Source organism: Streptomyces sp. NBC_01013, from assembly GCF_045162765.1.
GTDB lineage: Bacteria > Actinomycetota > Actinomycetes > Streptomycetales > Streptomycetaceae > Streptomyces.
The window spans coordinates 8,189,423-8,247,093 of record NZ_CP108687.1; the positions used below are offsets into that span (position 1 = coordinate 8,189,423).

28 protein-coding genes and 6 pseudogenes (1 of these 34 cut by a window edge) are annotated in these 57,671 nt (G+C 67.2%); 19 read left to right on the forward strand and 15 right to left on the reverse strand.

Annotated features, from left to right (window positions below):
* The 9 genes and pseudogenes from OG538_RS35550 to OG538_RS35590 all read left to right on the forward strand — a co-directional run.
* Positions 1–16,188: the 3' portion of an amino acid adenylation domain-containing protein gene (locus OG538_RS35550; RefSeq protein ID WP_406099755.1), read on the forward strand. Its footprint begins 237 nt before the window's first position; the window shows 16,188 of its 16,425 coding nt (coding positions 238–16,425); its start codon lies beyond the left edge, outside the window; it ends in the stop codon at positions 16,186–16,188.
* Positions 16,185–17,474 (forward strand): MFS transporter, encoded by a 1,290-nt coding sequence (locus tag OG538_RS35555; protein ID WP_406099756.1) that lies wholly within the window; start codon positions 16,185–16,187, stop codon positions 17,472–17,474. Before OG538_RS35550 ends, OG538_RS35555 begins: the two co-directional genes overlap by 4 nt.
* A gap of 800 nt (positions 17,475–18,274) precedes the next feature.
* On the forward strand, positions 18,275–18,577 hold the full coding sequence (locus OG538_RS35560; protein ID WP_406099757.1) for a hypothetical protein: 303 nt from the start codon (positions 18,275–18,277) through the stop codon (positions 18,575–18,577).
* Between the two features lie 24 nt (positions 18,578–18,601).
* A complete protein-coding gene (locus OG538_RS35565) occupies positions 18,602–19,408 on the forward strand; it encodes a hypothetical protein (protein ID WP_406100429.1) in 807 nt (268 codons plus the stop codon).
* Between the two features lie 658 nt (positions 19,409–20,066).
* A pseudogene (locus OG538_RS35570) lies at positions 20,067–20,603 on the forward strand (protein kinase domain-containing protein); the annotation flags it as partial.
* Between the two features lie 198 nt (positions 20,604–20,801).
* A protein-coding gene (locus OG538_RS35575) for an IS5 family transposase (RefSeq protein ID WP_406088851.1) occupies positions 20,802–21,619 on the forward strand; the annotation gives its coding sequence in 2 pieces (ribosomal slippage) (positions 20,802–21,150 and positions 21,150–21,619; 819 coding nt in all).
* 29 nt (positions 21,620–21,648) lie between these two features.
* The gene (locus OG538_RS35580) at positions 21,649–22,893 is read left to right on the forward strand and encodes a lanthionine synthetase LanC family protein (protein WP_406099758.1); all 1,245 of its coding nucleotides are present in this window, start codon (positions 21,649–21,651) and stop codon (positions 22,891–22,893) included.
* Between the two features lie 31 nt (positions 22,894–22,924).
* Positions 22,925–24,673: a M36 family metallopeptidase gene (locus tag OG538_RS35585; protein ID WP_406099759.1), complete on the forward strand. Its 1,749-nt coding sequence runs from the start codon at positions 22,925–22,927 to the stop codon at positions 24,671–24,673.
* A gap of 879 nt (positions 24,674–25,552) precedes the next feature.
* On the forward strand, positions 25,553–26,395 hold the full coding sequence (locus tag OG538_RS35590; RefSeq protein WP_406099761.1) for an endonuclease/exonuclease/phosphatase family protein: 843 nt from the start codon (positions 25,553–25,555) through the stop codon (positions 26,393–26,395).
* Positions 26,396–26,628: 233 nt separating this feature from the next.
* Here OG538_RS35590 and OG538_RS35595 read toward each other — a convergent pair.
* Positions 26,629–27,883: pseudogene (locus OG538_RS35595) on the reverse strand (DUF6357 family protein).
* Positions 27,884–28,611: 728 nt separating this feature from the next.
* On the opposite strand from OG538_RS35595, the gene OG538_RS35600 reads away from it, so the two are divergent.
* Positions 28,612–29,004 (forward strand): VOC family protein, encoded by a 393-nt coding sequence (locus tag OG538_RS35600; protein ID WP_406099763.1) that lies wholly within the window; start codon positions 28,612–28,614, stop codon positions 29,002–29,004.
* Positions 29,005–29,665: 661 nt separating this feature from the next.
* Here OG538_RS35600 and OG538_RS35605 read toward each other — a convergent pair.
* The 3 genes and pseudogenes from OG538_RS35605 to OG538_RS35615 form a co-directional block, all read right to left on the reverse strand.
* Positions 29,666–31,645: a discoidin domain-containing protein gene (locus OG538_RS35605; protein ID WP_406099765.1), complete on the reverse strand. Its 1,980-nt coding sequence runs from the start codon at positions 31,643–31,645 to the stop codon at positions 29,666–29,668.
* Positions 31,646–31,829: 184 nt separating this feature from the next.
* The gene (locus OG538_RS35610; RefSeq protein ID WP_406099766.1) at positions 31,830–31,967 is read right to left on the reverse strand and encodes a hypothetical protein; all 138 of its coding nucleotides are present in this window, start codon (positions 31,965–31,967) and stop codon (positions 31,830–31,832) included.
* A gap of 308 nt (positions 31,968–32,275) precedes the next feature.
* Positions 32,276–32,784, reverse strand: a pseudogene (locus tag OG538_RS35615) (methyltransferase domain-containing protein); the annotation flags it as partial.
* 621 nt (positions 32,785–33,405) lie between these two features.
* Here OG538_RS35615 and OG538_RS35620 point away from each other — a divergent pair.
* Positions 33,406–33,714 (forward strand): SCO4225 family membrane protein, encoded by a 309-nt coding sequence (locus tag OG538_RS35620; RefSeq protein WP_406099767.1) that lies wholly within the window; start codon positions 33,406–33,408, stop codon positions 33,712–33,714.
* A 717-nt stretch (positions 33,715–34,431) separates the two neighbouring features.
* Here OG538_RS35620 and OG538_RS35625 read toward each other — a convergent pair.
* On the reverse strand, positions 34,432–35,385 hold the full coding sequence (locus tag OG538_RS35625) for a helix-turn-helix transcriptional regulator (protein WP_406099768.1): 954 nt from the start codon (positions 35,383–35,385) through the stop codon (positions 34,432–34,434).
* Here OG538_RS35625 and OG538_RS35630 point away from each other — a divergent pair.
* The gene (locus tag OG538_RS35630) at positions 35,306–36,043 is read left to right on the forward strand and encodes an STAS domain-containing protein (protein ID WP_406099769.1); all 738 of its coding nucleotides are present in this window, start codon (positions 35,306–35,308) and stop codon (positions 36,041–36,043) included. The two genes, OG538_RS35625 and OG538_RS35630, sit on opposite strands and share 80 nt — an antisense overlap.
* Positions 36,044–36,205: 162 nt before the next feature.
* Here OG538_RS35630 and OG538_RS35635 read toward each other — a convergent pair whose 3' ends face one another.
* Complete coding sequence (locus OG538_RS35635; protein ID WP_406099770.1) at positions 36,206–36,589, reverse strand: ATP-binding protein; 384 nt, start codon at positions 36,587–36,589, stop codon at positions 36,206–36,208.
* A 471-nt stretch (positions 36,590–37,060) separates the two neighbouring features.
* Here OG538_RS35635 and OG538_RS35640 point away from each other — a divergent pair.
* Positions 37,061–37,270: pseudogene (locus OG538_RS35640) on the forward strand (hypothetical protein); the annotation flags it as partial.
* Positions 37,271–37,372: 102 nt separating this feature from the next.
* Here OG538_RS35640 and OG538_RS35645 read toward each other — a convergent pair.
* Complete coding sequence (locus tag OG538_RS35645; RefSeq protein ID WP_406099771.1) at positions 37,373–39,577, reverse strand: alpha-L-fucosidase; 2,205 nt, start codon at positions 39,575–39,577, stop codon at positions 37,373–37,375.
* A 64-nt stretch (positions 39,578–39,641) separates the two neighbouring features.
* Entirely contained in the window at positions 39,642–39,878 is a 237-nt protein-coding gene (locus OG538_RS35650; protein WP_406099773.1) for a hypothetical protein, read from the reverse strand.
* Positions 39,879–40,263: 385 nt separating this feature from the next.
* Here OG538_RS35650 and OG538_RS35655 point away from each other — a divergent pair.
* The 3 genes and pseudogenes from OG538_RS35655 to OG538_RS35665 form a co-directional block, all read left to right on the forward strand.
* Positions 40,264–40,626 (forward strand): annotated as a pseudogene (locus OG538_RS35655) (transposase); the annotation flags it as partial.
* A gap of 41 nt (positions 40,627–40,667) precedes the next feature.
* The gene (locus tag OG538_RS35660) at positions 40,668–41,054 is read left to right on the forward strand and encodes a DUF3592 domain-containing protein (protein WP_406099774.1); all 387 of its coding nucleotides are present in this window, start codon (positions 40,668–40,670) and stop codon (positions 41,052–41,054) included.
* 154 nt (positions 41,055–41,208) lie between these two features.
* Positions 41,209–41,481 carry a hypothetical protein gene (locus tag OG538_RS35665; protein WP_406100459.1) on the forward strand — a complete coding sequence of 91 codons (273 nt, stop codon included), beginning with the start codon at positions 41,209–41,211 and terminating at the stop codon, positions 41,479–41,481.
* A 1-nt stretch (position 41,482) separates the two neighbouring features.
* Here the strand turns inward: OG538_RS35665 and OG538_RS35670 are convergent.
* From OG538_RS35670 to OG538_RS35695, 6 genes and pseudogenes are all read right to left on the reverse strand, one after another.
* Positions 41,483–42,049 (reverse strand): annotated as a pseudogene (locus tag OG538_RS35670) (IS5 family transposase); the annotation flags it as partial.
* Between the two features lie 36 nt (positions 42,050–42,085).
* On the reverse strand, positions 42,086–42,481 hold the full coding sequence (locus OG538_RS35675; protein WP_406099775.1) for a hypothetical protein: 396 nt from the start codon (positions 42,479–42,481) through the stop codon (positions 42,086–42,088).
* A 359-nt stretch (positions 42,482–42,840) separates the two neighbouring features.
* Positions 42,841–46,521, reverse strand: coding sequence for a hypothetical protein (locus OG538_RS35680; protein WP_406099776.1), 3,681 nt, complete (start codon positions 46,519–46,521; stop codon positions 42,841–42,843).
* A 167-nt stretch (positions 46,522–46,688) separates the two neighbouring features.
* Positions 46,689–47,168, reverse strand: a complete 480-nt coding sequence (locus OG538_RS35685; protein WP_406099777.1) for a hypothetical protein — start codon at positions 47,166–47,168, stop codon at positions 46,689–46,691.
* A gap of 765 nt (positions 47,169–47,933) precedes the next feature.
* Positions 47,934–48,749 (reverse strand): maleylpyruvate isomerase family mycothiol-dependent enzyme, encoded by an 816-nt coding sequence (locus OG538_RS35690; protein WP_406099779.1) that lies wholly within the window; start codon positions 48,747–48,749, stop codon positions 47,934–47,936.
* 494 nt (positions 48,750–49,243) lie between these two features.
* Positions 49,244–52,378 (reverse strand): tetratricopeptide repeat protein, encoded by a 3,135-nt coding sequence (locus tag OG538_RS35695; RefSeq protein WP_406099780.1) that lies wholly within the window; start codon positions 52,376–52,378, stop codon positions 49,244–49,246.
* Positions 52,379–52,473: 95 nt separating this feature from the next.
* On the opposite strand from OG538_RS35695, the gene OG538_RS35700 reads away from it, so the two are divergent.
* Together OG538_RS35700 and OG538_RS35705 are read left to right on the forward strand one after the other, a co-directional pair.
* Entirely contained in the window at positions 52,474–53,379 is a 906-nt protein-coding gene (locus tag OG538_RS35700) for a hypothetical protein (protein WP_406099781.1), read from the forward strand.
* Positions 53,380–53,474: 95 nt separating this feature from the next.
* Positions 53,475–53,711 carry a hypothetical protein gene (locus OG538_RS35705; RefSeq protein WP_406100460.1) on the forward strand — a complete coding sequence of 79 codons (237 nt, stop codon included), beginning with the start codon at positions 53,475–53,477 and terminating at the stop codon, positions 53,709–53,711.
* A gap of 9 nt (positions 53,712–53,720) precedes the next feature.
* Here OG538_RS35705 and OG538_RS35710 read toward each other — a convergent pair whose 3' ends face one another.
* Positions 53,721–54,503: a phosphotransferase enzyme family protein gene (locus OG538_RS35710; RefSeq protein ID WP_406099782.1), complete on the reverse strand. Its 783-nt coding sequence runs from the start codon at positions 54,501–54,503 to the stop codon at positions 53,721–53,723.
* 920 nt (positions 54,504–55,423) lie between these two features.
* Here OG538_RS35710 and OG538_RS35715 point away from each other — a divergent pair.
* Complete coding sequence (locus tag OG538_RS35715) at positions 55,424–57,550, forward strand: cellulose binding domain-containing protein (RefSeq protein ID WP_406099783.1); 2,127 nt, start codon at positions 55,424–55,426, stop codon at positions 57,548–57,550.
* Positions 57,551–57,671 lie beyond the last annotated feature (121 nt).

A 57,671-nucleotide genomic window follows, 5' to 3' on the forward strand; every position in this document is an offset into this window, starting at 1 on the left:
ACCGAAGAGAGTGGGCCGTACCAGGAGGTCGGGGGTCCGGAGGACGACTGGACGCTGACCCTGATCGAAGCGGCGGACGAGGACGAGGCCCACGCCTGGATGCACGCCGACCTCCATCGCAGCATGGACGTCACCCGAGATCCGCTGTTCACCTTCGCTCTGATTTCCCTCTCGGCAGAGCGTCACTTCTTCTATCAGCGCGCCCATCACCTCACCCTTGACGGACACAGCAACGCCCTCGTTCTGCGGCGGATCGCCGAGATTTACACAGCCCTGTGCGAGGGCCGTGACACCACCGAAGGCGCACTGCCCGGCCTCGCCGAGCTGCACTCCGCCCAAGCCGCGTACCGGGCGTCCGAGCGGTACACCGTCGACCGGGCCCACTGGGCCGAGCGGCTCCTCGGCCTGCCCGATCCCACCACTCTCAGCCTCGGCGAGCGCGCGGTACGGACGGCCGGGGCCGAGCCGCTGTGCTGTGCGGGCAGCGTTGCGCCGGGCACTCTGGAACGGCTCACCGCCACGGCTCGTCTGGCCCGCACCAACTGGGCGACCGGCCTCATCGCCGCCGTTGTCGCCTATCTGCACCGGATGACGGGGCAGGAGGAGATCCTGCTCAGTCTGCCCGTCGCCAACCGCACCACAGCCATGGAGAAGCGGGCTCCCGGCATGACGGCCAACGTCCTCCCCCTGCGCGTCGACGTGGGTCGGGCCGTGACTGTCCGCTCCCTCATCCGCCAGACCCTGGACGAGACCCGCCAGACGCTGCGTCACCAGCAGTACCGGTACGAAGAGGTACTGCACGACCTTCGGGGGGAATCCCACGCCGCTGGAGCCGGCGGGTCAGGAGCCAACCGGCAGTTCGGCCCGGTGGTGAACGTCCTGGGCTTCGACCTCGACGTCTCGTTCGCGGACAGCCCCGGCACGGTGCACCGTCTCCCCTCGGGCAACGTCGAGGACGTGGAGTTCTCGGTCTACCCAGTGCCCGGCGAGGGTGGCCTCCAGCTTCAGCTCGTCGCCAACCCCGGCCGGTACAACGATGCCGAACTCGGCGCCCATCAGCGCCGTTTCGCAGCGTTCCTCGCCGCATTCGCCGACCATCCCGATACCGAGATCGCTGACCTCCCCCTCCTGTTGCCGGGGGAACGTGAACGCCTTCTGGGGGAGTGGAATGACACCGCAGTCGAGGTGGCTCCGGGGACTGTCCATGGCTTGGTCGAGTCTCGCGTGGCTGTCGCGCCTGAGCGTACGGCGTTGGTGTTCGGTGCTGAGCGGCTGAGTTATGGGGAGTTGAATGCGCGGGCGAATCGGGTTGCGCATGGGTTGATTGCTCGGGGTGTGGGTCCGGAGTCGGTGGTGGGGGTTGCGCTGCCTCGTTCGGATCGGATGGTTGTCGCGGTGTTGGGCGTGCTGAAGGCGGGTGCGGCCTATTTGCCTGTTGATCTGGGTTATCCCGCGGAGCGGCGGCAGTACATGCTCGACAATGCGCGCGTGGCCTGTGTCGTTGATGAGAGCAATATTGCCCAGATCGCGGAGGGTCAGCCGGAGGATAATCCGCTGGTTGGTGTGGATCCGGGGTGTGCGGCGTATGTCATTTATACGTCTGGTTCGACGGGGCGTCCCAAGGGTGTGGTTGTTGCGCATGCCGGTGTGGTGAACCGGTTGGAGTGGATGCGTGCTGAGTATGGGCTGGGTTCGGGCGACCGGGTGTTGCACAAGACTCCGATCGGTTTCGATGTGTCGGTGTGGGAATTGTTCGGCACGTTGTCCCAGGGCGCCACGTTGGTCATTGCCGAACCCGAGGGTCACAAGGATCCCGTCTATCTCCGGGACCTCATTACCCAACAGGGTGTCACTACTGCACATTTCGTGCCGTCGATGCTGCAGGTCTTTCTCGATGAGCCCGATGTCAAGAGGTGTGATTCGGCTCTGCGTCGTGTGATCTGCTCCGGTGAGGCACTGCCGCCGGAGACTCGTGACGCCTTCTTCCGGACCCTGGGACGCACCGAGTTGCACAACCTCTACGGGCCCACCGAGGCATCTATCGATGTCACGTTCACGCGGTGTCACCCGGGCGTGGATGTCACGATCGGTGGTCCTGTGTGGAACACCCGCGTGTATGTCCTCGATGGTGATCTGCAGCCCGTGCCGGTCGGTACGCCCGGTGATCTCTACCTTGCCGGCGTTCAACTCGCCCGCGGTTACGCCCACCGTCCCGATCTCACCGCCGACGCCTTCATGCCCGATCCCTATGGCGTTGCCGGTACGCGCATGTATGCCACCGGTGATGTTGCGGCCTGGACGCCCGAGGGAAATCTCCGGTATCTCGGACGGAGTGACAACCAGGTCAAGATCCGTGGCCAGCGCGTCGAGTTGGGTGAGATCCAGACCGCTCTGGCCACACTTTCGGGTGTCAGTCAGGCCACTGTTCTTGTTCACGATGGCCGGCTCATCGCCTACTACGTTGCCGAAGCCGGCACTGCTCCCGACTTCGCCGTGCTGCGTGACCGGCTCCCGGACCACATGGTCCCCACCACCTTCATCGAGCTCGACGCCTTTCCGCTCACCCCCAACGGCAAACTCGACCGAAAGGCTCTGCCGATACCGGAGCGCCGGGGCAGTGTCACCTCCCGCCCGCCTCGCAATGCCCGGGAGGAATCCCTGGCCGCACTGTTCGCCGAAGTGCTCGGCATCGACACCCCGGTCGGCATCGACGACAACTTCTTCACGCTCGGCGGTCACTCCCTTCTCGCCACTCGTCTGACCAGCCGAATCCGCACCACGCTCGGCACCGAACTCCCTCTCCGTGCCGTCTTCGAAGCACCCACCGTGGCGCTGCTCGGTGAGCGGATGCAGGACGCTGGCGACCACCGCCCGCCCCTCGTCGCGCATCGCGACCGTCCCGAGCACACCCCGCTCTCCCACGCCCAACGCCGCCTCTGGTTCCTGAACCAGTTGGAGGGCGGCAGCCCCACGTACCACATGCCGCTCGCCGTGCGTCTGCATGGCGACCTTGATGCCGACGCACTCGAAGCCGCACTGAACGACCTCACCACCCGCCACGAAAGCCTGTGCACCGTCTTCGACGAGCACGACGGCGAACCCGAACAGAAGGTGCTGCAGGGCGCCGAGGCCGTGACGGTGATGGAGCGGGTGACCCTGTCCGAGGGTGAGTTGACGGACCGGCTGGCATCTGCCGCCGTGCAGGCCTTCGATCTGGCTGTTGACCTTCCCCTGCGAGCGGTCCTGTTCACGATCGGTGAGTCCGAGCACGTACTGCTGCTGGTGTTGCATCACATCGCCGGCGACGGCTGGTCCTTCGCGCCCCTCGCCCGCGACCTGTCCACCGCCTACCAAGCCCGTTGCCAGGGCACCTCACCCCGTTGGCAGCCACTCCCGGTCCAGTACGCCGACTACAGCCTCTGGCAGCACGAACTGCTCGGCGATGAACACGACCCCGACAGCAGAGCAGCCCGCCAACTGGACTACTGGAGCAATCAACTCGCCGACCTTCCAGCCGAGTTGGCACTGCCCCGCGAGGGGTCGCGTCCGCGCCGCCCTGGTCACCTGGGCGACAGCGTGGCGTGGCAGCTCCCCGCTTCCGTACGCCAAGGACTGGAGAGGCTCGCGCGCGAGTCCGGGGCCAGTCTGTTCATGGTCGTCCAGTCCGCCCTCGCCGGGCTCCTCACCCGGCTCGGCGCAGGAAACGACATTCCCATCGGCGTACCGATCGCCGGACGCACCGACGAGGCACTCAACGACCTCGTCGGCTGCTTCCTCAACACCCTCGTCCTACGCAACGACACCAGCGACAACCCCAGCTTCCGCACCCTCCTCCACCGCACCCGAGAGACCAACCTCCACGCCTACACCCACCAGGACATCCCCTTCGAGCACCTCGTCGAAGTCCTCAACCCCGAACGGTCACCGGGGCGGCACCCGCTTTTCCAGGTACTGCTCAACTTCGAGGAATCTTGGTTGAGTTCCGCATTCGTGCTGCCTGGTACGGAGGCGAGAGCCGAGGCGGTGTCGGTCGGTGCGGCCAAGTTCGACCTGGCGTTCCACGTGGTCACGGCAGACGATGGTGAGCTGTACGGAACGGTCGACTTCGCCACCGATCTGTTCGCTCGCGCGACCGTGCAGGGCATGACGGAGCGGTTTGCGCGGTTCCTCACGGCTGTCGCCGCCGATCCGGACCGTCCGCTCGCCGAGTACCAGATCCTGGCGGACGAGGAACGGCGCCGGCTTCTGGGGGAGTGGAATGACACCGCAGTCGAGGTGGCTCCGGGGACTGTCCATGGCTTGGTCGAGTCTCGCGTGGCTGTCGCGCCTGAGCGTACGGCGTTGGTGTTCGGTGCTGAGCGCCTGAGTTATGGGGAGTTGAATGCGCGGGCGAATCGGGTTGCGCATGGGTTGATTGCTCGGGGTGTGGGTCCGGAGTCGGTGGTGGGGGTTGCGCTGCCTCGTTCGGATCGGATGGTTGTCGCGTTGTTGGGTGTGCTGAAGGCGGGTGCGGCCTATCTGCCTGTTGATCTGGATTATCCCGCGGAGCGGCGGCAGTACATGCTCGACAACGCGCGCGTGGCCTGTGTCGTGGATGAGAGCAATATTGCCCAGATCGCGGAGGGTCAGCCGGAGGATAATCCGCTGGTTGGTGTGGATCCGGGGTGCGCGGCGTATGTCATTTATACGTCGGGTTCGACGGGGCGTCCCAAGGGTGTGGTTGTTGCGCATGCCGGTGTGGTGAACCGGTTGGAGTGGATGCGTGCTGAGTATGGGCTGGGTTCGGGCGACCGGGTGTTGCACAAGACTCCGATCGGTTTCGATGTGTCGGTGTGGGAATTGTTCGGCACGTTGTCCCAGGGCGCCACGTTGGTCATTGCCGAACCCGAGGGTCACAAGGATCCCGCCTACCTGGCCCGGCTGATCAGCCAGGAGCAGGTGACGACCACGCATTTCGTGCCGTCGATGTTGCAGGTTTTTCTCGATGAGCCCGATGTCAAGAGGTGTGATTCGACTCTGCGTCGGGTGATCTGCTCCGGTGAGGCACTGCCGCCGGAGACTCGTGACGCCTTCTTCCGGACCCTGGGACGCACCGAGTTGCACAACCTCTACGGGCCCACCGAGGCATCTATCGATGTCACGTTCACGCGGTGTCACCCGGGCGTGGATGTCACGATCGGTGGTCCTGTGTGGAACACCCGCGTGTATGTCCTCGATGGTGATCTGCAGCCCGTGCCGGTCGGTACGCCCGGTGATCTCTACCTTGCCGGCGTTCAACTCGCCCGCGGTTACGCCCACCGTCCCGATCTCACCGCCGACGCCTTCATGCCCGATCCCTATGGCGTTGCCGGTACGCGCATGTATGCCACCGGTGATGTTGCGGCCTGGACGCCCGAGGGAAATCTCCGGTATCTCGGACGTAGTGACAACCAGGTCAAGATCCGTGGCCAGCGCGTCGAGTTGGGTGAGATCCAGACCGCTCTGGCCACACTTTCGGGTGTCAGTCAGGCCACTGTTCTTGTTCACGATGACCGGCTCATCGCCTACTACGTTGCCGAAGCCGGCACTGCTCCCGACTTCGCCGTGCTGCGTGACCGGCTCCCGGACCACATGGTCCCCACCACCTTCATCGAGCTCGACGCCTTTCCGCTCACCCCCAACGGCAAACTCGACCGAAAGGCTCTGCCGATACCGGAGCGCCGGGGCAGTGTCACCTCCCGCCCGCCTCGCAATGCCCGGGAGGAATCCCTGGCCGCACTGTTCGCCGAAGTGCTCGGCATCGACACCCCGGTCGGCATCGACGACAACTTCTTCACGCTCGGCGGTCACTCCCTTCTCGCCACTCGTCTGACCAGCCGAATCCGCACCACGCTCGGCACCGAACTCCCTCTCCGTGCCGTCTTCGAAGCACCCACCGTGGCGCTGCTCGGTGAGCGGATGCAGGACGCTGGCGACCAACGCCCGCCCCTCGTCGCGCATCGCGACCGTCCCGAGCACACCCCGCTCTCCCACGCCCAACGCCGCCTCTGGTTCCTCAACAAAATGGACCAGTCCGGCTCTGCGTACACGATGCCTGCCGTGCTTCGGCTTACCGGGCCGCTTGATGCGGAGGCCCTTTCGGCTGCCCTGGGTGACGTCGTCGAGCGCCACGAAAGCCTGCGCACCGTCGTTCAGGAACACGGCGGCGAGCCCGTCCAGGTGATCAGGGAACACGATGCCGGCCGGAACGTACTCGAGATGGTGGCGGCAGACGGGTCTGCTCTGGATCGGCTCATCATGGAGTACGGTCACCGCCCCTTCGATCTGGCTGCTGAGCTTCCCCTGCGAGCGGTCCTGTTCGCGATCGGTGAGTCCGAGCACGTACTGCTGTTGGTGTTGCATCACATCGCCGGCGACGGCTGGTCCTTCGCGCCCCTCGCCCGCGACCTGTCCACCGCCTACCAAGCCCGTTGCCAGGGCGGCTCACCCCGTTGGCAGCCACTCCCGGTCCAGTACGCCGACTACAGCCTCTGGCAGCACGAACTGCTCGGGGATGAACACGACCCCGACAGCAGAGCAGCCCGCCAACTGGACTACTGGCAGACCCAACTCGCCGACCTCCCCACCGAACTCAACCTCCCCACCGACCGACCTCGCACCGCCATTACCACCCGCGCAGAAGGCGTCTCCCGCTGGCAGGTCGGAGTGGACTTGCTCGGAATGCTGGACCCGCTCATCCGCGAGTCCGGGGCCAGTCTGTTCATGGTTGTCCAGGCCGGCCTCGCCGGGCTCCTCACCCGGCTCGGCGCAGGAAACGACATTCCCATCGGCGTACCGATCGCCGGACGCACCGACGAGGCACTCAACGACCTCGTCGGCTGCTTCCTCAACACCCTCGTCCTACGCAACGACACCAGCGACAACCCCAGCTTCCGCACCCTCCTCCACCGCACCCGAGAGACCAACCTCCACGCCTACACCCACCAGGACATCCCCTTCGAGCACCTCGTCGAAGTCCTCAACCCCGAACGCTCCCTCACCCGCCACCCCCTCTTCCAAGTCGCCCTCAACTTCCAGAACAACACCGAAGCCGTCCTCGAGCTCCCGCACATCGCCACGGCAACCGAGCCGGTGCCGGGCCTCACGGCCAAGTTCGACTTGTCCTTCACCATCCGGAACGCGGCCGACGGATCAATTGACGGAACGATCGAGTACAACCGCGACCTGTTCGACCAGGCAACTGCCGACCTGTTCGGCCAGCGGCTCGTACGCCTCCTTGAGGCCGCTGCCGAGCGACCCGACGAACCGCTCTCCCAGCACCCACTCCTCACCACCGAAGAGCACCACCAGCTTCTGGAGGAGTGGAACGACACGGGTGTGGAGGTCGCCGGGCCGGGCACGTTGCATGAGCTCTTCGAGGAGCGGGTCGGCGCGACACCGGATGCTTGTGCCGTTGTGTTCCAGGGACTGCGGCTGAGTTATGGGGAGTTGAATGCGCGGGCGAATCGGGTTGCGCATGGGTTGATTGCTCGGGGTGTGGGTCCGGAGTCGGTGGTGGGGGTTGCGCTGTCTCGTTCGGATCGGATGGTTGTCGCGTTGTTGGGTGTGCTGAAGGCGGGTGCGGCCTATCTGCCCGTTGATCTGGGTTATCCCGCGGAGCGGCGGCAGTACATGCTCGACAACGCGCGCGTGGCCTGTGTTGTCGACGAACACGTCCTGAGCACACTCATGATCGGTCAGCCGGAGGATAATCCGCTGGTTGGTGTGGATCCGGGGTGTGCGGCGTATGTCATTTATACGTCTGGTTCGACGGGGCGTCCCAAGGGTGTGGTTGTTGCGCATGCCGGTGTGGTGAACCGGTTGGAGTGGATGCGTGCTGAGTATGGGCTGGGTTCGGGCGACCGGGTGTTGCACAAGACTCCGGTCGGTTTCGATGTGTCGGTGTGGGAATTGTTCGGCACGTTGTCCCAGGGCGCCACGTTGGTCATTGCCGAACCTGAGGGTCACAAGGACCCCGCCTACCTGGCCCGGCTGATCAGCCGGGAGCAGGTGACGACCACGCACTTCGTGCCGTCCATGCTCCAGGTCTTCCTGAACGAACTCGACACCGACACCCGCTGTTCCCTACGTCGTGTGCTCTGCTCCGGCGAGGCGTTGTCTCCCGAGACCCGTGACACGTTCTTCCGGACCTTGGCCGATGTGGAACTGCACAACCTCTACGGGCCCACCGAGGCCTCCATCGAGGTCACCCACACTCCCTGCCACCCCGGTGTGGATGTCACGATCGGTCGTCCTGTGTGGAACACCCGCGTGTATGTCCTCGATGGTGATCTGCAGCCCGTGCCGGTCGGTACGCCCGGTGACCTCTACCTCGCCGGCGTTCAACTCGCCCGCGGTTACGCCCACCGTCCCGATCTCACCGCCGACGCCTTCATACCTGATCCACATGGCATTGCCGGTACGCGCATGTATGCCACCGGTGATGTTGCGGCATGGACCCCCGACGGAAATCTCCGGTATCTCGGACGGAGTGACAACCAGGTCAAGATCCGAGGCCAGCGCGTCGAGTTGGGCGAGATCCAGACCGCTCTGGCCGCACTCGCCGGCATCAGCCAGGCCACCGTCCTCGTCCACAATGACCGGCTCATCGCCTACTACGTCTCCGAAGCCGGCACTGCTCCCGACTTCGCCGTACTGCGTGACCGGCTCCCGGACCACATGGTCCCCACCACTTACGTCCAGCTCGACGTCCTGCCGCTCACCCCCAACGGCAAGCTCGACCGAAAAGCCCTGCCGATACCCGAGCAGCGGAGCAGCGTCACCTTCCGCCCGCCCCGCAATGCCCGGGAGGAAACCCTCACCGCGCTGTTCGCCCAAGTGCTCGGCATCAACACCCCGGTCGGCATCGACGACAACTTCTTCACCCTCGGCGGCCACTCCCTCCTCGCAGTCTCCCTGGTGGAGCGACTGCGCGAACGCGGAGTGTCCATCGACGTCCGGACCCTGTTCTCCACCCCGACTGTGGCCGGTCTGGCCACAGCGACCGGCCGGTCGGAAGTCACGGTGCCCCCCAATCTCATCCCGGCTGACGCACTGACGATCACTCCCGACATGCTGCCGCTCGTCGACCTGAGCAGGGAGGAAGTAGCGGCGATGCTCGCGCAGGTGCCGGGCGGAGTCTCCAACATCGCGGACGTCTACCCGCTGGCCCCCCTCCAGGAAGGCATCCTCTTCCATCACCTCATGGCAGCCGACCGTGGAGACGACGTCTATGTGTTGCCGGTAGTGCTGCGCTTCGACTCCCTGGACCGGTTCGAGCGCTTCCGCTCGGCCTTGCAGAGGGTCGTCGACCGGCACGACATCCTGCGCACCGCCGTCCTCTGGGAAGGACTCAGAGAACCCGTCCAGGTCGTGCTGCGCCACGCCGAAGTCCCCGTCACCACCATTCGGCCGGAACGTGAAGACGCCGTACATGCAGAGACTGCCGGTGGCGTCCTGTCAGACTGGTTGTTGACGGCCTGTCCGTCCGTGATGGACCTACGTGAGGCCCCCCTGGTACGCCTGCACGTCACTGAATCGGACGAGGGTCAGCAGCTGTACGCCCTCCTTCAGATCCACCACCTGATCCAGGACCACACCGCACTCGCCGTGGTGCTGGACGAGGTGCGCGCGGTTCTCGACTCTCGGGAGCACGAACTTCCGGCACCGCTGCCGTTTCGTGACGTGGTCGCCCAGGCGCGACTGGGCATGTCGCAGGAGGAACACCAGGCGTACTTCACCGCCCTCCTGGGTGACGTGACCGAGCCGACCGCCCCGTACGGTGTGGTTGAAATCCATGGCGACGGCTCCGACATCGCCGAGGCATCGGTGCCGCTCGACGCCACCCTCGCCGGCCGCCTGCGCGAGCAGGCTCGGCGTCACGGTGTCAGCCCGGCCACGTTGTTCCACGTCATATGGAGCCGTGTGACGGCTGCGACGTCCGGACGGGACGATGTCGTCTTCGGCACCGTTCTGTTCGGCCGCATGCAAGCCGGAGCCGGCTCGGACCGCGTACCCGGCCTGTTCATCAACACTCTGCCGGTACGGATGCGCAGCGGTTCGGTCACCGTCGCCGAAGCCGTTTCCGGCATGCGGGACCAGCTGGGCGCGCTTGTCGTCCACGAACACGCCCCGCTGTCCCTGGCGCAACAGGTCAGTGGTGTGCCGGCCCGGACGCCCTTGTTCACCTCGCTGCTGAATTACCGGCACAGCACCAGCCTTGAGACATCCGGCGCGGGTACGGCGTTGGAGGGCATCGAGGTGTTGCAGAGCCATGAGCGCACCAACTACCCGGTCACCATTTCGGTGGACGACTCCGGCGACGCGTTCACGATCACCGCCCAGACGGTCACTTCGATCGATTCGCAGGCCATGTGCGAACAAGTGAGCACCGCCGCCGAGCAACTGGTCGAAGCGCTCGAAGGCGACCCTGACGCCCATCTTCACCGTGTGGGTGTTTTGGACGGGGCAAAGCGACGGCGGCTTCTGGAGGAGTGGAACGACACGGGTGTGGAGGTCGCCGGGCCGGGCACGTTGCATGAGCTCTTCGAGGAGCGGGTCGGCGCGACACCGGATGCTTGTGCCGTTGTGTTCCAGGGACTGCGGCTGAGTTATGGGGAGTTGAATGCGCGGGCGAATCGGGTTGCGCATGGGTTGATTGCTCGGGGTGTGGGTCCGGAGTCGGTGGTGGGGGTTGCGCTGTCTCGTTCGGATCGGATGGTTGTCGCGTTGTTGGGTGTGCTGAAGGCGGGTGCGGCCTATCTGCCCGTTGATCTGGGTTATCCCGCGGAGCGGCGGCAGTACATGCTCGACAACGCGCGCGTGGCCTGTGTTGTCGACGAACAGGTCCTGAGCACACTCATGATCGGTCAGCCGGAGGATAATCCGCTGGTTGGTGTGGATCCGGGGTGTGCGGCGTATGTCATTTATACGTCTGGTTCGACGGGGCGTCCCAAGGGTGTGGTTGTTGCGCATGCCGGTGTGGTGAACCGGTTGGAGTGGATGCGTGCTGAGTATGGGCTGGGTTCGGGCGACCGGGTGTTGCACAAGACTCCGGTCGGTTTCGATGTGTCGGTGTGGGAGTTGTTCGGCACGTTGTCCCAGGGCGCCACGTTGGTCATTGCCGAACCTGAGGGTCACAAGGATCCCGCCTACCTGGCCCGGCTGATCAGCCAGGAGCAGGTGACGACCACGCATTTCGTGCCGTCCATGCTGCAGGTCTTTCTCGATGAGCCCGATGCCCAGAGGTGTGATTCGGCTCTGCGTCGTGTGATCTGCTCCGGTGAGGCCCTGCCGCCGGAGACTCGTGACACGTTCTTCCGGACCTTGGCCGATGTGGAACTGCACAACCTCTACGGGCCCACCGAGGCATCTATCGATGTCACGTTCACGCGGTGTCACCCGGGCGTGGATGTCACGATCGGTGGTCCTGTGTGGAACACCCGCGTGTATGTCCTCGATGGTGATCTGCAGCCCGTGCCGGTCGGTACGCCCGGTGATCTCTACCTTGCCGGCGTTCAACTCGCCCGCGGTTACGCCCACCGTCCCGATCTCACCGCCGACGCCTTCATGCCCGATCCCTATGGCGTTGCCGGTACGCGGATGTATGCCACCGGTGATGTTGCGGCCTGGACGCCCGAGGGAAATCTCCGGTATCTCGGACGGAGTGACAACCAGGTCAAGATCCGTGGCCAGCGCGTCGAGTTGGGTGAGATCCAGACCGCTCTGGCCACACTTTCGGGTGTCAGTCAGGCCACTGTTCTTGTTCACGATGGCCGGCTCATCGCCTACTACGTTGCCGAAGCCGACACTGCTCCCGACTTCGCCGTGCTGCATGACCGGCTCCCGGACCACATGGTCCCCACCACTTACGTCCAGCTGGAGACACTGCCGCTCACCCCCAACGGCAAACTCGACCGAAAGGCTCTGCCGATACCGGAGCGCCGGGGCAGTGTCACCTCCCGCCCGCCTCGCAATGCCCGGGAGGAATCCCTGGCCGCACTGTTCGCCGAAGTGCTCGGCATCGACACCCCGGTCGGCATCGACGACAACTTCTTCACGCTCGGCGGTCACTCCCTTCTCGCCACTCGTCTGACCAGCCGAATCCGCACCACGCTCGGCACCGAACTCCCTCTCCGTGCCGTCTTCGAAGCACCCACCGTGGCGCTGCTCGGTGAGCGGATGCAGGACGCTGGCGACCAACGCCCGCCCCTCGTCGCGCATCGCGACCGTCCCGAGCACACCCCGCTCTCCCACGCCCAACGCCGCCTCTGGTTCCTGAACCAGTTGGAGGGCGGCAGCCCCACGTACCACATGCCGCTCGCCGTGCGTCTGCATGGCGACCTTGATGCCGACGCACTCGAAGCCGCACTGAACGACCTCACCACCCGCCACGAAAGCCTGTGCACCGTCTTCGACGAGCACGACGGCGAACCCGAACAGAAGGTGCTGCAGGGCGCCGAGGCCGTGACGGTGATGGAGCGGGTGACCCTGTCCGAGGGTGAGTTGACGGACCGGCTGGCATCTGCCGCCGTGCAGGCCTTCGATCTGGCTGTTGACCTTCCCCTGCGAGCGGTCCTGTTCACGATCGGTGAGTCCGAGCACGTACTGCTGCTGGTGTTGCATCACATCGCCGGCGACGGCTGGTCCTTCGCGCCCCTCGCCCGCGACCTGTCCACCGCCTACCAAGCCCGTTGCCAGGGCACCTCACCCCGTTGGCAGCCACTCCCGGTCCAGTACGCCGACTACAGCCTCTGGCAGCACGAACTGCTCGGCGACGAACACAACCCCGACAGCAGAGCAGCCCGCCAACTGGACTACTGGCAAACCCAACTCGCCGACCTCCCCACCGAACTCAACCTCCCCACCGACCGGCCACGGCCTGCCATCGCCGGCCACCGGGGTGGAATCTCGTACTGGAATGTCGATGCGGAGCTGATGAACAGGCTCGAGTCGCTCGCGCGCGAGTCCGGGGCCAGTCTGTTCATGGTTGTCCAGGCCGGCCTCGCCGGGCTCCTCACCCGGCTCGGCGCAGGAAACGACATTCCCATCGGCGTACCGATCGCCGGACGCACCGACGAGGCACTCAACGACCTCGTCGGCTGCTTCCTCAACACCCTCGTCCTACGCAGCGACACCAGCGACAACCCCAGCTTCCGCACCCTCCTCCACCGCACCCGAGAGACCAACCTCCACGCCTACACCCACCAGGACATCCCCTTCGAGCACCTCGTCGAAGTCCTCAACCCCGAACGCTCCCTCACCCGCCACCCCCTCTTCCAAGTCGCCCTCAACTTCCAGAACAACACCGAAGCCGTCCTCGATCTGGCAGACGGCACCACAGTCCGGCAGGTCGAAGTGAGCGCCGGACACGCGAAGTTCGACCTGTCGTTCACGTTGCGCAATGCGCCTGAGGGAGGCCTGCTCGGTGCGATCGAGTACGCCACCGATCTGTTCGACCAGGACACCGTCGACCTGCTGGGACAACGACTCCTACGCCTCCTCGACGCGGCGGCCGAACGGCCCGACGAACTGCTCTCCCAGCACGCGCTCCTCACCTCCGAAGAGCAGCACCAACTCCTGGAGGAGTGGAACGGCGGCACCCCGCCCGAAACGGCTCCCGAGACCCTGCACCACCTCTTCGAGAGGCAGGCCGGCGCCACCCCCGACCACGTTGCTCTGGTCCATGGCGACGACCAACTCACCTACGCCGAGCTCAACGCACGGGCCAACCGGCTCGCCCACCGGCTCATCGCGGACGGGGCGGGGCCCCACACGGTCGTGGCGGTGTCGCTGCCGCGTTCGCTGGAGCTGATCGTGGCGCTGCTCGGAGTCCTGAAATCGGGGGCCGCCTATTTGCCGGTCGACCCCGAGTACCCGGCGGAACGGGTGGCGTTCATGTTGGAGGACGTGAAGTCGGTCGCCCTCCTGGACGACGGTGAGCTGGTGCGGGCACCGGGCGAATGGCCGGCGACCGACCCGGTCGCCCCGGCAGACGCGGCCGCGGCGGCCCGGCTCCCCTCGTACGTCATCTACACCTCTGGGTCGACGGGGCGTCCGAAGGGCGTCGTCATCCGCCATGACGCAGTGGTGCATTACCTCGCGTACTTGCACGAACTGACCGGACTCGACGCCGGTGACACGGTGCTGAACCTCGCCTCGGTGTCCTTCGACCCGTCCGTGCGGGACATCTTCGGCCCGTTGACGGCCGGCGCACGGCTCGTGGTGGCCAAGCCGGAGGAGGCGAAAGATCCGGCCGCTCTGCTGGGGCTTCTGCGCCGGCACCGGGTGACTGTGCTGCCGGCGCTGGTCCCGACCATGCTCGACGCGCTCTCGGACGCCGCGCGGGACGCAGCCGGAGAGAACGACGTACCGTCGCCGTGGCTGCGGATGGGGCTCGTCAGCGGCGAGGAGCTGACAGCCTCGCATGTGTGGCGCGCCGCGGCTGTCGGGACGCACTGGCGGCTCGTGAACCAGTACGGGCCCACCGAGTCGACGATGACCGCGACCTTCCATCCGGTCACGGAGGCGGACGCGCGGGAGGGTGCCCGGCTCCCGATCGGGCGGCCGATCCCGGGCGCCCGCTGCTACGTACTCGACGAGTGGCTGCAGCCGATGCCGGTCGGGTCCACGGGTGAGCTGTACCTCGCCGGTGACGACCTTGCGGACGGCTACGTGAACAGTCCGGGACTGACCGCGCAGAGGTTTGTGGCCGACCCGTACGGATCGCGTCCGGGGTCCCGGATGTACCGGACCGGCGATATCGCGCGGTGGCGGGCCGACGGCACGCTGGAGTTCCACGGGCGCGCCGACGACCAGGTCAAGCTGCGCGGCATCCGCGTCGAGCTGGGGGAGATCCAAGCGGTGCTGGCGGCCGTCGACGGGGTCGCTCAGGCCGGTGTCGTGGTGCGTGAGGACGTGCCGGGGCGACAGCTGCTGACCGGGTACGTGGTGCCCGATGCCGGGGCCGAGCCGACGGCGGACACCCTGCGGCGGGCCCTGGAGGAGCGACTGCCCGCGCACATGGTGCCGGGGGCGTTCGTGGTGCTGGATGCTCTGCCGCTCAGTCCCAACGGAAAGTTGGACCGCAAGGCCCTGCCCGCACCGCAGCACACCGACGGCGAGGGCCGGGAGCCCAGCACGCCGGTCGAGAAGGCGCTGGCGGAGCTGTTCTGTGATGTTCTCCGCCTGGACCGGGTCGGCGCGGACGACAACTTCTTCACCCTGGGCGGACATTCGCTGCTGGCAGCGCGGCTGGTGAGCCGGGTGCACGCGGTGCTGGGGGTGGAGCTGCATCTGCGCAGCCTGTTCCAAGCACCGACGGTGGCTGCGCTCGCCGCGCTCGTCGAGCGCGACGACGGGGCCGACAACTCGCTCGACGGCCTGTTGCCGATCCGGGCGCAGGGCACCGGCACGCCACTGTTCTGCGTACACCCGGTGGGCGGCCTCAGCTGGTGCTACGCCCGGCTCGTGCCGTACCTCGGCGACGAGTTCCCGGTGTACGGGCTCCAGGCCCGTGGCATCGCCGCCGACGGGCAGTGCCCGGCGCGCACGATCGAGGAGATGGCCGACGACTACGTCGAGCAGATCCGCCGGGTGCAACCGCGCGGCCCGTACCGGCTGCTGGGCTGGTCGGTGGGCGGAAACGTGGCGCATGCGATCGCGGTGCGGCTGCGCCGGCTCGGTGAGCCGGTGGACCTCGTCGCGCTGCTCGACTCCTGCCCCAGCGACCTGATGGACAAGCCCACCCGCGCGATGGAGCGCGAACGGCTGCACAAGGTGGTCGCCGATTTCGATCTGGACGCGGCGGACATCGAGTGGTTCGAAAGCGACGACTCCGAGTTCGGACGTACCCTGCGAAAGGAACTGAGCGTGATGAAGGGAATGTCCCGCGAGCAGATCAGCGCCATGTGGGACACCTCGTTGAACACCAGCCTGATCCTGCGGGACTACCGACCCGAGCGGTTGGATGTGGCACTGCTCTATTTCACCGCACTGCTGGAGCGGCCTCCGGGCAGCCCGGACGTCACGGCCTGGGAGCCGTACTCCGGGGGGCCGATCGAGGAATACGGCATCGAGTCCAGCCACGGCGGGATGATGGACGCCGCGCCGGTGGCTGCCATCGGCCGGGTCCTCGGCGATGTGCTGCGCCGGATCGAAGGTGCGCGATGAGTGCCATGACCGACCAGAACGCGGCGGACCGGGCACCGTCGCTGAGCCGTAACCGGGACTTCTGGCTGCTGTGGAGCGGCAGCGGGCTCTCCGTGCTCGCGTCGCGGGCCGCCACCGCCGGGTATGCGCTGCTGGCGCTTTGGTACACGGGGTCGGGGCGGGCGGCCGGCCTGGTGGCGTTCGCCGCGCTGCTGCCGCACCTGGTGGTCCAGCTGCCGGCTGGAGTGCTGGTCGACCGGTGGGACCGCAAGCGGCTGATGGTGGGCTGCGAGGTGGGCCGGGCTCTTGCCCTGCTGAGTGTGGCCGTCGCGGCTGCCACCGGGCGGTTCTGGTTGCTGCATCTGATGGCGGTGGCCCTGGTGGAGACGAGCCTGGGCCTGGTCCACCAGCTGGCGGAGCAGGGTGCGGTGCGCCATGTGGTGTCAGCGCACCAGCTGGGGGCCGCCCTTGCCCGCAACGAGACCCGCGCCCGGGCGGCCGGACTTGTCGGCGGGCCGCTGGGGACGGCGCTGTTCGCTCTGACCCGCTGGCTTCCGTTCGCCTTCGCCACCCTCGGGCAACTGCTGTCGCTGCTCGCCCTGCTTCTGATCCGCCGGGACTTCCAGGAGCGGAGGGAGCGTGTCAAGCGGTCGCTGGTCAGGGAAATGCGTGAGGGTGTGCAGTGGCTTCTCGGGCAGCGGTTCCTACGGGCCGCGGTGTGTCTGGTGGCCGGTACGAACGTGCTCTTCCAAGTGCTGATGCTGGTTATTCCGTTCGCACTGGTCGAAGAGGACGGCCGCTCCCCGGTGGCGGTCAGCGTCGTGATGGCGGCCGGCGGGATCGGCGGAATGCTCGGAGCCCTCAGCGCGCAGTGGTGGGTCCCCCGCGTGTATCTGCGGACCGTACTGATCGGCGGGCTCGCACTGTGGGCCTTGCTCGTGCCACTGATGGCTGTCGCGCATCATCCGCTGCTGATGGCGGTGGCCTGCGGGGCGATGAGCTACGTCAGCGGTGTGTTCAACGTGGTGGCCGCCGTCTACCAGATCCGTATCACCCCCGACGAGCTGCTGGGCCGTACGGTCGGAGCGGCGGGCACATTCGCGTACGGCGCCAGCGCGCTCGGGGCGCTGGCGGGCGGAGTGATGCTCGATGTCTGGGGAAGCCGCCGCACGGTCCTCGCGGTTGCCGCGCTCATGGCACTGACGGCCCTGGCCGCGGCCCTGGTACCCGCAGTGAGAGCCGCCGCCCACCCTGCTTCGGGTGGCGCGGCCCAGGACCGGCCCACCGTCGAGGAGAGTGGCGTGTAACGCACGTGTGCGGCATGAGAGCCCTGGACGCTCCCACCGTTCCGAGCCCCAGGCCAGCTCCCCGCACCGAATGACCGGGGCGGGGAGCCGGCCTGCGGCCTGCGACTGGCAGCGCCGGATCACGTCGGTGTGTCCGTGTTCTGCAGGGATACGCCGGTGTGAAAGCGACGGGAGAGCCCGTTCTGGTCACCTGCGGCATGCCCTCCCTGGACGGTGTTCGCCGGACTCGCGCTCGGCGCCGAGCAGTTCGGGGACCAGGACTCCGGCACAAGGCGGGGTACCGGTAAGTGATGACCCTCGCGGCCGACCCGGCCGCCAGGCTTGCGAGCAGGCCGCGCAGTGCAACTGGGCGCAGTGCCCTGACGCGGCTGACGGAAGGGCGTTGCCGGCCCGAGTGCCCTATGCGTCCAAGCTCCTCAACGACCACATCAGATCGACGAGTGGTCGGGGGGCTCGCGCCCGAGGACGACGACATGGAACAGGCCGCCGCCTTCCCTCTGTCTGACGCACTGAAGCTGATCGGCGAGCCGGACAGTGCGACACAGGGGGACTCCCTCGTTGGCCCTCTGACCGGGGCCATCGCGCAGGGGACCACCTGGCTGTATCGCAACCGGAGTAACGGAGAGACGCCCGTCGCCCGCTGGTGACGAGGACGGCTACCACGTGAAGATCACGATCTGCGGGTGGAGCATTGGACGGTGGCATTCTTTCACCCGATTGCGCGTGGCCGCCGTCGCGCCAACTCTGTGATGGTGTTGCATAGTGGTGCCATCGGGCGTAGATCAAGGAAAGGAATAACTATGTCTTCGGTGCAGAACCAGAAGTTCTCGCTGCAAGTCGAAAAGGCGACACTAGTCCCCGAAGAAAGTGCGGTACGTGAGTTCTGGTCGCAGCTCAGCACTCAGCTCGACACCGACCCCACTCTTAAGTCCCGCTTTGAGACAGACCCCAAGACGGTCCTGTCCGAGAGGGGCTTGGCCTTGGATCTGCAGCGGGAGGTGCTGGTGGCCAGCGGAATTTCTGGCATCGACTTCGACATCGACTGCATCATCACCTGCTGCGTGAGTGAGGTAACTCTGTGCGAGGTGACCCACATTGCCTGAGTTATTGATTTGACGGAGCTGCTGATGCGAGAACGGGTGGTTGCAGTGACCCCCGGGAGCCATGTCGCTCTCGTGGGAGTCTGGGATCCGGTATCAGATGCGCAGGTCGAGTTCTTTCGCGACGCCGTGTCAGACGCTGAGAGTCGGGGCCTGCGGGTGCTTGTGGTGACATTGGAACCGGACCCTGTGGCTACCCTTCGAGGACTTCGGGCTCGCCCTGCGTTCCAGGACATCGAGTACCGATTGTGGTTCCAATCTCAGTGCGGCGTGCAAAGCCGCATCGTCGTCGGTTTGACCCGCCAAGAGGTTGAAGAAGAGGGAGCGTCATTTTTGCTGGACGCCCTTCGTAAGCATGTCAGGATCGACGAACTCCTTTTGCGACCCGGCCAGTCATTGGGTCGTGGCGTAGGCGGCAGCCTGTCGACCATTCAGGAATGTGGTCGGAGGATGGGAATGCGCGTTGGTGTGAGCAACGGGTACGTGGGGCCCGTGCACATCGGCGAGGCTCGCGGCCACATGGTCAAGGGTGAACTCGCACGTGCGGGCGCACTCCTGTCCCAAATGTTCTATTGTGCGCGTCCGTCATCCGGAGAGCGAACTTTGCCGTGGCCGCCTGGTGCGTACATCGCCTGGCCCGTGGAGGAGCCAGTCTCAGGAGAAGTGCAGGGTCGTGCGCCGGTTGAGATCACTTTGACTCCCTGTAACGACGGCAGTCTTCTGCAGTGGCCGAAGGGGGCGGGGCGGTGGCTGGCCTTCGCGGCAGGTCCCGGCGATCATCGTCGCTCGAATTCCGGGTGGGAGGCTGGTGATGACTTGCACCGTGCTCGGTGAGCGGCTTCATAGCGATTATGCTTTTGCCATCGACGCATTCGCGGCCGCGCTGGCACCGGACTGGCGCACATCCGTGCGCGGCGAAAACGTGATCTCCTGGCGAATCTGTGAATCGCCTGACGAACCGCCGAGCCAGGGCTGGAAGCTCCATGTCTCCGCTTCAGCGGCCGGTGCCCTCAGCCTGCTGGAGGTCGTATTACCCGAGCTTGTGAAAGCCGAGGTGACTTTCAAGCTGGCGGCCGATCTCGGGTCGATCATCCGGATCAACGCAGGGCTCGCGGGCAAGTCCCAAGTGGGAAAGGTTCTGACGGCCTACCCGGCCGACGAGGGCGCGTTGATCGGTCTCGTCGACCGCTTGGACAAAGTATGGCGTCCCAACAGAGTGCCTGCCGTAATGTCCGATCTTCCGGTCGGTTCGGGTGGTGCTCTGTTCATCCGTTACGGATCGTTCGTGACAACGGAATGGGTGACAAACGCTTTTGGTGTCCCCAGCGCGGCGCTTCGAGGACCGGACGGCAGACCGTGCGCAGACGTGCGCGATTCCAGCGGTCGGCAGCCGGACTGGGTGGCTCCGCCCGTACCACCGACGCAGCGCACCAGGGTTGCCAAGCCCGGTGAATCCATCGATATCCAGGGGGGCACGTACCTTCCGCTGAAAATGCTGACCACGGACCTACGCGGGTACGTAGCGTTGGGCTTGAGCCTGGCCGAGCGTCAACTGGTGGTTATCCGACACAGAGTTCCGGGGATCGAAGGGGACGAGTTCGGCAACGATGCAGCGACGCGGTTGGAGAACGAGACGCGCGCGCTTCGGCAGCTGGAAGGGGCATGTGTGGCTCCCCAACTGGTGGCGCACGACCCGGTAGCCGGATACCTCGTCGTCACCGATGCGGGTGGGGGGCAGGCGGAACGGCTCCCCGTACTGGATCGCTTGAAGCTCCTGCCCGAGCTCTCCGCGGCAGTCGCGAAACTGCACACGAGGGGCCTTGCTCACCGGGACCTCAAGCTGTCCAACGTCCGGTTCGGTCCCGAAGGATTGCGCCTGATCGACTTTGAGATGGCTGCGCCCTTCGGGACCGAGCGGCCAGTGCCAGGTGGTACAGACGGCTATGAGCCTCCCGAAGGCCGACGCGCAGTCGTTGCCCCGTCGTACGACGTCTACAGCCTCGGATCCTGCGTGACTCATGCGACTCTGGGGTATTGCCCCGGTCGCCTACCGCGTCCCGGCAACGCCGGTCGCCAGATCGGGCTGCTGCGGCGGTTCGGGTGGCCGACGGCCGCATCGATTGTGACTGCGTGCCACGAGTCAAGACCGGGGCGGAGACCTAGTGCTGCACACCTGACCCGGCAACTAAGACCGTGTCCTATGTGGGGCTGGCTCGTTGAGCTCGTCATGGGGCAGGGTACGTGGAGTTGGATTGTTCCGGACGGGCTGTGGGAGATCGCGGAGCCGCTGATCCCGCCGTCAAAGGTGCGGCCGCAGGGCGGCGGGACGCAGGACACGCCTGATGAGACGCTGTTCGCCGCGATCATCTACGTGCTGGTCAGCGGTTGTGCCTGGCGGGCGTTACCGCCGTGCTTCGGGATATCGAAGTCGACGGCCCACCGCAGGTTCCTGATCTGGTCGAGAGCCGGTGTCTGGGGCCGTCTCCACGAGGAGATCCTGCACCGCTTGGACGACGCCGGCCTCCTCGACCTCTCCCGGGCAGTGCTCGACTCCGCCCACGTCAGGGCTAAAAAAGGGGCGAACTCACAGGTCCGAGCCCCGTGGACAGGGGCAAGCCGGGTTCCAAGATGCACGTCCTGTCGGACGCGAACGGACTGCCCCTCATCGTCGGCCTCTCCGCGGCCAACACCCACGACAGCCTCGCACTGAAGCCCATGATCATGGGTCACCAAACGAGACACGACCCCCACCGCGGCCGACACTTCAAGCCCCAGCGCCTGCATGCGGACAAGGCGTACGACGTGCCTCACCTGCGGAAATGGCTATGGGGCAAGCACATCGGCGTACGCATCGCCCGCAAGGGCATCGAGTCCAGCGAGCGGTTAGGCCGCCGCAGATGGGTCATCGAGCGGACCATGTCCTGGCTGACCGGTTACCGCAGACTCAACCACCGCTACGAACGCCATCCCCGCAACTACCTGGCCTTTCTCGGCCTCGCCGCCGCCCTCTGCTGCTACAAACGACTCGCTCGCCTCACCACATAGGACACGGTCTAAGAGAAGCGCTGCCGGCTATGGAGGCCGAGACCGCGGTCGGTCCAGGTCCACAACACAGGATCATCGATCGGCGCTGGGCCGGCAGCGCGGCTGTGAGCGCGGGAATTGCGACGCGGCGGTTCGCCGTGGCCGACGGCACGACGCATTACTGGCGCAACTCGCACATCCTCTCTGCGTATAAATGCGAGGGGCTGAACCTCGGCGCAGCAGGGATCATCATCTCCCTGGCAACACTGGATACTGCACTGGGAACAAAGCAGTTCACCGAGGACATCGCAGGTGCGGCCGAATGGCTTGCGAGTCGCCCGCCGTTCACCCAAGCACACGGCTTCTTCACTGGCAACGCCGGTGTTTCGGTGGCATTGGCCCTAGCTGGACAAAGGCTGGGGAGGGCAGACCTGGTCAGCGCCGCACGGCGGCGCTTCGAGCAGGCAGCGGGCAATAGTAACCCTGACTTTGATCTGTTTTCCGGTGCAGCTGGCATTGTTTGGGCAGGATGCCTGCTCGATGCTGTCCTTGGAACTTCCTGGGCCCGTGATCTTGCCGAGCAGCAGGTTTCAAAGGTCCGCGTCTCCGCTCGCATGGTCGACGGAGTCGTCGGATGGGATCCTCACCCCGACTTCGATTCGTCGGGCCGGATCTATCTCGGCGCGGCCCACGGCACAGCCGGCACCGCGATGGCCCTTTCTGCATGGGGGGAATCCACCGGCTGTACAGTCACGGCGAACCTCGCCGACGAGGCGTTCTGCAGCGTCATCGCTCATGGGCTGACGCCGGATGGATCCAATATTCTGGCCACAACAGCTGGGAACAAGAAGCCGGCACACCACTGGTGCCACGGAATCGCTGGTTTCCTTTGGTGTCTCCTCCAAGCTTCCCCCGGAAGACAGCTCACTGACTCACATGTCAGAGAAACAGCTGTCGCAGCGTTCGACCAGGGCACGCCACTCTTGGACAACCCAACGATGTGCCACGGCCTGGCGGGGGTTATGGAGACGTGGCGCATGCTCGAAAGCGTGCCGGACTTCCGTGGCCGCGCTCGTCACCAGGTCTGCCGGCTGGTTGACACCCTGCGGATGTTGCACCACACCCAGGGCAGTGCCTCCGTGTGGTCATCCGAGAGCCCTTCAGTCGTCACTCCCGACCTATGGGTGGGATTCCTGGGGCCGGCCGTCCAACTTGCTCTCGCGAACGCAGATTCGGATCAGGCGGTACTCTCGCCGACGTGGTTGCAGCGGTGCGCTATTCCCCTCGATATCTAGACGAACATTGAGGGAAGAGGAAGGGAAGCACATGGCCGTAGAGGTCGACCTACGTGATAGCGATGCATACTTTACATTCACCGCACGTGCGGACGATCTACCGTTGGGGGTGAGACGAGGCAGTGGGAGCCGCGTCGAGCAAGCGCTGGAGGTCGCCCGCTTCACTACCGAGACATTGGGAGTCAACCGGTCGCAGCCACTGGAATTTGTTCCTCTCCCCGAGCCACCGCCCACCAGTGCGGGGGCTTCAACGATCCATCTCGCCCAGCAGCGGCGCGGTATTCTTGTGTTCCAGGCTGTCCAGTCAGTGAGAATCTCACCCCTAGGCGAAGTTCAACGTACACAGGCCCGATTGGTTGGCCGAGCAAGCACGGCCGAAGTATCCATCCAAGTCCCAGTTGAGACCGCAGTCCATAACGCGACGATCCACGTTTCCACGTTTGACGATGATTCGCCAGATGCCGAGGATCTCTTCGGTCTACCGAAAGTCCTGGCTCGCTTCACCGACCTGGCCGACCAGCCAACCGTCCTGCAACAGGGGCCCACCAACGAACCGATCATGGCCCAGCTTACTTGGATCCCCACAACTACAGAACTGCGGTTGGCGTGGGATATCACTCTAGGAATCTCTGAACTCCAAGGGGCTTTTCGCGTAGCAGTCGACGCTGGAACAGGCGCCATCCTCTATTCATCCCAACTCGTCGCGTCAGCCGCCTGCCGGGGAAATGTCTACCGAGCCGATCCTGACCTACCGAGAACTCTTGTCGACTTCCCTCTTGGCTGGCAGAGCTATGACTTTGAGGTACCCGCGGATCTGCCGCCCGCACCGCCGGACTGGGTGGCCGACCGCAGCACCGCCGGCTACGCGGCCACTGCAGGGGTCGGCAGCAGCGGTGCGCCGCTGGACGCTGGACCGACCAGCAGTCTGATCTTCGATCCCGCCGAAGCAGAGGGTGAGGATCAGATGGTGCTCAACGCCTTCTTCGGTACCTGCTTCATGCATGACCTGACCTACCTGCTCGGGTTTCGAGAGGCTGACGGAAGCTACCAGGACGGTGCAGTCGGCGTAGCTGGAATCCTCTCAAAGCGAGTTAACGTCGAGATTCGTAAAGAGCCCATCCTTGGAACGGCCCACTGGTGGCCGCTAGGTAGCATTCCGACGATGCGGCTGGGTCCCAAGAGTGAAACCGGGCGACACACGGCGCTGGACATGAGCATCATCTTCCACGAATATCTGCACGGCGTCAGCACCCGACTCGTCAGTGGTGGTACCACCAAGCACCCGCTGCAGGAAGCTCAGAGCCGCGGCATGGGTGAGGGGTGGGGTGATTATTTCTCCTGCATGCTTCTGAACACCTCACTGATCGGAGGGTGGGTTTCGAACGATAACGTCGGGCTCCGTCGATTCCCTTATGACGAGCATTTTCCTGCAGATCAGATCAATTTTGCTGGTCTGGGCGGACTGGGTCTTTACGAAATCGGCAGCTTGTGGTGCGCGACCTTGTTGGAAATGACTCGCAGGATCGGCAGAGACATCGCCGTACATTTGGTGATCGAGGGGATGAAAGGTCTGGCTGCCAATCCGAGTCTTTTGGACGGCCGTGACGAGATTCTGCTCGTGCTCGACGACCTGCGAGACAGCAAGTCCCTGTCCGTGGCCGAGCACGCGGCGGCCGAACAGGGCGTTTGGGGGGCGTTCGCGGCGTTCGGAATGGGCGCCAATGCTAGTTCTCAGGGCCCGTCGGTCGCTGGTGCGATCGGTGACAACTTGGTTCCGTGATGCGGACCCAGGGGGTCGGGCATCAGCCAGAAGCGTCGGCTCCGCCGGTGGTCAGAACGTCGGAGAGGCGCAGCGGGTCTATCGGCGCATAAAGGCCCTTCGTTCACTACGGACCGCATGGGCGCCACCCCGGACGTGTTCGTGTCCCGAGCCGGCACCTCCTGGTCCATCGGCTCCAAGACATGCCAGGCCGTCTTCGTGATCGTCGGTGGTCGGATCGCCGCCGCGACAGGGGTGCGTGGGGCTCTACTCATCGCTGGCTGGCTGTGCATGGCAAGCGCGCTGCCCCTGCCATGGCGAAAGGCACGCATCTCTACCGGGCTTGCCCCGGTGCCTGCGACGGAAGTAACACCGTCCCGACCACGCACAGTTCCGCCGCTTAGCTTCTCGCCGGATGGCGGCGGTTCGGATCTCGGCGACTGCCGTTCGGGCGCCGGCAAGAACGCCGAGGTCCGTACCGGCAAGCTCATTGCACGGGTCAAGCGGGCGACGCGGCTGCGGCGCGGAATCCTGAGCGCACCGCCGGCATCGTCGACTCTCCAACGGTCCGCGCGTCCGCGGCCATGCCGCGCGTCACGGTCGGGTGGGCTGACAACCGTGCGGACGAGTGCGTCTCCCGGTTCCGGTCCGACGGTGCTGCGGCGCGCCACAGTTGCGCCTCTGGTGAGGCCGACTGCGCGGGGGAGTGCCACACGGGAATCTGCCATGGGAATCGTTCGGCGTTCCCGGCCATGGCACGGCAGAGGGCGGCGTCCCACGCATGAGCCGCTGTGCGAGCCGCTCGAGAACCAGGCACCTGATGTGGTGCCTACAACCCGTCACATAACCTCGCGTGGGGAGAACTCAAAGGATGGCGTTCTCTACTTCGAGGAGGCGTATGTGACCGGAATCGGCGCGCGGTGGCGCGTGGGCGCGCTCATCGTGGCCTCCGTGCTGCTTGCCGGTCCCAGTGCGTCGCACGACGGCTACATCGCCAAGCCGCTGCCGGCCGACGCCCCCCAGGAGATCGTGCCCAACCGTGTCATGACGTGGAACATATGCAACCCCTGCAAAGGGAGCGGCCAGAACGCGGGCCGGGCGGCGGAGATCGCCACGTACGCTCCTCAGGTCATAGGGCTGCAGGAGGCGTGCGTGGGTGATGTCGAGAGGATCCGAGATCATCTGCAGTACCTGTACGGGCTGGTTTACCACGTCGAGTACGGATCGGTTCTTCAGAGCTGGAGCCGCTGCGGGGGAGCGCCATGGAGCCCGGGGGGATTCGGCCAAGCAATTCTCTCGGCCGCTCCGATGACCGACCATGTGAACGTGGAGTATCCGGACGGCGGTTCCGAGGACCGCGGGTTCATGGCCGTCACCACCCTCGTGGATGGTCGGCCCGTCCGGGTCTTCAACACGCACCTGGCCCAGCGAAGCCAGCAACCAGTCCGTGCGAAGCAGACCGGCGTACTGGCGAAGGCGGTCGCCCGGCATGACAGCACGATCGTTCTCGGTGACTTCAACGCGGTGCCGGATGCCGCCGAACTTGCCGGGATGTGGGGTCTGGCCGCGGACGCGGACCCCGAGTGCGGTCCCTCGGCCGCGGGTACGTGCGAGCCGACCACCGATTGGCGCAGCAAGTTCGACTACATCTTTCTGCGCGGCCTCGCCCCGCTCAAGCGCGGTGTGCATCTCACTCCGTACTCGGATCACGATCTGGTGCAGGCCGATCTGAAGTGGGCGTAGGAGCCCGGCGGCCTGTGGGCGCCCAGGTGGGGCAGGTGCCGGTCAGTCCCGGTTCTGGTGGCTCACAGGTGTGGAGGAGGGAGAGGGACTGATAGAGGGCCGGGCCCTGACACGGACTTTTGGGCCGGACCTCTGTTCGGTCAGGAAGTGGTGGGCGGTGACCACGAGGATGACGTGGCCGTGCCGGCGGGTGAACGAGCGGCACTCGAAGTGGTCGAGTCCGAATGGGGTCTTCAGCTCGCGGCAGGGGGCTGCTCGGCGTCTCGCAGCCGCCGGGCGCGCTCGAACTCGGCGGTATCCGATAGCCAGGGGCCGTGCTGTTCGAGTGCGGCGCAGCCGCCGCGGACGAAGGCGCTCACCAGGATCCGGTACCCGCTGATCCCGTCGACCAGGCTGTACTCGACCCGGTACTCCGGTTCTGACCCGCCTTCACCCTGGTGCGCCGTTGTGATGCGGGCGATGGAGTCCGCGTAGAAGTGGAGCTGGATTCCTTCGCCCAACTCCTCGTCCTCGATGGTGAACACTTCGTTGTCCGCGGCAGATCGCTCGCCGACGAACGTCCAGAACTCCGCGGTGGCGGTGCGGGAATTACCCGGGAGCCATTTCCTTTCGGCGCCCTTGTCGTCGGTGAACGACAGGACAGTTGTCCTCGCCCGCAGCCTCCCCTTCATCCTCCGCGGGCGCGTTCCTGGAGCGGTCCGCGGCCTCCGAGCACATCAGGAAGCTCACGGTCCGTACCGCGTCGTCGACGAGCTCAGGGTGTGCGCGGCGCACGGCCGCGTCGACCGTCTTAGCCATCCGATCCCAGTCGTGTTTGTCCGTCGCGCGGCTTCCTCGTCGCGGGTCGCGACCGATCCGCATGGCGGCGCACGCCTGCTCCGCCGTGGCGATCACCCGCATGACCTCGGGCAGCAGGGCGGTGTCGACGGACTCGGGCATCCGCTTCGGAACCGTCGCGCCGTGCAGGTACTGGCCCGTGTACCTCAGAATCGCGGCGTCGAGTGCACCAAGGACTGCTCCGCGCTCGGCGCGACGGCGGTTCGCGTCATACTCCTGAGCGCGTTTGCCGTCGGACGTCTCCGTCGCTGCGCGCATCGCCGCGCAGACCTGACCGCGCTCGAGCAGATCGATGTCAGCTCCGTGGGCGATGAGCCGATTCTTGTCCCACCGGACGCGTTGGAAGAGCGCGTCGACGTCCACCTGCGCCGAGAGGAGGATCGGGTCCAGGAGCGCGACGGCAGCGTTCTCATCCAGCCGTCCCTCGGTTCCGGCGGCGTCGCACAGCGGAAGGACCGCACTCCACAGCAGCAGGTGTCTGGCAAGGTCCTCCCGGATCACCGCAAGGTGGGCTTCCCCGATCGAGAACGTGAACGTGCGAGGCTCGTGGTTGGCGTCGGCCCCGGCTCCGAGCATCAGCTTCAGCTCACCGTCCTCGCGGATCACGTTCGGGATCCAGCCGCTCTTGCGCGTGAAAACGATGTCTCTCATGGATTCAGTCTTCCTCACCGGAGGAGACCAGCGCGTAGTCAGGAGTCTCCAGACGTCGCGGTGATCGTGCAGGCGGCCCGGGCAGGGATGCTCAACGTGTCCGGTGGTCGGTTGGACCCGGCAGGGTCCCGCGCGACGAGCCCGCTCGGTCAGCTTGTCCAGGGCTAGATCTGTGCGGCGACCTCCTGCGCCGAAGGCCCCTTCCCGGCTGCGCGGGCCACCGGGGCATAGCATCCCGGCCGTGCCCTACTGCAAGCCCACACGCCGGCCGGCAGGCCGGCTGCGAACGTGCGAGGCCGTCAGATGGGGCAGGCTCGATCGGGCAGCCGATCCGGTCAGTCCGTGGGCCCGGCGATATGCCAGGTATGTGCTCTGGCACCGTTACCACCCCCGACCTGCCGAACACCCGTCATGTCTGGCGGACCTGGGTGGCAGGCGCGGCTGCGGTTGATGTGACCGGGGGGGACGCAAGGAAGGTCGTCGTGATCATGGAGTGCTCTACGCCCAGTGACCTGCCTGGACGGCCGGGCCTGCCGAGGCGTCATTCCTGAAGCTTCACCGTCCTGAAGTGGCCGGTCAGCGGAGTGGCGTGACCTCGGTTCGGGGTGGCTCGTGCTGGTGGTGGGGGAAGTCCGTCTTGTCGATTGTCCGGCGGGGTGGCTTCGCCGATGAGTTCACCGTCCCAGAACGGTCTACCGAGCGACACGACCGTTCATGACAGGAGTGCCATGTCCACCATCCAGCCCGTGATCCTGACTGCTGACCAAGACGTTCTGCTCGGCTTCTATACGCAATTGTTCGGCGCTGAAGAGATTTTCCGGGTACCGGAGGAAGGCCCGGCCTTCTACCTCGGCCTGCGCATCGGCGACACCGACCTCGGGCTGGTGGCCAAGGCCGACCCTGGGACCGGGGCGGCGTCGCGGATCCTGCTCAGCATCGGTGTCGACGACGTCGACGAGACACTTGCTCGGGTGGAGGCGCTCGGCGGCTCGGTCAGCGGATCCCCCAAGGACATGCCGTGGGGAGCGCGCGTCGCCCACATCAAGGACCCCGACGGAAACCCGGTGAACCTCACTCAGCCGATCCCGGCCCGCGGACGCGGTTCCGCCGGCATGCGCTGATCGTGGCTACCGGCCGCATGAATCACATGTCGATAGCGGTCTCGATGTTCGTCAGGGCGAGCAGCGCGCGAAACGGGGCAGCGGCGCGGGCGGGTCACTGCGGAGCCCGGCGAGGATCGGCCAGTTGGTCAGGTGGGCAAAGCCGCTTTCGACAAGACACTTCCGGCGGCAAGTGCCCGGTTGGCGTCCTTCTGGCCGGGGGCACTTTGAGGGCGCGGGTGGCCCTGGACCCTCGCGCCCTGCCGTCTCCTCTGCACCGCTGCAGGCCTTACCCTCGTCGACGCCGGACTGCCCGGCCACTGGCCGGGATGTGCAGCGCGAACGCCGCACGCCGGGCAAGCACGTCGACGACATCCGCGGGCTCGAACTGACCCACGGCGACTCGGACCGCACCGGCTTCGCCGACGCCCGCTAAGGACGCACGACGCACCGGAGTTCCTGCCAGCCACTGACGCGCTCCGCACCGGTTGTACGGATCCCCGCACAGGTGTCCCGGGTTCGGCATCCCGCATGCTCCGGGGCCACGGCAAGGTGCTCCTCGGCCCCGGCGCCCCCTGGCGCGCCTTGCCGGCCGGAGTGGGCCAGTCGGTTCGGGCGCATCCCTACGCTCATCACTGGACGCTCGGAGGGCGGACCAGGGGGCGGCCACGGGCGGTGGAGATCAGGCGCCGTACACCTGGAGCCCGGAGACCTGGCCCGCCGGCCAGCCGGTGTTGGTCGTGATGACGATCCGGAGGTGACGGGCGGTCGTACCGGAGGGCAGGGCCAGGGTGGCGGTGTTGCCGGTGGACGGATCGAACACGCAGTTCGTGGCTCCGAGCAGCCTCCCGAAGGACGTGCCGTCGGCGCTGCCCTGGACGGCGATGGTCTGGGTGCGCGTGGCCCAACTCGTGGCGGGTGGGAGAGTGAGGGCGATACGGCGGACGCCGGTGGCGGCGCCCAAGTCGACCTGGAGCCACTGCGGAAAGGCGTTGTTGGCACTCTCCCAGTAGGTGCTCGGATTGCCGTCTACGGCGTTTCCCGCCTCGTAGGACTGGGTGTGGCTGCTTTCCGAAGCCGGCCGGTGAAGGGCCAGGTCGTCGGTTGCCGGGCCGCCGGCCGTGGTGGTGACGGTGACGCAGCCCGAGGGCTGGGAGACCGAGCCCGCAGCGTCGAGCGCCTGGATGTCGAAGGCGTAGGACGTCGAGGGGGAGAGCCCGGTCACGGTGAACGTCGTGGCGTCCGCGGCAGCCGTACCGATCGGGGTCGCTGTGCCGTCGGTGATCCGGCGGATGCGGTAGCCCGTCACGCCCACGTTGTCGGCCGATGCCGTCCAGGCCAGCGCCACGGTGGTCCCGGCGGTGGTGGTGACGTGCAGGTTGCCCGGGGCGGTCGGCGGCTGGGTGTCGCCGCCGCCGACGACGGGTGGGGTCGGCCGGGTAGGGGTGAGGGGGAGCACGCCCTTCAGCATGCGGCCACCGTCGCCGGTCAGGCGCAGGTAGTAGTCGGAGGAGCAGGCGATACCGTCCTCGTCTAGTGCGAGAAGGCCGGACCCGGCAGGCACCCAGTCCTGCGACTCCGCGGTCTTGGCGATCTGGTTGCCCTCGTTGTACTCGTCGAACATTGAGATGTACACGCTGGACACCCCGGCGCGGCCCATGTTGTAGAACTGCCGCCACATGAAGTCGCCGTGGGCGCGCTGTCGGTCGGTGACCCCGCCGGGCAGGACACACGGCTGGTAGTCGATGCCGTGTGCGGCGCACTCGGCGAGGTCGGGCACGGTGGCGACGTTGTAGAAGTTGTCGGCGTCCCCGGCGTTGCCGATCCTGCCGACCAACCACGGCGAGAGCATGTCGAAGGCGTGGTAGACACCGGTGAACCCTGGGCGGGAATCACGGTCGCCCGTACGCCACCAGGTCGGCACCCCGCCGATGACGTAACAGCCCTGCGCTCTGAACCAGTTGACCACGTCCAGACAGGCCTCTGGGGCGAACGGCCGTTGGGCGTCGTTGAAGCCGAAGCCCCAGATGCACACCACCGGTTTGCCGTTCTGGCGGGCGTAGGCGGACGAGCCGGTGTGCGCGCGCATCTTGTCGGTCCAGTCCGCCTTGATGCCGGTCTGCATGGTCGTCCAGTCGGACACGTCGTACATGATGTAGAACTTGACGCCCTCGGACTCCGCCGCGGCGCGCACTTTGCCTGCCATCGCGTCGCGGGTCGGCCCCTCCCTGCTGGTGGGGTTGAATCGCTGCAGAGCCGCGGTGTCGATGCCGTACTGCTTCATCCAGCGGAAGTGCACCTCGACGGTCGACTGGTCGTAGGAGGAGAACAGCGAGGCCGGCTGCCCGTTGCCGAGGTCACTGAAGGCAGTGGCGTACGTGGTCGGATAGTCACGGACATCGGGCCAGGCCACGATGGCGCGGTTGGTGGGTGACGGCGTCCGGCCCCAGTCCTGGGCCCAGTGCCACCATCCGTTGATCGGGGCGCTGTCTCCCGCGCAGGCGAACCAGCCCTGATATCCGGCAGTCACCTTGCCGACCACGTCGCCGGACGCGCCGGCCGCCGAGGCCGGGTTCGCGAAGGCGGTCTCCCCGAGTCCGACGGCTCCGGCCACCCCGGTCGCAGTTGCGACCCGCAAGAACGTGCGCCGCGTAAACCCCATCGAAGCTCCTCCGGTCGGCCCCTTCGCTGCCCAGGCGGTCGTGCGCGATGCGGTCGGCAGCGCTGCAACTTGACGCGGAAGAGTGTATTGATGTGGACATGTTCATGCAAGAGTTCGTTACTGGGATGGAAGAAGGAGAGATCTCCACTTCAATCGCGGACTCGGGGCGTGGCGGTCTGCCCGGTCAGTCGGTGGAGGCTGGAGCCTTCCGGGTGGCTACTCCGTCGAGGACATTGCCGACGAGGCCGGTGGCGAACTCCTCGGGCACGGGTTCGTCAGGGATCAGGAACCGGGTGGCAGGGGGTGCCCCCGAGCTGTCCACCCTCACCTGCGCATCGACCCTGCGCGAATCTGCCCCAGCGTCTGGGCGTCCTGAAGGCCCTGCCGACGAGCCGGCGGGGGAGCGGAGTGCAGCTTCCGGTAGGCGATGGCGGGTTCGGCATCGGCTTGAGAGGTGCGCCGATGAGCTCAGTCAGGATGCGTCCGCCCCGCGTGCGGGTCATCACGTCAGCGTATGCGTGCAGTTGGAGCAGGCCCGCGGATGTCCTGGCGTCGGGGGCCGCCATCTCTTCATCGCTCCGACCACGAGCCTCCGGAGAGTGCCCAGGCCTGCCCGCCGAGCGGATGACTTCAGGTCCAGATGCGGCGGAACCTACGGCTTGTGGGTGTTACCCAGAGCAGTTCCGCCGGCCAGCGGTGTGCCCAGTCGGGTGGGTCGGTTTCGTTGTAGCCGTTGAGTGTTCCGGGTTCGGGTCGCGGCTCGATGAGGTCGTCGATGACGAGACCCGCGCCGCGCAGAACCTTGACCCAGCCACCGTAGGTGAGCTGATCGCGCCACTGTCCTCGGCGATGGTGTTCAGCCCGAAGTAGTCCTGCCGCAGGGTCGTGGTCACGCGGCCGGCGGCTTCGTCGTAGCAAGCTTCGAACCAGGGGCTGGCGACGTTGAACACCAGGCGCCCACCGCTGCCCGGGACGCCTGCGGCCTGCGGAACGGCCAGATGCGGGGGCGCCCAGCTGAGCCCACCGAAGTCGCAGAACACCAGGTCGAAGCTTTCGGCAGCGAAGGGGAGTTGTTCGGCCGCGCCCTGCACCAGTGCGTAGCGGGCCGGTCCCATCGCACCTTCCGCTGCGCGGAGTTGGATCCGCAGAACGTCATCGGTTTGATTCGTGGTGGAGCACGGCCATCGCCACAGGTGAGCGGTCCGGCTTCGGCTGGAGGTGGACTCCGGTCTCTTGCCTGGGTTACGGAGTCTCTACCTGTGGTTCAACGAGCTGATCCTCCTCCAGCGTGAGGACGGCACTGTGTCCCAGCCCTAGGCTCGTCCACATCGAGGATGCGATCGACCACCGCTCAGTTCGCAGCTCGACCCGACCGAGGGGGGAATTTCGCACGGCGAAGCGCAACATGTCCGACCCCCTAGGACCACGCCGCCCGCTGCGCCTGCACACCCAAGGTCACGAAGAAGCGCGATGAGGCTGAACCCCCCAAGGGCGCCCGGTGCGTCACGGCACTGGCGACGCACAAGGGCGGGGCCCGACGTTCGTTCCCGCCGCCGCCACGGTCGGCCTCACACCCTGACAAGCCGTGCGACCGCCATTCAGTGCTGCGGCCCGTCGGGCGCGCAGGGGCGGGTGTGCAGCTGAGGCGAGGGGCCGATCGCTGCACGAACACGAGTGCTCAGGTGGCGCTCATCTCCCGGCACCGGAATGTGTCCCGCGCCGCGAAAAGACATAACGATCCCTTCACTTCGGAGTTAGAGATGAACACCTCTTCACGCACCCTTCCCAAGGCGCTTCGTCGCTACCTGATGAGCCCTGTCGCCGTGGGGTATCTGGCCGTGGTGGTCTGGGTCGGGACGGACGTCCTGCTTGTAGATCACGTGGACGGCAGCCTCGCCGCGGTGTTGCTGTTCGTCCTTACAGCCCCCGTGTCGCTTCCTTTCTCGGCTCTGCCAGGAGCTCTGCCCTGTGCCGGGGTAGTGGTCGGGGCCTTCGTCCAGGCACTGGCGCTCGGCGCCGCGCACCACTGGGTCCGCACGCGAAGGGCACGGCGCATTACCCGCGCCTGAACTCCCACCGGTTCACCTCGCTCATGCGGTGTTTCCAGCGCGAGCGATTTCACCTTTCGAGGAGTCCGGGACGAACAGCGCCCGCGGCAGAAGAGCCAGGACTTCAATCGACGCTGATCTCCGGCGACCGGGCGTATGCCGATGCCGGCGGTCATGTGGGCCGCTCCCAGCCCGGCAAAGGAGGGCATGGTGCGGTGGAGGACGGAGAGCTTGGTGGCGCTGACCATCGGCCGTTGTCCGGTGGCGCCCGGATACAGCACGATCGCAAGTGTGCCCAAGGCACCGGCCGCCACCATTGCCGCCCACGGCCTTCCCGTCAGCCCCAAGGGGCCCCGAAGAATCCCAGGACCGCAACGATGACTACGACGGAAGACCACCCGGCTCAGCACCACTAACCACAGACCGCCGTCCGTCCTGTCTGCGCCATGGCAGCGAGGAACTGCACGCCGAATCCCACGCCGCCGGCGGTCACGGAACTGGCTGGGCCCCTGCCGCCATCGCCCCGTGCCACATGGCCCGGTACAGGAAAGCGACCCCGAGCCGGTGGAGGACGCTGTGTCGCTGCTGGGGCCGGAGCGCGCGTGGTTCGGTGCCGAGGGGCGATGTGCGGCTGCTGAGATCGGCATGGGCCGTGGTGGCGCTGCGAATCCGGGAGGGGTAGTGCTCGCTACGCGTTGCCGCAACGCCTCGCGCACCTCTGCATGCCTGGCGTCGGCCTCAGCTGCGCGTGCGAAGAGTTGTGCCGGGGGTCGCACCGTACAGTTGACGATACGCGGCTGCGAAGCGGCCGATATGCGCAAAGCCCCAACGGGCGGCGATCTGCGTCACGCTGGACGTGGACGGGTCGGCTGTCTTCAGATCATGGTGCGCACGGGTGAGGCGCACCTGGCGCAGGTAGGCGAGTGGGCTTGTGTCGGCGTGGCGGCTGAAGGCGTACTGCACGGCGCGTGGTGTGACGAATGCGGCGGCGGCAATGTCGGACAGGCCGATGGCGCGGTGGGCGTTCTCTTCGATGAACGTTCTTGCCCGGCGCAGGGTGTCGGTGTGCGCGTCACTGCTGTCTATGCGATGACACTCGTCCTGCTGTGTCGTGCTGGGCAGCGCGGCCAGCACGACAGCCGCCAGATGGTGGGTGGCGGTGGCGACGACTAGAGGATCCGGGGCGGGGGGCCCTGTGAGGACTTGGTCGCGAAGGAAGGCTATGGTGCCGCCCAAGCGACGGTTGGCGCCGCTGTCGAGTGCGCGCTGACCGGTGAGTCGGACAGGCCCCGGGGCAGCGTGAGCGCCGACGGCGGCCGCCTTGTCGAGCACTGCCGGGTCGAACATGGTGATGGTGTAGCGCGCGGAGTGCAGTGCGCCGGTATAGGGGCGGTCCGGAGGGGCGATGAGGAAGGTTTCGCCTGGGCCGTAGACGTCGTAGCGGCCCTCGGTGGTGTCCACCATGCTGCCGCTGTGCACGGTGATCAAGCAGACCAGGCCCAGAGGGTTGGCGGTGTAGGACATGGTGTAGCCGAAGGCGAGGCGGTCAACAATCAGGCCCTCGGCAGTGGTTCGCACGATCCGCGTCTGCGTGTCGTTGGTCTGGCCGCCGATGCGCATCGGTGTATACGCCCGCGACAAGAACTCCTCCGTTGCCTCCAGGCTTCTGCTGTCGAAACGCTCCGTCTTCATCTGTGCCTCTCCATGCACGCTTCGGCGCGGCAGTCCTTCCCCATCGTACGACGCCGTCGCAGCGGGGCTCACGGGCATCGTTGAGGTGGTGAACGCAGTGGTCAGCACCCCGCAGCGCCACTCCTGCGGATGGCGGCGCCTTGAAAGGTCAGCAAACGAAGTGCCGGAGCCTCTGCCACGAAATGCTGGTCAGAAGTGCGTATACGTGGGTGTGCAGGGCGAGGGCCAGGGCATTCGTCGAGTCGAGTGGCCTGCCCGTAAGAGGCCGACCGCGTCACCTACGCACCGAGAGGGGTCTGCAGTGCTCACAGCTCACACGGCCCGGCACCGTAGCGGGCGGGCCGAGCTCACGGCGTATCAGGACGAGCGCAACGCCCAATGTGTGCTGTACGCGCAGGGAGCATTCGACACCGCGACCACAAGTGTCCTGCTTCAAACACTGGGTCAGGTGTGCCGGACGAGGGTTCCCCGCATTGTGATCGAATGTTCCGCCGTCACTTTCGCAGATATCGCCTTTCTGCGTGCGCTCCTCAGCAGCCGCTCTCATGACACTCAAGTCGTCCTGGCCGCACCATCCCTGGCCGTGTGCCGCCTCCTTGAGGTCACAGAAACCACCGGCCACTTTCTCACTACGCAAGAATCGCCTTCGACGTCGTGACGTTGCTCCAGCACAGACATCACGCCTCCAGCCCGTTGAACGCTCAGTACTCAAGGGGGCCCGCCGGGCTGCTGATTCGTGCCATCCACTGTGTGGAGCCTTCATGGAGCGGGGCGTTCACACGGGGACAGGCCTTGGTTCGACCGCGTGGAACAGGCTGCCTCATACGAGAGATACAACAGCTTGGATGCGTTTTCCGGCAGGTGTCGGAACCACTGAGAGGCTTTTCGTCAGACGCTTGATCAGGGGCCAACCGTACCCACCCACGGTGTACTGGCCCGGGGCGTGCGAGCGAGCAACGGGAAGTTCGGCGCTTCCGTCAGCGACCGACAGGAGGAGTTCGTCGCCCTGGATCTCCGCGGAGAAACCGGTGAGGCCGCCGCCGTGCCGGCAGGCGTTGGTTACCAGCTCAGAAGTAACCAGCAGGGCATCCGCCCACACGATGTCGTCCCGGACTTCCTCGGGGCTGGAAAGGAACTGGGTGCGGAGCAGCGCATCGACATGCTCCCGGGCGGCAGCCGCGCTCGTCGGGAGGGCGGTGCCCATAACGAGAACGCTAGTAAGCTCTTCGCTCACGCTGCCTTCACCACCTGTCCGATGCGTCTCTGTCGCACCCACCTGCCCTCCAATCCTGGGCTTACACAGGTCGGCAGCCACTCCGGGGTCAACGTCCCTGAGGAGCGAGCCTTGTCACGAAAGCTCTCAAAGCGGGGCCCTGATGGTCCGACTGATGTGACAGAGGGGGCCGACGACGTCGGTGCGGCCGCGAACAGTCCCGAGCCGCTCTCTGCCCCTTTGGCCCGCACGTGCATGGAGTCGACGACCGCCCGTGACCAGTCGAGACCGGCGCCTTGAGCTCGGCCGACAGCACTTCGTGCAGCGACGGCGGGGGCGCGCTGCCGGATGCCGGCCTCGTTCCGGTCCCGGGTGCCGCCGGCAGATCATGCCCGGCCCCGAAGCCCAACTCCGCTGCCGAAAAGTGCCTTTGGGTACCGGTGTGCCACTGTTCTGTCAGGTGTGCTGGCGTCCGTCCGGGCTCGGGGGATCGGCGAGCTCGACCGGGCGTGCCGGCTCGGCTCGGGAGGCGCCCAGGCGGCTGGGAGGCAGTCGGTTCGGGCGGCGGAGTGTGTACGGGACTTCCTGCGGCGCCTTGAGCCATACCGGGACGCGGCATGGTCCGCGGATACTGGACCGGGTCACGGCCATCGGATGATCTTTCCCGCGTGACCACGGATTGCGCATCCGTGTGACTCGTGCGCGTGCAAGAACGGGCGGTGGCCCGGACCGGGAGCGATCGGTCCGGGCCGCCACTCGTTTCGGCGGGCTCGCTCAGCGCCCGCGGACCTCGACCTCCGCCAGCGACAGCGGGTTGGTGCCGGAGGCCAGTTGCACGCGGACGTACCTGCCGGAGGTGCCTGCCGGGAGCTGCACGCTGGACGGCCGTCCGGCCTGGCCGGTGACGTGGACCGCCGTCACACCGGGTGCGGTCGGTGCCTCATCGAGTCCGACGGCCGTGATCGGGGTGTCCGAGGTCAGGACCCAGAAGTCCCTCAGCCGGTCGGAGCAGCAGTCGGTGCGGTTCCAGATGTCGACGGCCGACAGTGACTTCGAGGCGCCCAGGTCGACCTGCCACCACGCCTGCGACGAGGGCTCCGCGGTGTGGGTCACCGAGCCCGATCCGAAGGAGCCGTCGGTGTTCCCGTCGACGGCTCGGGAGGCAGGCGCGTCCCATGCGGTGCTCTTCTGGGTGGCCGGCCTATTCCGGGCGAGGTTCTCCAGGGCCACCGTGACCTTGACCGCCGTGGTGGTCGTGAGACGGCCGTGGCGCAAGGTGATGTTCAGTGTGTGCGTACCGGGGGCCGCGGAAGCGGGCGGCGTCACGGTGAAAGGGATCTTCGCGTCCGCGCCCGGCGACAGCGGGTGCACGCGGGTGGCCGCCGGGGTGATGGTCCAGCCCTCGGGTCCGGACAACCCGACCTTGGTTTCGGATGCGCGCGTGCGGGCGGTGTTGGTGAGGACCAGGCTGCCGTCGGCGGCGCGTCCGGGGTTGAGCTCCTTCGGCAGTTCGGTCCTCGTGCGGACGAGGGTATTCACGCCCGGAGTGGTGACCTTGAAGACGTACGCGCTCGTGCTCCTGGTGGCCGACGCCCCGTCCTTCGGCGTTTCGACGATCACGCGGCCTGCGGAGTCCTTGTGCCAGGGCAGCGCGCTGCCGTCCGAACCGAGCAGCGTGAGACGGGAGTTGGCAGCGACAGGCGTGTCGGCACCGAGGGTGAGTTCGGCGCCGGGCCACTCCAGTGCGGTCGCGTACAGAGTGCCATCCTTCACCGTGTAGCGGATCTTGTCGTCTCCGGTCGGCTCCTCTGCGTGATGCCAGTACGTCGTCCCGTAGATCGCCTCGCCGTTGATCTTCAGCCAGGCTCCGATGTCGAGCAGCCGCTGCTGCTGTATCTCGGGGATGGTGCCGTCGGCGCGCGGGCCGATGTCGAGCAGCAGATTGCCGTTCTTGCTGACGATGTCGGTGAGCGAGTCGATCAGCTGGTCGGAGGTGAGGTGGTCCTCCTCGGGCTCGTTCTGGTTGTAGCCGTAGGAGTGGGCGATGCCCCGGCTCGCCTCCCACTTGTTCGGGTCGATGTCCGGCTTGACCGTGTACTCGGGTGTCTGGAAGTCGAGTTCCTTGCTGTCCAGCTCACCGGTCTCGATCTTGCAGCGGTTGGCGACCGCGACTTCCTTCGGCTGCGCCCGGTTCTTCGCGCGGTTGTAATAGTCGGCGATGACGGGTGCGGTCTTCCAGTACGAGGCGGGTTTGTCCCACTGTCCGTCGCACCAGATGATGTCGGGATCGTACTGGTCGACCAGCTCGTTCAGTTGCGGGACCATGTAGTCGCCGACGTAGTCGGTGACCGACGGGGCGCCGGTGTAAGGGACTTCGGCGCCGGTGTACGGGTTGCGGACCGGGCTGCCTGTGTACGACGGGTTGTACCACTCGTACAACGAGTAGTAGAAGCCCGCCTTCAGCTGCCCGCCCTCGGTGTCCTTGCGCGCCGCCTTGAACAGGTCGCCCGCCAGGTCGCGCTTCGGGCCGAGGTCCACGGTGTCGCGGCTGCTGACCTTGCTGTCGAACAGTGCGACGCCTTCATGGTGCTTGGAGGTCAGCACGAAGTATTTGGCACCGGCATCCTTGAACAGCTTCACCCAGGCGTCCGGGTCGTACTTCTCGGCCTTCCACTGGCCGATGAAGTCGTCGTAGTTCGCGTCCGTTCCGTAGGTGTCCTTCTGGTGCGTACTGGTGGCGCTGCCCTTGCTGTTCATGTAGTTCCAGTACCACTCGGCGTAGCTGCCGCGTGGGCCCCAGGCGGGCACTGAATAGGCGCCCCAGTGAATGAAGATCCCGAACTTGTCGTCGTTGAACCACGTCGGCGTGGGGTGACTGTTGAGGGACTCCACCGTCGGCTCATAGTCCTTCGACGGAGGCTCGGGTGTGGCGGAAGCCGGGGTGGTCAGGAGGCCGGCGAGGACCGCCAGAGCTGCCATTCCGACGAGTCTGGTACGGGTACGGGTGTGGGGGCGGGTGCGGGTCACTGCGGGTCCCTTCGGGTCAGTGGTCGTAGTGGGAGTAGTCGGCCCGTACCTCTTTGGGCCTCAACGCCTCCTCCTGGGTGGGGACTTCGTCGCGATCTCCGCGCAGCCCGGCTTTCTCGGTGCCGATCGAGCGCAGCGAGAGCGGAACGGGCGCGTCGACCGTGCCGACGCGCTTGCCGTTCGCATACAGGGTGGTGCGGCCCGGCCCGGCTCGGCCCGGCTCGGCGACGCGGGTGGGGGACCGGGGGGCCACCAGGATGCGGGTCCCTGCCGACAGCTGTGGGTGGCCCGCCGGTTCGGTCCGCTGGGTCGGTCCGGGAACAACGGGCGCCCTTGGGGCGGCCGTTGTGGTGCCTGCGCTCGATTTGGGTAAGCCCGGAGGCTCGTTCGCGACCGCGGTGGGAGTGATAGATCCGATGAATAGAGCTGTAAGGGACGGCAGAGCAGGTACGACTCGGCGCACAGCAGTCTCCTGAAGTCCGGTTGAGCCAGGACCGTAGTGGGAGACGAGGCGCGCGACAAGGGTGTTTGCGAGAGTGGTGTGGACCACTCTTCGAACTAGGGAGTGGAGCGAGAGATCCGATCTGTAAGGGGTGTTGGTGGTTGGGATCGGCTGAGCCGGGGCAGGATGTGCGCGGGCGAGTTCCCCTCGGCTCAGGCCCGATGCGGTCATCGCGGACAAGGCGTACTTGTCCCGCGCGATCCGCCAAGTCCTGCGCAGGCGGGGCATCCAGGCCGTGATCCCGGAACAGGCCGACCAGAAAGCCAACCGCCTGCGACGAGGGTCGAAGGGCGGTAGACCGCCGACCTTCGACCGTGAGCTTTACAAAACCCGCGACGTGGTCGAACGCTGCCTCGCCCGGCTCAAGCAGTTCCGGGCGATCGCGACCCGTTTCGACAAGCTCGCCGCTCGCTACCACGCCGGGCTTCACCTCGGCTCACTCATTCTCTGGCTTCGCGAGCCGGTAACGCAGCCCCGGAGGGTCTCGACGGCTGGTTGAATACTCACCCGTGCCACTGCGAAACTGGGGGACCTTTGAGGGTGCAGGACACGATCGCTTACGACGGCGTCGCAATCTTTCTACTGCTGGTCGTGGTCTGGCAGATGCGGCGACGGCTGACGCTTCGTTCCCGGGGCGTCGAGGTCGTCGCTCGGTGCTTCGATCGCGATTGGCGTGGGAAGGGCGGCCCGCAATTCCTTCTGAGCTACACGACGCCAGACGGTGTCAAGCGGACACACAGTGCAGGTGAAGACCACGTCCCCGCCGGCACCCGCGAAGGGGACAGCGTTGCAGTCCTCTATGACCCTCTGTCCCCTGGGCGCGCGGAGACGGCACTCGCTTCCCGCAAGCCATTCTGGAAGCACTACGACATGGCGGGCCTGGTGGGAGTTGCCCTCAGCGTCGTGCTGATGGTGCACGTCTTCTAGATCGGCCGCCACGCATCGAAAGCGGTCCAAGCCCGCCCTCACACGACGGGGCCAGCGCACATCCGATACATCAGAGCCCTCTCACTCATGCAGCACTTGTCAGACATGGCCTAAGGGCTGTCTTCGACACCACACCGGCAACCGACTGCGACAGATGCCGATGTCGCGCAACGGATTGAGGGCAATACGCCGGGAACACAAATGGTCGGCGTCGCGAATCGCGTTCGAACGCAATGACGTCGGGGTGGTGATCAGCCCTCGCACGGTGACCCGGCTGCTCGTCCAGATCGGGCTGTTTGTATGCCTCGCGATCGAAGGCGGGCGGGCGGCCGCCGGTGCGGCCTTTGCGCTGTCGGTTGGCAATCTGGTCGGCAGGCTTGCGGGATCACCGCCCGGATGCCGCGCCTGCGCAGGTGCTGCCGGATAGCTCGGGATGAGTAGGCCCGGTCTGCCAGGACCACGAGAGGCCGGGTGCGCGGGCGGCCGATCATCCTGGGCACGCGCAGGGCGGCCATGACGTGCTCAAACGCGGGCGCATCATTGGCCTGGCCGGGAGTGAGGACAAAGCACAGCGGCCGGCAGTGGCTGTCGGCGGCGAGGTGAACCTTTGTGGTCAGCCCTCCGCAGGAGCGTCCGATCGCATGATGGTCAGGCTCGGCGGCCGGTGCCCCCTTTTGCGAGCCCCGGCCGCACGCACGATCGTGGAGTCCACGGCGACAACCCAGTCCAGGTCGCCCTCGGCGTCGGCCCGGGCGAGCAGGGCGGTGAAGACTCGCTCCCAGGTGCCGTCGATCGCCCAGTTCCGCAGCCTGGTGTAGACGCCCCTTCCACGAGCCGTACTCGGCGGGCAGGTACACCCACTGCGAGCCGGTCTGGAACTTCCACGCGATCGCGTCGATCACCTGTCGGTGATCGCGCCACCGCCCGCCGCGCTTCGGTGTCCGGTCCGGCAACAACGGCTCTATTCGCGCCCACTGCGCATCGGTCAACTGCACGATCAGATCAACGATCCGATGATCGGAAGGCAATGCCTAGCGCGCCCAGCTCTCACAGCCGAGGAGGTGGGACTCCCTCCTCAGGACGTCGAGCGCGGCCCGGAGCCCGTCTGCAGCTGCCTGGAATGCCTGCGTTGTCTCTGGGCCCAGCGTCGAAGAGGGAACGGTGTCCACACCGTTCGGATAGTCATCGCCGACCATCGCAACGAACCGTATCCATGCGCTTCTGTAGAGACTCATGCACCGCTCGAGCTCATCGCCGCAGTCCGCCCACACCGCTCCTGCCAGCATTCCTTTGGTGCACGCCAGGAGGTGGTTCAGCTCCGCATAGGCAGCGATCAACTCTCCGGTCAGAGCCCGTCGATGGGCACCTGCGTGCCGGTGAGCGAGCACGTCGATGAAGACCTGATAAGGACTCGCGTACCCGTCCACGGCGCTTGCCCCCCTCGTTGTCCTTGGCTCGGCCGGGCTGGCCGGCTCCGTGCGACCGTAACACCGGCAAAAGGTCGCCTCACGATCGGCGAGGCAAGTGTGTGCCACGTTAAGGAAGCCCTGATTGATGGCGGCGCAATCGAGGTCAAGGTGATCCGAAAGAAGCTGCCTAGACCTCTGTGGCCACTGCGTCCCGCTTTCCTTGATCGCCGGCGGCACGGTTCCCTGCCGTTCATCGAGCCGGATGAGGGCCCGCTGTCCGAGTCCGTACGCCGAACGTCTCGCCACCGTCGAGCGAGTGGACTCGGTGGTCCGGCGCTGCGGCTGAGTATCCGGGTGAGCGGGCGTGGGGCACTCGCTCACCCGCTGCCGCGTTGCCCGAGAAGGTCCGCGAGCAACTGTTCCGTGGCGGACATGAGCACGGCCGGGCGAAGCGTGATCAGCCCGTGCAATGCCGCCGGCCAGCCCCTCGGGCCGAGCCGCAGTGCCTGGGCGATCAACGCGTCCGCCCGAGGTCCGTCACTGTGCGCAGCTAGCCGCAGCAGGGTGGCCGACCGCAGAACAGGGTCGTCGGTCGTCTGCAGCACCGACTCGGCGCGGTCTGGATCCGCCGCCCAAGCCCAGGCCAAAGATGCATCGCTGCGCGCCCATGGCCGTACAGCGGGATCACTGGTGGAGTCGGCGAGGTCGGCCACCTCCTGTGCCAGGCTGCGTGCACGGCCTCCGACTTCCGTCTCGCCCCATGCCTTGGCCACGATCGCCAGCGCCAGAGTTCGGGTGGTCGAGGTAGCGGCCGACCGCGCGACCTGCTCGGCCTCACGGGCTACTCGGGCGGCATCGTCCGTGGCACCGGCTTTGTGCCAGGCTTGAGCGGCGGCTGCCATCACCCACACCTTGAGCGCGAAGGCCGCATCGGTGAGAACCGAACGCTGGGCCAAGGAGAAGAGCCCTGATTCCGCGAATGCGCGCACGGCTCCGGCTAGTCCCCAGGCGCGATCGTCCGGGCTGACGACCGATCGGACGAGTGCTTCTCCCCGGTTCCGGTCCGACGGTGAAGCGGCCTGCCACAGTTGCGCCTCTGGTGAGGCCGACTGCGCGGGGGAGTGCCACACGGGAATCTGCCGTGCGAATCGTTCGGCGTTCCCGGCCGTGGCACGGCAGAGGGCGGCGTCGCGCGCACGTGCCGCGGCTTGAACGGCGGCCACCAGGTCCCATGCGTCGAGTGTCAGTCCGACGACGAGTCTGATGAAGTCCTCGGCTCCATGCACGCTCCCGTCTCCGCCTGTTGCGCCCCAGATGAAGTCCTCGACCAGCCAGGCCGCACTGTCGGACTCGATGATGCTTCGAACGATCTGTTCATCGTCGGCGGCGGCGTTGCGAGCCAGTGCCGCCATGCGCCGCGAAGCCTCCACTGCCCAGGTCCGGGAGGCCGGGTGGCCGATCTGGCTGATGATGTCGCCGGCCGGATCGGCGGTCCCGTCGCGGGCGGCCGCGGGCGCGGTGGCCCTCAACACCACATCCGCCGCCGCATGGGGCCTGTCTCTGCCCAGAGACAGGCGGCGGGCTCTCGCCCGCATCTCGGCGCGGTCCTTCTCCGATGCGCCGGGGTGGAATACGAACTGATTCTTCGGCAGATCCGACAGGGTGCCTGCGAGTGCGTGAGCTGTTCGGGCCAGTGCCTCGGCACGGTGCGGGCTGCCTGCGTCGAACCAGGCATGGGCGGCCGTCGTCAGCGCGCTCACCTTGTCGCGAGGCCATTCGACCGCCTTGGCCAGTGTTTCGATCTCCCCAGCGACGGCCTGGGCGCAGCCGAGGTCGTCCGACCGGGCCCACCCTCGTGCCACGGCGGCGAAGGCACGAATTCTCGCCCGATACTGCTCGTCGGGTTCAGGGGCGGTGATGGTCCGGGTGATCGCCTCCGCCTGAACGAGGTGCCCCTCCAGCGCCCACGCCGCCGCTGCCTCGGCCACCTTGTAGCCCGATCCCGGTGTGGAGTCCTCAGGCCGGCGCCGCCGATCCTGTGCCGTCAGGATCTGGATGAGGCCCGCCGCATCATGCATGTCGCCGGTGTCGACCCACACCTGGAGCGCCTCGTGCATGGTCCATATCGCGTATTGGACGCTTCCGGACTGAGCGACGTCCTGAGCGATTTCCATGATCTCTTCGGCTGCCGCCCGGGCACGGTCGAGCGCGCCCGCCCCAGCCCACGCTCGGGCCACGCTCCCCAGTACACGCGCATCGTCCAGCGCCCGCGCCGTGCGCAGCCCCGGCCCGATCTCGCCGTCGGCGCTTCTCCGGGCGCTCTGCTCGACCTCCTCGGCCGTCGACCGGGCCCGCGCAACGTCCCCGACCCCGGCCCACATCCGGGCGAGCTCCGCGAAGACGCGTGCCCGTACCCGTTCTCGGGCCGCACGGTCCGTCGGCAGTCGGCTGCCATCGGACTCGAAGTACCGGCGGGCGGATTCCGCCGCCTCCACCGCCACGCTGCGGGCCCGCTCGGTGTCTCCCGCCCGGGCCCACGCCGGCGCGACTGTCGCGAGCGCGAGAACTCTTGACTCGCCGGCGGCGAGCAGAGCGGCCAGGTCCTCGGCGTATCCGGGGTGACCGGCCGCCGCGTGGGCCTCGACGGCCCGCTGCACGACCGGCCGGGCGTCCTTGCCCGCTGCGGTGACCGCCTGGGGGAGCGTCTCTGCCACCATGGCCCGGGCCCGGTCGTGGTCGCCCTGGTCGGCCAGCACCTGGAGCAGTTCCACCCACGCGGACAGTTGCGCCTGGCGTCGGGAGATGGACCGCGCAAGCGTGGTGGCGCGCGTCGGTCGCCCCATCCTGGCCCATAGGGCCGGCAGCTGTGGGGGGATCCCGTCGTTGCGGTGGGTGATGTCCGTCAGGCGAGCGCCCAGCAGCACCATCGCCCGCAGATTCGGTGAGCTCTGATCGACCACCGCGCTCTGTGTGTTGGCGATCTCGTCGAGAGCGGTGGCGTCCCCGCCGCTCATGTCGAGCATCCGGTCGTGGCGCGGTTTGTCCAGGGCGCAGTCGATCATCCGCTGCAGGTCGGTTCCGGCCTGCAGCATCCGAAAGTAGCCGCGCAACAGGTACTCCGGCGTCCGCTCGGGCCAGCCCTCGGACCGGTAGCCGTCCGCCCAGACGTGCAGCCGCCGGCGGTACTCCGCAAGGTGGGTCTCCCCTATGAACATCACGGCGGTGCGCTGCAGCTCCTCGTGAGCAAGGATGTAGAGTCCCTGCGCCGCTGCCTGGTTCGACCAGTCGGCGGAGCGGCGGGCGAACGCGCGGCCGGTCACCGTCTTCAGGCTCTCGGCGATCCGCCAGGGCTGGTGGCCGGTCAACTCCTCGAGATCCTGGCCGCTCAGCCCGCCGCCGGAGGCCACGACCAGGCCGAGGAGGTCCTGCTCCACCTCGTTGCCGCCGAGCAGGCGTTTGAGGTCGCGCTCGGCTTCCCGCCGGATGACCCGCGCATGCGGTGACGGTGCCAGCGCGCGCAAGATCTCCGGGTTCCGCAGGGGGTGTTGCTCGGGTACGTCGTCGGGCAGTGGAGGGTCGGGCCGCGTCGCGAGGATGATCCGCATCCCTGCCACCGGGCGCGACGGCAAGAGCGCGGCGATGCTGTGCTCCGCGGCCCCCAGGTCCTCGTCGAGGCCGTCGACGACCAGCACGAGACGGCGGCCCTGCTGCTCGGACGCACTGGCCGCCGCGTCGAGCATGCGGAGGAAGTGGGCGGGCCTGTTGTTGGCCGGGGTCGACATCGGCGGCATCGGCTCGTTGAGGATCTCGGCTAACTGCTCGATAACGATGTCCAGGAAGGCTTCCCGGTCGCTGTGCGCGGCCAGCCGAGCGGTGATGAAGAAGGAGACGACACGCGTCTGCTTCGGTGGCTCGCAGACGAAGGACAGCAGCAGCGCGGTCTTCCCGGCCCAGGCCTCGGCGCTCCAGAGCAGGTACCCGCCCGGTCCGGGCCTGGTAGAGAACTCCGCCAGCTCCGCGAGCTCGTCCTCCCTGTCCGCGAGGGTTTCGGGCGCCATGGCGTGCACCTGGGCGAGATAGCCGGAGTGCGGGATGTGAGGCGTGGAGTAGAAGTTGACGGCATCGGCATGGCCGATCGCCGTGGAGTGATAGGCAGCGTGAGCCGAGTAGGAGGCAGTTGCACCACCGGCAACGGCGTGCGGGCTGGGGGGAGTAGCCGGTCCGGTCAGCCCTGTGCCGGATCCGGCGCGGGAGGGGGGCTGATGTGCGCACCTCCGTTGATCACGCCGGCGGCGACCGAATGGTCCTCGGCGCTGATGTTCATGTCACCGCCGACGGCAAGACCGCCCTGGCCGGCCGACACCGTGCCTTGATACTGGGTGACAAGCCCCTGGAGTTCCTCGGCGGCCTCAGCGCGTTCGGTGGTGGCGAGATCCTCCAGCAGGGCCTCGATACGAGCCTGCCAGCCCGCCTCGGCACGCAGACACGCCCGCTCCGAATCGGCCGGCCCGGAGGCTGCAGCTGCCTCCAGTTCACCCGCGGTCCGGTCGAGGCGTTCCAGCTCGGTGCTTGTACGCTGCTCGTCCCCCCGCCCAAACCAATGGGCGACCTGCTGGCGGAACCCTGCCCATGCGTCTGTGCTTGCGGCTTGCACCACCGCGGTGCCTCCCGCCGCGGCAAGCGCGGTCATCGCCTCCGGCAGCATCCTCGCCCTTCCTCCTGAGAGATCGGATTGGGCCCTGGTCGGGCAGGCGCGACACGAGTGCCGTCACCACGTCACTCCATCAGACACGTGCCGCCATTGTCTCTGGTTCCGTCAAGAGAGCGCCTTTCGTCCAAGAGAGTGCCTTTCGTCGACGCCGCGGCGTGCTGGGTTTTGTGGGCCTGACAGAACATGCAGTCGGCAATCGGTACGTTTTCCTGCCTTCGGCATCGCTATGCCCTTCCTGCGAAGGCCGAAGCGCACAGAGGCGCCCGTGCATCCAGCTCCAGGCCGAGCGCGTCCTTCAGGTCTATGCCGTGCCATCCCCGATGCGCGGCCGCCCGGTCAGTGAGGTTCTCGGCGAACTGCAGCACCGTCACCCGAGCGAGCCGGACCGGTGACCGGCGTGGCCGCCGGCCCCTGGCTTCGAACGCTTCGGCTGACTCGGCGTCCGCGAACAACTCGCCCGCCTCGGCACGGACCCGCATCTTCAACGGGCACGGGCCACTTGCCACCACAGCCTGCGCCACCTGCGCGGTCAGCTCAGGTACCTTCGGCCACGGCCACGGCCACGGCCACGGCTGCATCGACATGTCCCCACCCCACCCGAGATTGGGATCGCAAGGGCATCCGCTACCGCGCAGGCCAACGAGACGTCCGCCCCGCCGGGTACGGAACAGGGCGGGAGGATCGGTGCCGCGACTGACGAACTCGGCGAAGAGTCGTGTCCTGCCGGCTCGAGGCGCGCCCAATGGCCTCCGCTACGTCCTATTCCTCCGGTTCCCAGGCGCGGAGCAGGTCGAGCAGCCCTGCGTCTCCGTCAACGTGCAGGGATGCGGCCGGGATGCGGTCGTACAAGTAGATGACCAACTCGCCGGCCGTGCCATGGATGGAGGTGCCGGCTGCGTCCGAGTCCTCGTTTGTCGCGGCAGCGGCAGCGGCAGCGGCAGCGGGTGCGGGGATGCGGGTGGAGCGTGCGCCGTCGCCGTCGACCGTGAGGCGCCAGGAGCGGCCCTCGGCGGTGTGGAAGTCGAAGGCCGTGGGCTTGTGCGGCCAGGCGCTGGACGTCGCGACGCAGGTGAACAGGAACTCCTCGACACCATCGAGGGCGACCTCGGCCGGCAGCGGCTGCGGGGCGCCCGCGGCGAGTTGGGCGTCGTAGGTGTGCACCGCACTCTCCTGGACCCGGTGCCGGGCGACTCCGCCAGAGGTCCGCGGCGTCTGCAAGGCACTCCACCAGGCCCAGCAGCCGGCGTTCGGGCCCGCCTCTCGCAGGGCACTCAGCAGAAGCTGCGTCGACGCGGCCAGCCAGGCCAGCATGGCCTCACGCTCCCGCGGCACTTCCAGAGCGGCGCGCGCAGCGATGGCCTCGGCCGGAGGCGCGTCGGCGGGCCCCGCGCCGACGATGGCGGCCCAGAAGCGGTCTCCCCCACCCAGGTGCTTCACCAGATCGAACAGCGTCCACTCGGGACAGGTCGCCACCTGTGCGTCGAGACTGGGCGCGGCGGCGACCGCGGCGCGGAAGGCGGTCGACCGGTCATCGATCAGTTGCAGCAGGTCAGGGAACTCAAGATTCTTTTCCACGCCGGATGTCTATCACCGTGGTCCGATGATCGGACAGCGATTTTTGGCACTGTTCACCAGTAGTGGTTCCGGCTCAGGTTGTGGGCTCAGTCGCTCCTTTTTGGGGGTGGTGGTCGGTTGATTGCGGTGACAGCAGGGTGCGGCGTCGTAGGAGAGCGACGTCGGCGCGACCGTACACCTGTGCCTTCATCGTCTTGATCCTGGTGACGTCGCCTTCCATGCTTTCGACTGTTCCGGACGTGCAGGTCGTGGTGAGGGCGGCCTGGATGTAGTCATCTGGGAGAGGCAGGTCTCTCCCAGCGGCCTCCACGTCGACGCACATCATCCGGATGGGGCAGCCACGCCCGGCGGGTACGACCACGTCACCCGGGCGCCGCACCTGGCGGGGCCCGGCCGGGAACCGTCAGCGTGATCGGGCAGGGCGGCCGGGTCGCACTAGGCATCCCCGCCCGGGGCCCATCGCACGTCCGGGAACCCGGTCCGGTTCCGCCGGGTCAGCCGCCCAGTAGACCGTCCAGTGCCTCCCGCGCCTCGCGTGTGTCCCGGTGCTGCTCGCCCAGGACCCGAGCACGGTCGGCGACGACCTCGCGGAGCAGGGCCACCGCCGCCTCGACCTCCCCCAGCCGGGCCAGGGTCCGGGCCCGGCCGAACCTCGTCGTGATGACCTCCGGGTGATCGGGGTCGGCGTAGCGCACCAGTCGCTGCTCCAGCAGGACGTCGAGTTCGGCGAGCGCCGTCACCGGGTCGCCGAGTTCGGCCTTCAGCATGGCGATGTTGTAGCGGGTGATCATGGCGGCAGGGTGGGTGTCGCCGTACACGGCCCGCTGGTCGCTGAGCACCTCCTCGTGCAGCGGCAGCGCATCCGCGGCGTCGCCCAGCTCCCACGTAAACCGCGCAATGTTCAACCGGACCAGGAAGGTGTTCGGGTGGGATACGCCGCGGACCCGCGTGACGAGCGGCAGCAGCTCCTCGTAGGCGTCGATCGCCTCCTGGAGGCGCCCCGACTCGCCCAGGAACTTGCAGATGTTCATTCGACTGAACACCACCTGCTCGTGCTCCTCGCCGCACGCCTCGATCCGGTCCCGCAGGAGAGCGGCGTGCAGTTCCAGGGCCTGGTCGTAGCGGCCCAGCATGCCGTGCCAGTACGCGATGTAGTGCCGCTCCTCCAGGACAGGCACATCCGTCGGGCTCAGCGTGCGTTCCAGGTCGGGCAACAGCTCCTCGTGCAGCCGCAGTCCCTCCTCTCGGGCACCGCCGCGCCCCGTCCAGTACGCGATGTGGTGCCGGGTGTCCAGGGTGCGCGGGTCGTCGGGGCCCAGGAGGCGCTCCTGGTCGGCGAGCACCTCCCGGTGCAGGGCCACCGCCTCGGCGAAGTCTCCCGTCTCGCCGGTCGCGTACGCGATGCGGGAGCGGGTCTCAAGAAGCTCGGGATCGTCCGCGTCGAGCACCCTCAGCTGGTCCGGCAGCAGCTCCCGGTACAGCTCGCGGGCCCGGCCGTACGCCCCGGACTTGCCCGTCCAGTACGCCGTACGGGCCCGGGCGCGCAGGGCCGCGGGCGCGTCCGGGCCGAGGCGCTCCCTGAGTCGCTCGGCCCAGCTCTCCCAGCGGGCCCGGTTCACCGTCGCCTGAGGTGCGGCGCGCAGCTCCAGGCTTGCCAGAAGCCGCTCGTACAGTGCTGCGGCGGCGCTCTCGCCGGTCGTGGCAAGAGCCATCTGCCACAGGTGCTCGGGCTCGGCTTGTTCGGCGTAGCGGTGCAGGGGGTCGTCAGACGTGTGCTTTTCCATAGGAGCCATGATCTCCAGCGCGTCGCAGAGCGCGCGATGCCCCTCCACCAGGTCCTGCTCCTGCGCCACGTACTCGACGAGGGACGGGTGGTACACCCCGAGCAGTACCGTGCCGGACAGATCGGGCGAGCGGACCACGAGGCCATCGAGGAGACGCAGCACCAGGCCGACGGCCTCCTCGTCGGCCGGACCGCCCAGTTCCCAGGCCGCCCGGGCGAGCAGGGGCCGGGGCAGGGTCATGCCGGGGCCGGAGGCGGCGACGACGAGCAGGACCAGGTCGAGCCAGGCGGACGCGCCGTGCGGGGACGCCTGATTCCGCAGCGGGGCCAGCGCCTTGTCGTAGGCATCCGCCAGTCCCTCACCGACCTCGGAGGCCTCGTACGGGCCGAAATTGGCCAGGACCTGTGTGAGCTGCCAGTTTCCGTCCCGCCGGGCGAGGATCACCTCCTGTGCATCCTCCGGCACCCGTCGGGCCCGCAGATAGGCGCGTACGTTCCGGTCGTCGGGCACCGGAACCAGCAGCTGATGCCACTCCTCGGGCAGCGCCACCCACTCCTGGACCGTGCTCACCACACCGAACCACTCCGGTGCCGCGTCCCGCAACGCCGCGAGCTCCGTGAAGAGTGTGGCGCGGCTCGTCGCGTCCTTGACCTGGTCGAGGCCGTCCAGGACCACACGCACCGGCTCACACGCCTCCATCAGGCCGAGCGGTCCTGCCACCTCCGCGACCGTGCTCGGCAGCAGCGTGCGCTGCGCCTGGGGGACCCGTGCCCGGTACGCCGCTCGCGCGGTGTCGAAACCCGGCAGGTATCTGCGGAGCTGACGGGCCAGCTGCTGGACGGCCGTCCCGGACGTCCACGCGGCGTCGCTGAGCCGCACGACAGCGGACACCGTGGCGGCGGTCTCGTCCTCGGGCAGCAGCTCGGGACGGGCGAGCGCGGTGGCGATCGTCGTCTTGCCCGTACCCATGGCGCCGACCATCGCAACGAGCCGGTTCAGGCCCACGGCCCGCACGATCCGGGCCAGTTCGGCGGGCGGCTGGAAGTGGCGCAGGGCAGGCACCAGGACCTGTTGGTCAGGAGAACCGGCCAGCACGCTCAGCTTATGGTCGTGCGCCACGTTGCGGGCAATCCACGCCTCCGACGGGGCCTGGCGCGAACCCTTGCCCCCGTCGAACGAGACCGCCTGCGGAATCTGCCGCCGGAGCAGCGTCTGAACCCTCAGGCGTACCGCCCTGGTCGCCAGGAACGGTTCAAGCCGGATGTCTCCTTGGCGGACGAGCCGGGTGAGGATGCGCGAGAACTGCAGGTCGTAGGAGACCCGGTCGTCGGAAGAGGTCAGCACCTCGACCGTGCGGCCGGCCTGCATGGCGGACCTGAACCAGTCCTCGGCCGCGGCCAGGAGGGCGTGGCCGGAGAAGCACCCGTCGACCACGAGGGTCAGCTCCGGCACGCCCCCGTACCGCTTCGCCATCCGGCCGACCTCGCCGGGCAGGTCAAAGGCCGTCTCCGGGCCGGGCGCGGCCGGTGTGGAGCTGATCGGGAAGAGGAAATCGCCCCCCTCGGAGTGAAACCCGTGACCGAGGAACCCGAGTAACAGGGAGGCACGCGCCCCCTGCGCCTCCCGGAACGCTTCCTCCACGACATCGATCACCTCGGACACAGTCCGCGGGTTCAGCAGCAGCCCGTCACCGTGCGCGGGTACGCACGAACCGCGCTTCCGGTCCAGTAACAGCTCCGTCAACTCGTGTGCGTGCGAATCCAATCGGTCCAGCCGGTCCTCCTCCTTCTTCTCGCGGACGTCCCAGTGGGATGCGATCACCAGCGCTCTGCGCTCAGCTGCCATGCGCGCATTATGGCTTCGCCGGACACGGGGAACCGCCGCCCCGGCCCCACGCGTTGGGGAGGCGAACGACGACACTGCGGGCGACAGGGAGACACATGGCAGAGCTGGTCATGGTGCACGGCATCGGCCCCGAGGACGAGAGCGAGCAACAGCTGCGGGATGAATGGACGCACACCCTCGCGCGCACGCTGCGGAACAACGGCCGCGCCCAGGCGGCTGACCGTCTCGAGAGCAGGGCGGTGACGGCCGACATGACCTACTACCGCCACCTGTACCAGGGTTACGTGCCTCGCGACGACTTCGACATACGGGTGCCCGCTCAGATCGCGGCCACCAGCGAGGAGGTCGCCCGGGACATCATCGACAACATCCGCCGACACGCCTCCGATCCCGGCGACCGCGACGAGGCAGCCGACGCCCTGGAGGAGCTGACCGTCGATGCCGGCCCCGAGCAGGGGCCGTTGTGGCCGCTGCGCATGTTGGTTTCGATGATGGGACGGCTCGGCCCCATCGCCCGCTCCGGATTTGCCGCACTCAGCGGCACCGGCGCGTTCCACCTGGGGCAGGTGGCTGCCTACCTGGACGACGAGCGGGTCAGGGAAGGCGCGATCGAAGCCGTGCTGTCCCGGGTGACCCCCGATACCAAAGCCGTCCTGGCCCACTCCCTCGGCACCGTCGTCGCCTACGAGGCGCTGCACCGGCTCGACCAGCCGCTGCCGCTGCTCGTGACCTTCGGATCGCCGCTCGGGCTGCGCTCGATCGTCCACGGGAGGCTGCGTCCGCAGCCGCTGCGCTCGCCGGCTCATCTCAAGCGGTGGGTGAACGTCGCCGACCGCGACGACTTCATCGTCGCCACCCTGAAACTGCGGAAACTTCTTCCCGTGGACGACGCCGTGCTCGAACGCACCCGGCGGGTCAGCAACCGCGACTTCGCCCCGCACGCGGCGACGGAGTACCTCAGTCACTGGGAGACGGTGGAGCCGCTCGCCGAGCTGCTCTGAGCTTGCCGGGCGACGGTCCGGCGGGGCCGGCTCCTCAGCTTGTTCTTCATGGTCCGATTGTTCTTTATGATCCGACCGCGAACGATGCCCCGAACGTGATCGCTCGTACGAGGCACACGCTGTTCGAGCTGACCGACGCGCTGCTGCGTGCGGACGGTCCGGTGACGACACCGGTGGACCTCACGCTGACGGCCGAGCACCGGCGCGGGCATCCGGCCCGCCCCCGGACGCCCGCTCGGCTCGAAGAATCAGCGCCCTGCCACCCGCTACGACATGGGCAAGGCGACCGGACGCCCGGCACCATCGCCGAACGTGACCAGGTCAGACCGTGAAGGACAAGCTCAGCCGACAAGCAGGGCGTGCATCCACCGGTCTTCGCGTTGTTCGATGTATTCGGCGTCGTTTCGCCAGGCGTCACCGTGGCCTTCAGCCCACAGCCTTGCCCAGGGCTGGACACCTTGGGCTGCCTGAGTTCGCAGGAAGTCGTGCATGGAACGCGTACGGCGCCCCAACAGAGGGACCAACCGACGACGTTCGGACTCATCGAGACCGTACGCGTCGGCGAAGACTCGCAGTCGTTCCGCCGCGTCCGAGCGCTGCCAGTCTGGATGTGCGGACAGCGGGATGAACCCGTGCATGGCGTATGCGACATCCCACAGAGGGGAGCCGGGACCTGCTGCGTCCCAGTCGATGAGGGCCCACCGCGTCTCGTCCGCGACCACGAGGTTCCAGGGGGCCAGGTCGTTATGGACGATGAGGTCGCTGCCCTCGGGAGGGATCAGTGTCTGCCAGTGAGCGTCGGACGGGGGCGTGAAGTCCTGCACGGCATCGTGGAAGTCGCGGATGAGGCGTGCAACGCGTACCAGTTGTCGAGCGGGGTCCATCAGCGAAAACCGGTCGGGCCAGACCACATGTCCCGGCATGAAGGTCAGGACCTCACGTCCTTGATCGTCAATGCCGAGTGGGCGAGGCGCCGCACTGAATCCCACGTCGTTCAGGTGGGCAAGCAGGGCATGCACGGAGGGAGTCCACGGTCCGGCCGGACGGCGGACGGTGTCGCCGACGCGAACGACACCATCACTTACGTTGCCGCCGGACAAAGGCTGTTCATCATCGTGCTGCATCGAACCAGTGTGTCGGACCGGCTCGCCATGATCACCCCATTAACAGGGGAACGTCAGAGTGCGGACAGAGGGTGAAGAACAAGCTCAGGGCCTGATCCAGAAGACCCCAGACACGGCGGCGCCGGGTCGACGATGCATCACCGACGCAGTCGTCAGCTGTTCCGGCAGTTACTCGTCGCTTGCCGGTCAGGGCAGCCGTGGGTCGCCGCTGCAGGGTGACGGTACGGGCTGCCCAGCCCCTGATCAGTGAGGCGCCCCCCGTGTCGACGGCCTGCTGCTCGACTTCAAGAGCATCGAGCACCCCATCGCACGGGGACGGGCCCAGCAGACCGCGAGCCGGCTGATCGGCTACCTGCTCCTCGACACCGCCGACCGCTACCGGATCGACATGCCTGTCCCCCGCCTCACCCGCTCCGTCGTTTTCGACGACGGCCCGTGGGGGAGTGCCCGTGGCGCAGTACCCCGACCTGTTCGGCACCTGCAGCCGCGCCCTGAGCGACCCGCTCGCCGTCGTCGCTGAACTCCTCGCCGGCTGCCAGGCCGAAGCCTTCGCGTACAGCCAGAAGGAATCGCGTCGGAAGCACCACAACACCCCTTCTGCGCATGCGTATCCCGATAGGTGCCGCCGTGCATGCAGGCCCCGGCCCCGTGGCCCTCTTCCTCGTCCGCGGTGTACACGGCTGCTTCCTCGGCACGCCGACGTGCCCGGGCGTTGACAGCGCATCGCGCCCCTCCCATTATGGGAGCGCTCCCATAGGCGGACTCCGGCCGCCCGCACGTGCACGACCGCTCCGCAATTCATGCTTCGTCGTTGGTGCCATCGGCGCGGAACGTCCCACATCCGCGGCGGCACTTCGTCTGTCCGGCGACACGGTCCTGCACGTCCGACCGTGCCACCGAACGTCCTAGGGAGGACTCCCATGTCACCACCGCATCGTCCCGTCCGGCCGGCCGGCACCACTTTTCGCCCCCTCGCGCGGTGCGCGGCCGTCCTGACCGCCTCGCTGGCCCTGCTGGTCTCACTGGTCGGCGTCGCCCCGGCCGCCCCGCAGGACACCGACGACGCGGACGTCGGTGTCACAGTCAACGCCCAAGCGGCGCTGGGCACGCTGTCCGGCACCGCTCGCGGCGTCAACACCGCGATATGGGACTCGCACATGAACGATCCCGAGGTCGTCGACCTGATGAAGGCGGCCGATGTCGGGGCGATGCGCTACCCCGGAGGTTCGTACGCGGACATCTACCACTGGGAGACACATACAGCTCCCGGCGGGTACGTCGCCCCCGGCACCGGATTCGACTCGTTCATGGCCACCGCCCGTGCCGCCGGGACACAGCCGATCCTGATCGCCAACTACGGCTCCGGCACCCCCGAGGAAGCGGCAGGGTGGGTCAGGTACGCGAACGTCACCAAGGGGTATGACGCGAAGTACTGGGAGATCGGCAACGAAATCTACGGCAACGGCCATTACGGCAGCGGATGGGAGCACGACGACCACGAGGACAAGAGCCCCCGCGAGTACGCGCGCCAGGTGCGCGCCTACGCCGCGGCCATGAAGGCGGTCGATCCGACGGTCAAGATAGGCGCGGTGCTCACCACTCCGGGCGAATGGCCGGACGGCGTCGTCGGCACGGGTGATTCCGGCGACTGGAACCACGCCGTGCTCCCCGAAGTGGCCGACGTCATCGACTTCGTGAGCGTTCATTGGTACGCGGGTGGGGCCGACACCACTGCCGAGAGCGCCATGGCCAGACTGGCCAAGCTGCCCGGCGAGCTCCGGGAGGTGCGCAGCCAGATCGACCGTGCCGCAGGCCCGAAATCACCGGACATCACCATCGCCCTCACCGAGATCAACACGAACACCGGCGGCGCTCGGCTCACCGCCCGCCCCAACGGCCTGTTCGCCGCCGACGCCGTCATGACGGCTCTGGAGAACGGCGTGTTCACCGTCGACTGGTGGAACACCCACAACGGTGCCGGTCAGATCACGACCGTCGACGGTGAGACCGACTACGGCGACATGGGGATGCTCTCCAGCGGCGCCTGCACAGGCGAGGTGTGCGAGCCGGCGCCGAACACGCCGTTCCATCCCTATTACGGCATGAAGATGACCAGCGAACTGGGCACCGCAGGTGACACCATGATCGCCGCCGAGTCCACCGCGCAGGACGTCTCGGCCCACGCCGTGCTCCGTCGCGACGGGCGGCTGAGCATCATGCTCGTCAACAAGGACCCGGACACATCACGGACCGTGGACCTCGACTACGCCGGATTCACTCCTTCCGCCGCCGTGCCCGAAGTCAACCGCTATGCACGGGGCGACAGCGACATCACCGAGGTCACCGACGGGGAGGCGACAGCGTCCCAAGTCACCGTGCCGCCGTACGCGTTGCTCACCGTCACCCTCGAACCGCGAGCCGGGACCGGTCCGGGAGCTTCGGCCGCCGGAACCCCGGGCACCCCGAGGTTTGACTCGGCGACCGCTACCACCGCGCGCCTGTCCTGGGCAGGTGCGGCGGCTGCCACCCGCTACCTGGTCCAGGAGCGGGACGGCGCTCATACCCGCGTGGTCGGGGAGACCACCGGCACATCCGTCACCTTGCAGAACCTGCCTCCGGGCAGCACCCACACCGTCAATGTGCTGGCCGCGGACGCCTCGGGGCGGCTCTCCGCCCCGTCGTCGCCTCTGACCTTCACCACCAGCACCCCCTCGGACGCCGCCTGCGCGGTGACGTACCACCGGGACACGAGCTGGGGCAACGGGTTCGTCGCCACGGTGAACATCCGCAACCTCTCGGACACCCCGATCACCGGCTGGACGGTGGACTGGGACTGGCCGACCGACGGGCAATCAGTGGCCTCCGGATGGAACGCCACGTTCCATCAGACCGGTTCACATGTTCGGGTGACTGCCTCCGACGGTGCGGGGCCGCTGGCCCCGGAGGGCGGTTCGACGTCCTCGTTCGGCTTCGTCGGCGCCAACGACGGGCCCAACTCGGACCCGACCGTCTTCCGCCTGAACGGCACCGTCTGCTCAAGCGGCTGATACCCACGGCCGGGTCCGGGAGCTTGTCGGCAGCCCTCCCGGGCCCGGTCCGACCGCCGCAGCCCTCCTGCCTTGGGCTAGGGCTGTCCCGCAACTCCTGGTGGATCAGCGCGCGACGTCG

Coding starts and splice junctions, on each gene's coding strand:
- OG538_RS35710 (WP_406099782.1), bottom strand. CDS start 54,503: ATGCAGCACGATGATGAACAGCCTTTGTCCGGCGGCAACGTAAGTGAT.
- OG538_RS35585 (WP_406099759.1), top strand. CDS start 22,925: ATGGCCGTAGAGGTCGACCTACGTGATAGCGATGCATACTTTACATTC.
- OG538_RS35565 (WP_406100429.1), top strand. CDS start 18,602: ATGCGAGAACGGGTGGTTGCAGTGACCCCCGGGAGCCATGTCGCTCTC.
- OG538_RS35560 (WP_406099757.1), top strand. CDS start 18,275: ATGTCTTCGGTGCAGAACCAGAAGTTCTCGCTGCAAGTCGAAAAGGCG.
- OG538_RS35630 (WP_406099769.1), top strand. CDS start 35,306: ATGCGCATCGGTGTATACGCCCGCGACAAGAACTCCTCCGTTGCCTCC.
- OG538_RS35635 (WP_406099770.1), bottom strand. CDS start 36,589: ATGGGCACCGCCCTCCCGACGAGCGCGGCTGCCGCCCGGGAGCATGTC.
- OG538_RS35665 (WP_406100459.1), top strand. CDS start 41,209: ATGCCGATGTCGCGCAACGGATTGAGGGCAATACGCCGGGAACACAAA.
- OG538_RS35555 (WP_406099756.1), top strand. CDS start 16,185: ATGAGTGCCATGACCGACCAGAACGCGGCGGACCGGGCACCGTCGCTG.
- OG538_RS35645 (WP_406099771.1), bottom strand. CDS start 39,577: ATGGCAGCTCTGGCGGTCCTCGCCGGCCTCCTGACCACCCCGGCTTCC.
- OG538_RS35685 (WP_406099777.1), bottom strand. CDS start 47,168: ATGCTGCCGGAGGCGATGACCGCGCTTGCCGCGGCGGGAGGCACCGCG.
- OG538_RS35680 (WP_406099776.1), bottom strand. CDS start 46,521: ATGGCGCCCGAAACCCTCGCGGACAGGGAGGACGAGCTCGCGGAGCTG.
- OG538_RS35715 (WP_406099783.1), top strand. CDS start 55,424: ATGTCACCACCGCATCGTCCCGTCCGGCCGGCCGGCACCACTTTTCGC.
- OG538_RS35605 (WP_406099765.1), bottom strand. CDS start 31,645: ATGGGGTTTACGCGGCGCACGTTCTTGCGGGTCGCAACTGCGACCGGG.
- OG538_RS35695 (WP_406099780.1), bottom strand. CDS start 52,378: ATGGCAGCTGAGCGCAGAGCGCTGGTGATCGCATCCCACTGGGACGTC.
- OG538_RS35625 (WP_406099768.1), bottom strand. CDS start 35,385: ATGAAGACGGAGCGTTTCGACAGCAGAAGCCTGGAGGCAACGGAGGAG.
- OG538_RS35580 (WP_406099758.1), top strand. CDS start 21,649: ATGGAGGCCGAGACCGCGGTCGGTCCAGGTCCACAACACAGGATCATC.
- OG538_RS35620 (WP_406099767.1), top strand. CDS start 33,406: ATGAACACCTCTTCACGCACCCTTCCCAAGGCGCTTCGTCGCTACCTG.
- OG538_RS35700 (WP_406099781.1), top strand. CDS start 52,474: ATGGCAGAGCTGGTCATGGTGCACGGCATCGGCCCCGAGGACGAGAGC.
- OG538_RS35600 (WP_406099763.1), top strand. CDS start 28,612: ATGTCCACCATCCAGCCCGTGATCCTGACTGCTGACCAAGACGTTCTG.